The following is a 57,671-nucleotide window of genomic DNA, read 5'->3' on the forward strand; positions in this document are numbered from 1 at the left end:
TAACATTACAAAAAAACATTAATTTTACGAAAACTGTATGATCAATAACCATATAATTATTATCATAATTACGATTACGCATTATAAAAAAATTCAAACAAATTGACATTTTCCGGCTCAATAGTTAAAAACCATTAATAATGGTTAAAAAACATTAACAATTAAATAATAGCCACATCAACAATTCAAATTTTTATCTTGCGTACACTTGAATCGAAACACAATAAAAAGGAAAGCGACAAAAGGGTAATCAGCCACAACCTTCAAACTTCGCATACCCTTACGCCGAGCGTGAAGGCGAAGCATCAGATCACTTATTCTCATCGTAAATAGTGCCACCAAACCGCAAGGCAGAATCGTCACGCTTTGAATGCAACACGGGATAAAACATTTGGTGCGCCCAGTGTTCCTGCCCGTGAATGCGATCGTCCATCAAACCGATGTGTTCAGGGTACTTGCGCGTGATGTGGGCCGTGCCAAAAATAACGTCCCACAAAAAAAGCATGTTGCCGAAGTTGCCGGTGTAGTTTCCAATGCCATCTTTGTTAGTAAGTGCATGGTGAGCCCAGTGCGTGGCGGGTGTTGAAATGGTGCGCTCAACAACCCACATCACCGGTTGCAATGCCTTGATTTTGTAAAGTGGTTCGTCCCAACGCCAAGAGCAATGCGCCCCCAAAATGATGGTCAGCTTCAGGGTTAAATAACTGGCGTACACCCAGCCGCCAAACCCCAAGAACAACAAGACACCGGCAATCCACAGGCCAGGCATCATCAGGTAATAAAAAAAGTTGTTGCGAAAAGTCATGCGTACACTCATGTACTGCGCAGAATGGTGGGCACGGTGCAAAGGCCACAACAACGGCGAATGCGAAGCCCGGTGCCACAGGTATTGCGTTAAATCATCGCCCAACAACAACACGCCAAACATGGCCCACCAGGGCCAGTCAGCCCAAATGCCCTGCCACTGCGCAAACCAGGCCTCGCCGAGCTGTTGAGTTGTGAAAATTGCCAAAGGCTGCGACACAGCCACCACACTGATAAACACAAGCAAGTCCAGTTTGGTGTCATTCGCCGTGGCATTCACCGTGGTTTGGTAGCGACGCGTGGCGAACTCCATCAAGGCAAAGCCTGCAATGGCAATCAAAATCAGTACGTTCTGAAATTCCGAGATTTGCATGATGGATCCGCATGGTTCAACGATGCAGTGAATCTAACCTTGTACTGCAAATACGTCCAATGCATAATTAATGCACTTTCAATGCAACAACTGCATTGTTATGAATTTAAACCAGCGGAATATTTGCAGGCACCCAATCACGGGTACAACGTTGCAGATTGAGTGTTCTGAAAAATACTCGTTCGCACCATGACGTTTCGTGGCACTGTGATTCAATCAGTATCGTCATAATTATTGACGTATACTTATCAAAAAATACAATGAAACCATGAGTCAGGGCATTTTCATCATCGTCGTGAAACGAAGGAGAATGCGGTTATGTTGTTCAATAAAAAAGTTTTGTCACTGGTGTTGGGCGCGTGCATCATAGGTTCGGCGGCACTGTCCCCGACAGCTCAAGCATGCACCCGAATGGTGTACATCGGTCCGGACAATACAGTGTTGACAGGAAGAAGCATGGACTTCTCCATCGACATACCAGCAAACCTTTGGATATTTCCGCGAGATATGGAACGCAATGGTGAGGTTGGACCCAATTCAATCACCTGGCGATCCAAATACGGCAGTGTTGCGGCCAGCTCTTGGGATATTTCCACACCAGACGGCATGAATGAAAAAGGATTGGTCGCCAACATGCTTTGGTTGGTTGCATCTGAATATCCGAAATTCGACGTCAAGGGTAAAAAGAAAGGATTGACCATTTCTGCGTGGGGACAATACGCGCTGGACAATTTCGCAACCGTTGATGAAGCAGTCAAATTTTTCAAACAGGATAAATTTGCAATCGTCTCCGATTTCATTCCGGGCACCGACAAATTCACGACTGTGCATCTCTCGCTCTCTGATGCAACAGGCGACAGCGCGATTTTTGAATACATCGGCGGGAAGCTGACAATTCATCACGACCGAAACCATCGAGTCATGACCAATGACCCGCCCTATGATCAACAAATTGCCATCAAGGGCTACTGGGAAAGCATTCCTGGGCAAGTCTTCCTGCCCGGTACCTCCAAAGCATCGGACCGCTTTGTTCGTGCATCGTATTACCTCAACATGATCCCGCAAACCAGCGATCCAAAAATTGCTGCAGCAAGTGTGTTCAGTGTGGTGCGCAATGTCTCGGTGCCCTACGGGATCGGCACCCCCGACCAACCACACCTGTCGAACACACGCTGGAGAGTAGTGGCCGATCAGCGCAATCTGATCTACTACTTCGAGAATGTTCTCAATCCGAATGTGGTCTGGGTCGATCTCAAGAAAGTCAACTTTGAGAACAAGGCAGGCGTTCGCAAGCTGACGCTGGATAAAGGTCAAACCTATGCGGGCGAAAGCAGCTCCTTTTTCGAACCATCCGCGCCTTTGAAATTTCAGGGACTTTAATCATCAAATAGTCAGCCACTTAATCAAACCCAGTCAAATACCAGCGAGGTTGTATGCCTGCCCGTATTAACAAGCTGACCTTGCTGGTCGCTGCCATGCTGTGCACGCAGGTTCAAGCCAACGAACCTGCCCTGAGTTTTAGTGAGGCGGAAAAAAGACTGAGTGTGGTCAGGCAAACGCTGGTTCAACAAGCCGACATTCAGTCCAGAGAATTTGAATACAAAGCGCTTGGAAACCTGAATCTCCCGCAGCTCAGCCTTACGGTTGCCGGCATTGCCTACGAGAAAGAGATTTCATTTCTGATCCCCATCATCAACAGAAGGGCTGAAATCGATATCGAACGCGACGGAATTCGCTCCCAGGTAAATGTGGTGTGGCCGCTTTATACAGGTGGACGTACCACGGCCACCAAACAAATCGCCGAATCCAGGGTATCGGAAGCACAAACAGACCTTGAAATTGTGCGGCTTCAATTGCTCAAACGCCTGTCCGACCTTTACTTCTCGAATCAGATGATCAGGCAGGTGGTTGCTGTGCGGGAACAATCTGTCCAAACGATTCAAGCGCTGGTCAACAAGGCGACCCGATTCCAGCAGGAAGGATTGATTACCGCGCTGGACAAAATGCAGGCCGATGTTGCTTTGGCTGAGGCCAATCGGGAACTGCTTCTCGCCAAACGGCAGCAGACTGACTTGCACGCAGCCTTGAAAAGCCTTCTGGAAGTTGATCAACTTTCATGCCTGTCAACTGACATACCCAAACCCGTGTCACTTCAAAACGCCTCGGACTGGTACGTCGAACAAGCCCGGAATGCAAACCCGGCCTACAAAAAACTGGCTGAGAAACTCACGCAAACTGACAGGTTAATCGAAATTGAACGCGGCAAAAATCTGCCTGAATTCTTCTTCGCCGGCACGTATGAATTGAATCGGAGAGCCACCCCGCTAACCGAACCCGACTGGAGTGTTGGCCTTGGGTTTCGATACAACTTCATTACACCGGTTGGGCGAGATGCAAGCGTTCAAGCTGCCATGGCCAAACGTGAACAAGTTCGATTGAGTAAAGAACAGGCTGACGCCGACATCAAGCTGGGCATCGAGAGCACGTATCGTGCCGTGGTTGAACACCTTGAACAATATGAACTGCTGGCACAAGACATCCAATTGGGCAAGGAAAACACACGCCTTCAAAACAGGGCTTTTGAAGAAGGCTTGACCACTTCACTAGACGTCACAGAGGCAGAACTAAAGCTTGCAGCCATTCAGGTTAAATCCCTGAATGCAGCATTCCTGTACATCAGCTCCTTGGCCCATCTGACCCAACTGAGTGGGCAACCCGAACAGCTACCCGTCATTCTTCCAACGCTATTGCATCAAAACGCCTGTAGCAATTCTCAGGGAACACTATGAAAGCGCGGCCCATAATTTTTGTGATTGTTGCCATATTGCTAATTGCAGCAGTGTGGTGGTTGCTTCCCAAACAAAACAGGGAGCTGATTCACGGTGACATCGAAGTTCGGGAAATACGGGTGGCCAGCAAAATACCGGGCCGCGTGATCAAGCTGCCCGTATCTGAAGGTGACATGGTGGAAGCTGGCCAATTACTGTTCGAGCTATCGAGCCCCGAACTTGACACCAAACTTGAACAAGCAGTGGCAGTGGAAGATGCTACAAAAGCTGTAGAAGACGAGGCCAAATCGGGCTTGCGAAGGGAGCAAGTCGAGATTGCAAGACTGGAAATGCAGCGCGCGGCCACTGCAAGGGATTTAACTGCTGCCACCCAGAAACGAATTCAGAACTTGTACGCTGACGGGCTGGTTTCTCGCCAACAACTGGATGAGATCACGGCCAAGGCAGCAGCCAGTGCAGACCAAGCGAAAGCTGCGCAAGCGGCCTATCAAATGGCAGCGTCCGGTGCACGGGAAGAACAACTGAGGGCAGCAGCGGCGCAAAACAGACGCGCCAAAGCGGCAGTTTCTGAAGTAGAGGTGTTCCGCAGCGAAACCCAATCTCTCGCACCAATTGCCGGGCAGGTTGCCAGCGTGGTGATCAAAGAGGGCGAGCTTGCCCCAGCGGGATATCCAGTGATCACGCTGATTGATCCCAAGGATGTCTGGGTGGTTATGAATATTCGCGAAGACAAACTAAACACCCTGACCCTGGGTACTGAATTCACCGCCCTTGTTCCAGCCTTGAACAAAGATGTCAAATTCAAAGTCACCAAACTCAATCCACTGCCCTCGTTTGCAAACTGGAAGCAGGTGAAAGGCACGTCTGGTTACGACTTGAAAACCTTTCAAATTGAAGCTCGCCCCATTGAACCCAACCCGAACCTGATAGCCGGCATGACGGTCGTTCTCTCGATGGAAGAGTAATGAGTTCATTTCAGGCAGGCCTTCAACGCGAGCTAAGTCACCTTCGACGTGACAAAGGAGACCTGTTCCTGACGCTGGGCATGATGCCGGTGTTGTTCGCGCTGATCTGGTGGATCTTCTCGGCGGGCCAGCCAACCGGCCTGCCAGTCGCGATTGTGGACGAAGACAACACCAGCATTTCCCGGCAAATCAGTCGCCTGATCGAGGCGACGCCCGGCGTAAAGTTTGAGCGGCAATACATCAACGTGCCATCTGCGCTTGACGCCATACGCACACGCGACGTTTTCGCTGTGCTGGTGATCCCGAAAGGACTAGAAAGAGACGTTCTCGGCAGCAAACCAGGGCAAGTGGTTCTGCAACTGAACAGTCAATATTCAACCTACTCGTCAACGATCCAAAGAAACGTCACCAGTGCAGTGTTGGCGGCTGGGGTGGGCATCGGAATTGAACGACTAAAAATGGGCGGTGCATTTCCCGATGCTGCAATGAGCGTGGCCATGCCAGTTTCAGTCAATGCCCTGCCACTCTTTAATGAAGGCCCAGACTACGAGGTATTTTTAGGGGCCACGCTGATTGCGGCGCTGTTTCATATTCTGGCAATCATCATGTCAGTCACTGCGGTTGGAAGGGAATTGCGCGATGGCACTGCAGGCGAATGGCTTGCCACATCCAACGGGTCGCTTGCCACCGCCCTGCTCTCCAAAATCCTTCCCTATTTTCTTGCACTGAACTTTTACACGCTGGTGTTTGTTGTTTTTTTCCAGAATCTTGCACCGGATAGCTATCAGGGAAAATTACTCAGCACGTGGCTCACACTGATTGTGATGACGGTAGCCGCCATGGCCGTAGGAATCCTGGTTGTGGCTGTAACAAAAAACTTCAGAATGGCGTTGAGCGTGGGCGGCTTTTATAGTGCACCTGCATTCGCCTACTCCGGGCAAGCCTTTCCTTTGATCGCAATGCCTGAAGCTGCACAGTACTGGGCGAGCATTCTTCCATTGACACACTGGTTACAACTCTACAACCAGATGTGGATTGCTGGTGCGCCGCTGGTTGAAGCGTTTCGTCCATTTCTGATCATCGCTTTCATGACGGTGATTGCAATCGTACCGGCCTATTTGCTGCTCAAGCGAAATGCCTTTGAGCCCGCCAACTGGGGAAATCGATGAAAGGGATCCTCGAGCAATTCACAATGACCTGGAGATTGATTCTTCAAGACAAAGGCGCCATGTTGCTGCTGTTTGGTGCCGGGCTGGTGTATTCGCTGTTCTATCCCTATCCCTATTCCTACGAACAAGTTGAATCAGTCCCCACGTTGGTGGTCGATCAAGATGACTCCTATTCGTCACGCACGCTGACCCGCCTCTTGAAAGCAGCGCCCAATCTCAATGTAATACAAACCGACAACGACCCCAACCTGATAGCAAAACGCTTGTGGCAAGGCGACATCATGGCTATGGTCATCATTCCAAGAAATTTCAACAACGACCTGATAGCGGGCAGAGTACCCACTGTTCAACTGGCCAGTCACGGTGGGTATTTGTTGGCAGGCAGCAAGGCCCTGGCAAGCGCCACTCAGGCAACGCTTACCATGGGTGCAGTCATCAGCCTGCAGAAAATCCAAAGCATGGGTGTACCGGGGCAGGCCGCAATAGACAGCCTTCAACCCCTGTCGCTGAACTCAAGATCGCTGTTCAACACGAATGATGGTTATGGGCACTCCATCGTCCCCGCGGTGATGGTGGTCATCATTCAACAAACCTTGTTGATCGGCGTCACGTTGTTGCTGGGAAGGCTGTCTGAACGTAAGCAACTCCCGGTGGGCCCGAGCGCTTACTTCGGCATGTTGCTGGTTTTTTTTACAATCGCCCTGATCAACACCCTGTACTTTTTTGTGATCGCCACGCGCATGCAAGCGTATTCACAAATCGCAAACACAAGCACCTTGCTTGCTTTCTCCACGGTGTTCTGTTTGTGCATCTCTGCATTTGCACTGCTACTGAGCCAGGCATTCAAAACCCGTGAACGAGGGCTTCAAATGTTGCTGATCACGTCGGTGCCGATGCTGTTCATGTCGGGCTACAGCTGGCCAGCAGAATCACTCCCCGACCTGCTGTATTACCTTCGTTGGTTGCTGCCCACCACCTCGGGTATTCATGGCTTTGTCAGCATCAATCAATTGGGCGCATCCATCACAGAGGTGGCTCAAGAATTTCTCATGCTTGCCCTGCTAACCCTGCTTTTTATCGCAATGGGATTGGCACTTTTCAGCCAACAGCGTCAAAGCCCCTGACTGCCTATGCAACAAGAATCACGATGAACATGCCCCAAAGAGTCAGCAAAGTGTTACTGACCGCGTAAGGCACTGTGTAACCCAGCATTGGCGCATTACTTTTAGCGACTTCTGCGAGCATCGCCACCGATGCCGTGCTGGTTCGCGCACCACCGCAACAACCCAGATTAATCACTGGGTCAAACTTGAAAATGTACTTGCCGATCAAGGGTGCCAACAACATTGGCATTGCTGTGGCAAACAGTCCCCAGAAGAATATTTCTACGCCCACTACTTTCAGGCCAGCAATAAAGGTGGGGCCTGCCGTGATACCCACCACTGCGATGAATACATTCAGACCCACGGAGTTCATGAACCACAATGTGGCGCTTGGAACGGTACCGATCTTCGGAATAAAACTTCGAAGCCAACCCACCACCAAACCGGCGATCAGTGCACCACCCGAAGAGGACAAAGTAATCGGAATGCCATGCACAGGCACTGTGATCGCACCAATCAAACCACCCAGCACAATACCGGCACCGACCAATACCATGTCAGTCACACTGGTTGGGCGGTCAGCAAAACCAAATTCCTTGACGATTTCATCCACATGTTTTTTCGAACCATTGATGGTAACGATGTCGCCACGGTTAAGCTTGGTTTGAGCGTAAACAGGAATGTCCACCCCCATGGAACCACGTCGGATCCGGGTGACATACACACCCCGAGCATTCGATTGTTTTGACAAATCAATTAACGAAACGTCATTGACTTTTTTAGAGGTCACGAAGACATCCACCGATTCCACTGGAATGTTCAGTAGCTCTGCATCAGCAACGTCTTCTGCTCGATTTGACCACTCGATTAAAGCCTCGTGTTTACCCGACACTGCGACGATGTCGCCAAGCTGAAGAACGGTGTCTTGATCGAACTTGATGATCTGACCATTACGACGCAGATTCTCCAGGAAAATACGCTCGGTGGAAGCAGCTTCAGCCTGCTTGACTGTTTTGCCAGCGATCAACCCGGGCGTATTCAACCTGAATGCGCGAACCGCATATTTGTTCCACGCCGAGTGCATGCCGTCTGCTGGCGCACCCGCAGACATTTCTTTCTCATAGCGTTTGCATTCTTCAACAATATTCACTCGCAGAATCTTCGGGCCGAGAAACGCAATAATCCAGCCGGTACCCACAGTACCAAACAAATAGCTGATTGCATAAGACACCGGAATCAGGTCAAGCTGCTGCTGAATTTCAGCAGGTGTTATGTCCAAACGATTGATCGCGTCGGTGGCGAGCCCGATCGATGCCGAGATGGTGTGGGATCCAGCCAATAGCCCTGCAGCAATACCTGGACCGTAGCCGCCTATCACCGCAGCAATGTAGACCGACATCAGACACAAGACAGAAATTATCACCGCAAAAATCGCTTGCGGCAGGCCATCGCTGGCGATCCCTCGAACGAACTGTGGACCCACACCGAACCCGACAGCAAACAGGAACATCATGAAGAAAATTGATTTAATCTGTGGCGATATTTCAATCCCGATCTGACCGATTAACACGCCAGCCAGCAGCGTGCCAGTCACCGTACCCAGGCTGAAACTGCCCAGCTTGATTGCCCCAACCCAATAACCAACCGCAAGAGCCAGAAAAATTGAGAGCTCGGGATTGGAACGTAATGTGGAAAAAATCCATTCAACAATGACCATGTTCAGCCTTCTTGAAACAAGTTTGAGAGAGCCTCCGAGCGATGTCGAAGGCCTCGAGTCGTGTGTAACTCAGCAGCTCACTTCAGCTTCAAAAGTTGCAAGCCAAGACTGCTGTCATACCCATGCACTTCTTTCACATCAAGCTTTCGCATGAAATCAATGATCTCCTGACTGATCACTTGGCCAGGTACCATGATCGGGAATCCAGGCGGATAAGGAATCACCAACTTCGCAGACACCATGGGTGGTCCTTCCTTCAAACGCTTGTCACATTCCTCGCTGAACAAACCAACGTATTCATTGTTTGACGTGTCCCAGCTCTTGAAAAATGCAGTGCGAATATCGCCTTCCACCGAGGGTTTGCCACCAATATCTGATCGATACTCGTCATGAAAATGACTGAAGTTCGGCAAGTCCGGCACGTCTGTCATCAAACTGACCACACGCTCCTCAAACCGCTTCAAGCCCTCAGCGCCAGCATGAGCCAATTCGTTGTCTGCGCGCGTGGCCAACTCCAGCAATACCCGCATCAACTGAGCGACATCACTCCGGGTGTTGTTGATGTTGGATTGAAACAGAACCGAGTTACGCGAAGTTTTGTTGACCTGAATATTGAACTCATCTGCAAGCAGGGTTTTAAACTGCGTACCGTCATATCCGGCTGTGCCACACACCAGCGTGATTCGAGTAGGGTCCAGGAAAAACTCATCGTCGCGAATGGAGACAGCGGCATCGCTCCAGTTGGTACCAGGCGCCAAGAAGTCCTTGAATCCACTCTGGCGGAATTCCGCGGGAATCATGTCGTCTGCGCCCAAAACCTTGAAGTATTTTGAAATCAGGGGATGAGTCTTGATCTGGTGACGAATGTCCAGCGCGATCTGGATGGCATTGCTCACCAGTCCATAACCCTCCAGTTCCATTTGGCGTCTGGCGACATCCATCGACGCAATCAACTGTTGATTCGGACTGGTGGTCGCATGGGTAAACACGGCCTCGTGCAGCTGCGGTTCAATCTGAACAAAATCCACATCCTTGACCAGCACCATAGACCCTTGACGAATCGCTGACATCGATTTGTGAGTCGAATGGGTTTGATAAACGCGAAGGCGAATTTGACGGGGATCAGGGATGAGGCGCGTATTGAGCAACACCTCATCAGAAGCTTGTTGGCCCAGCTCAGCTTGCTGAGCCTCGTAGGCCTGAAGCGCTTCTGGCGTTCTCATCCATTTCTCAATGTTCGCAGCAGCACCCATGGCTGTGCGGGGGCGCAAAAACGGAGAGAAATGCGCAAATCCAAACCATGCCTCGTCCCACAGAAACACCAAATCGGGTTTGATGGCCAGGCACTCCTCCATGACACGTCGAGTGTTGTACACATGCCCGTCAAAAGTACAATTTGTCATGTCTACCGCACGAACCCGATCCAGCTTGCCCTCTGCCCTCAAATTCAGGAGTGCCTTCTTTATTGCAAGCAAGGGCACGGCCCCGTACATTGAATATTCCTTCATCGGATAGGCTTCAACGTAGTAAGGGTAGAGACCACCAAGCACTGCACCGTAGTGATGTGACTTGTGGCAATTGCGGTCAACAATAAAAATATCTCCTGGCTTCGCAACCGCCATCAGAACCATTTTGTTGGACGTACTGGTGCCGTTGGTTACAAAAAAACTGTGATCCGCGCCAAAGGCTCTGGCAGCTTTTTGCTGTGCCTTCTTGATGTTGCCAGTGGGCTCCAAAAGACTGTCCAAACCACCGGTGGTTGCAGAAGACTCTGCCATGAACAGGTTTTTACCGTAGAACTCGCCCATGTCGCGAATCCAGTCCGACTTGAATACCGACTTGCCGCGCGCGATCGGCAATGCATGAAACGTGCTGATTGGGCGGTGAGCGTATTTCTTCAGGTTGTCGAAAAACGGAGTTTCATAGCGATCGCGCACCCCTTCGAGAATGGCGTAATGTAATTCCGTGGGTTCTTCCACCGCATACAGCACACGCTTCAAACATACGGATCTGGGATCCTCGGTGATGTCTTGGGGACGCTGATCCGACATCAAATACAAATCAAGTTCAGGGCGATACTCTGCAATGACCGACGCCAACTGCAAACCAATGTGATCCTCATCGGCATGAATGTGCAATTCCCCCATGGTCCGGTTCAATTGAGGAACTGGCAATCGGCTGGTGAAATCAAATCCGTCAAAAATTGCAACTGCGCAAATGTTGTTATTCACTGCAACAGCACAGAAGGCATCCTGAAATGTGTGCACCACCAACGGCTCATAGATGAAGTCATCGTCTTTTTGACGCTGACTCAACAATGCCTGAACATTGCGCTCTACGTTGTGTACCCGATCCGGGGCAACGATCAATACCTCAAAATACGGACGGTGAACCCCGGCAGAGTTAAAGGAATCTCCGTGACCGTCCTCTGGATTCAGGCTCCACTCATTCGGATCTTCTTTGTAGTAGCGCGTCAGAATGGAAAAAGAGATGCGGGCCACCAAAGCAGTGAACGCGTCCTTGCGTTCTTCAACCAGGTCTTTCGACAGCTTGGCAACCAGCTTGGGACCGGGGTAAGCGTGCAACATTTCCATGGGCTCGAGCTTGGTGAAACTTTCTTTCACCTCAGCCATATCCACTTTACCGCTCACCCACTTTCGACTAACACCGAGCAAATGCCTCCAGTTGTCTGAACGCAATGCCGAAAGGGAAAAAATTTGATCGATGTTAATATGCTCGTGCACCATGGGTTGTTCCTTTATGTCTCTATACATCAAATTAAAAAGTGCCCTTCGCCTACGTTGAACGGCGAAAGATTTATTAATTTTTAGAAACCCTGTTGAACAAGCACAGACACTTGAGAATATTTTCTGTTTTTAGACGGCAAGCTCACAATCAAATCAGAGAAAAAAGTGTGGAGGCTTACCGCTTTGATGACGACACTATAGCAAACTGTGCGAATGGTAAAGATACTAAAACGTATCCTTATTAATCATCAGAAAAATTACTGCAAGCAAAGTGAAATTGCATATCTTGTGCAATAGACAAACGTGTGACACCTTGCTCAAGGGGAACATCCGCTGTAAAAAAAATGAATGCAGCATCGGAAAGTTCTGATCCTCAACGAGCTTGAATTACATCCACGCAGAAGAAGATCTCATGAGGCTATCGGAAGTTCAAACTTGGCCTTGTACTGTAAGTAGCCCAAACGCATAATCAATTCATTTTTAATGCACCCAATGCATCATCATGAATTTAAACCAACTGGAACATTTGCTGGCGCTGAATGACACTCGCCATTTTGCCAAGGCTGCAGACAAAGTTCATCTTAGCCAACCTGCGTTCAGCCGCAGCATTCAAGCACTGGAAAAACAAACCGGGCTGGTGCTGTTCGAGCGAAAAAGTGGTGAAATTCGCCCCACCCCTGCCGGCCAGTTTCTAATTGAACGAGCCCAACAACTGCTTCTGGAAGCCCGTTCCCTGCAACGCGACATTCACCTGTACCAGCGGGGCGAAGTGGGCGAACTGGCGTTCGGAGTGGGTCCATTTCCAAGCGCCACCCTCGCTGGTACTGTCATTCAAACTGTCCGCCAGGAATTCCCCAAGGTTGCACTGCAAATGGAAATCGCAAGCCCGGTTGAATTGCTGGCCCTGCTGCTGAAAGAAGAAATCGAGTTTTTTGTGGCCGACACGGGCGACTTAACGGTTGCACCTTACCTTCACATTCAACCTTTGATGCGCCAATACGGGCATTTGTATGTGCGCCGTGGCCACCCCTTGGCGAAGAAAAAACACACCTTCGAGGATGCGTGGCAATATGGAATCGCATCCGTCAAATTACCCGAACCGATGAAGGCGGGCCTTGGACTGTTACTGCGGCAAAACTCACAAAACCTGCCACAGCTTGCACTGGAATGTGACGACATTCATTTGTTGCATCAACTGGCCATGAATACAAATTCTGTAGTGGCGTCGACCGACCTGGCAGCCAAGCCGTGGTGCGACCAGAAAAAACTCGTGAAACTCAATACCAGTGACTTCCCTGAACTGTATTCCAGCATTGCGATTGTCACACTGGCCAAACGTGCTCTATCGCCCGTGGCCAACTACACCATCGAACTGTTCAAACAAACACAATTTTAGATTTCATCGCCGAATCCGTTTTGTGCCTGCGACAGGCAATTGTTTTTCAGCGAGGATGTACGGATGGAGTACCCAGCGAAGTAATGGAGCAGACTTGAAGACGCGCTTGGCGACATTCGACCTGCCCCCTAACTCATGAGTGATTGAATGAACAACACCTACCGCGCACAGTGTCAATGTGGTCAATTGGCGCTTACCTTCACCCAGGCGCCCGTTGCACAATTGGTCTGCCATTGCCGTGATTGCCAAACCATTAGCGGCATGCCCTACGCAAAGGCCGCTTTTTTCAAAGCCGAAGAACAATGCGCACAGGGCGAATTCAAGGCGATTGAGATGACAGGTGGCTCGGGTAAACCCAAGCAATACCGCAGATGCAGCCAATGCAATGATTTTGTTTATGCCACGGTGGATGCGCTGACTGGCCTGTTGGGTGTGGCTGCAGACAGGCTGGGGCCACCTTTCGAATTCCAACCCATGGCCCATGTATGGACCAGCGAGAAGGCGCCCGAAGTAGATATTCCCCAAGGCGTATTCCAGTTTCCCAAGGCACCGCCGTTCAGACCGGGTAAGCAATAAAATAAACCGCCCATAGGGAGGTGAAAACAACCTAAACCCCCTTGCTACATGCGGTTTTCCATGGCATGTTAGCTACGCTCATTAACTCTTTGGAACTATAAACAATGAACAAAACCGAATTGATTGACGCCATCGCCGCAAAAAGTGAATGCTCCAAGGCCGCTGCTGGCAAAATGTTGGATGCCTTCATCGAAACCGTGAGCCAGCAAATGGCCGATGGCGACAAGGTTGTTTTGGTGGGTTTCGGTACATTTCAAACCGGCGCACGTGCAGCCCGTGAGGGTCGTAACCCACGCACAGGCGAGACCATCAAGATTGCAGCAGCTGTAGTGCCTAAATTCACTCCTGGCCAAAGCCTGAAGACCAAAGTAAATACAAAGCCAGCAAAGAAAAAGAAATAAATCAAGACACATCATTTATGCCTTAAACCGTTGCTTCCAAGTATCGGTTACGAGCCCCCGCCCGTGAAAACGTTGCGGGGGTTTGTTTTGGGTGTAAATATCGCGTTAACCTTATCTAACCCAACTTCTAATAGCGATTTGATCAACATGAAGCATTCAATGATTTGGTCTGTAATTTCTGTTCTCTCACCCGTGTTGCTCTTCCCGACTACCGCCGCTGCCGAGGAAATCAAACTTCCCTCTGGCGTTGTTGTGGCCATTGATGGGAAATCAACAGGTGCACAAAAGCCAAAAAGTACGTCGACCGTAAGTGTTCACTACGAGGGCGCGTTAACAAACGGCACTGTGTTTGATAGCTCTTACAAACGCGGCGCACCAGCCACATTCCCACTAAGCGGTGTTATTCCGTGCTGGACGCAAGGCGTCAGCACGATGTCAGTCGGCGACAAGGCCACGTTGACCTGCCCTGCAGACACAGCCTACGGCGCGCGCGGCATACCCGGGGTGATCCCCCCGAACTCCGTATTGAAATTCAAGGTTGAATTGCTTGAGATCAAGCGTTGATTGTTTGAAGTCTTAAAGAAATTCAAGACAAGAAAAAAGCCCTTTCGGTTTTACACCGTAAGGGCTTTTCACTTCTTATTTGGCTCCCCGACCTGGACTCGAACCAGGGACCTGCGGATTAACAGTCCGTCGCTCTACCGACTGAGCTATCGGGGAAAGAGCCGAGATTATAGCAGCGAAATTTTTTTGTGCAACCCCAAATACCCAAATTGGACAAATGAATTACAAAAACCCCGCTGCCTGCTTAAACCTTAGGCAACTTATTGCTTAACCCCTGTTTAACCCAATGCTTTCGCAATGCGCTCGCAGGCTTTTTCCAGGTTGCCCATGCTGGTAGCAAATGAAATGCGGAAGTAACCTTCAGCACCAAAAGCAGAACCAGGCACCACAGCAACACCGGCTTCCAGCAGGTACGCCGTCAGTTCCAGATCATTTGCTGCCTTGATCTTGCCTTCTGCGGCCAGCTTCTCGATGGCCTTGCGCGCGTCTACAAATGCGTAGAAAGCGCCTTCGGCTTTCAAAGTTTGAATCGTCGGCACAGCATTCAAAGCCTTGGTCACAAACTCATTGCGTTCACGGAACGCAGCAACCATGGGCTTCAAACAATCCTGGTCGCCGCTCAAGGCAGTTTCCGCGGCCACTTGTGAAATAGACGTGGGGTTGGAAGTGGACTGGCTTTGCAGGTTCGTCATCACATCGATCAACTTGGCCGGGCCTGCAGCAAAACCAATACGCCAGCCGGTCATGCTGTACGCCTTGGAAACACCGTTCAACACCACGGTACGGTCTTTCAATGCGGGGCAGGCGTTCAAAATGTTCACAAACGGCACACCAGCCAGGTTGATGTGCTCGTACATGTCATCGGTGGCCACAATAATATTGGGGTGCTTCAACAGCACTTCGCCCAAGGCCGCCAACTCTTCCTTGGTGTACACAGCGCCCGTGGGGTTGCTGGGGCTGTTGATCATGAACATCTTGGTTTTTGGCGTAATGGCGGCTTCCAGTTGGGCAGGGGAAATTTTAAACCCCTGCTCAATGCCGGCAAACACCAGCTTGGGCACACCGCCAGCAATTTCAACAATGTCAGCGTAGCTCACCCAGTAAGGTGCAGGAATTACCACCTCGTCACCATCGTTGATGGTAGCCAGCACCATATTAAAAATGCATTGCTTGCCACCCACGCCAACAACAATTTCATTGGCTTTGTATTCCAGCCCGTTGTCGCGTTTTAGCTTGGCGATCACGGCGTTTTTAAGGCCTACGGTGCCACCAACGGCTGTGTATTTCGTAAAGCCGGCATCAATGGCTTTCTTTGCAGCCTCTTTGATGTGGTCAGGCGTGTCGAAGTCGGGTTCACCAGCGCCCAAGCCGATAATGTCTTTACCCTCGGCTTTCAGTTGGGCCGCCTTGGCTGTCACGGCAAGTGTAGGGGAAGGTTTGATCGTAAGTGCGCGATTTGAAAGCATGATTCCGTTGTCTGGGAGTGAAAAAAGAAAAAGTCAAGTCTGGAAAAAAAACTCATTTCCGACGATAATGCAGGATTGGCTTATCACAAAATGCTGCGAATTTTCTGCAGCCAACAGCCCAATGATGCAACTCCGTAATTCTACGGGATTGGCCAGAAGGTTCAACCCGTGGGGTTAATCATTGGCTAAAACCGCTGTGCTTTGTGGTTGCCTCGCATCAAGACTCGTAGTTTAACATGGCCCCTGGATTTATCAGTTACCCCAACAGTCCGTTCGAGCTTTACCAGCCCTACTCCCCGGCTGGCGACCAGCCGACCGCGATTGAAAAGCTGATCGAAGGCGTGAACGATGGCGAGGTGTTTCAAACCCTGCTGGGCGTTACCGGCTCGGGCAAAACCTTCACCATGGCCAATGTAATCGCCCAAACCGGGCGTCCGGCTTTGGTTTTGGCCCCCAACAAAACCCTGGCTGCCCAGCTGTACGCTGAAATGCGCGAGTTTTTCCCCAAAAATGCGGTGGAATACTTCGTCAGCTACTACGACTACTACCAGCCCGAAGCCTACGTGCCCAGCCGCGACCTGTTCATTGAAAAAGACAGCTCGATCAACGAGCACATTGAACAAATGCGGCTTTCAGCCACAAAAAGCCTGCTGGAGCGCCGCGACACCATTATTGTGGGCACGGTCAGCTGCATTTACGGCATTGGTGATCCATCGGACTACCACGCCATGATTCTGAGCATTCGCCATGGCGACAAGCTCAGCCAGCGCGACATTCTGAAACGCCTCATCGCCATGCAGTACAAGCGCAATGACCTGGACTTCACGCGCGGCACCTTCCGGGTTCGGGGCGACACCATCGACGTGTACCCGGCCGAACATTCCGAGTTGGCTGTGCGTATCGACCTGTTCGACGATGAAATAGATGCAATTCAGCTATTTGACCCGCTAACCGGCAAAATTCGCCAAAAGCTGCCACGTTTCACCATTTACCCCAGCAGCCACTATGTAACGCCCCGCGCCACGGTGCTGCGTGCCATTGAAACCATTAAAGCAGAATTGCGCGAACAACTTGATTTCTTTGTCAAAACCGGAAAACTGGTCGAGGCCCAGCGCCTGGAACAGCGCACCCGCTTTGACCTGGAAATGCTGGCTGAACTCGGTTTTTGCAAAGGCATCGAGAATTACAGCCGCCACATGTCAGGTGCCGCGCCGGGCGAGCCGCCACCCACACTGATCGATTACCTGCCCAAAGACGGCTTGATGATCATCGACGAAAGCCACGTCACCATTGGCCAACTGGGCGGAATGTACCGTGGAGACAGGTCCCGCAAGGAAACTTTGGTTAACTTCGGCTTTCGTCTGCCATCTGCCATGGACAATCGCCCCTTGCGTTTCGAGGAATTCGAGTCCAAAATGCGGCAAACAGTGTTTGTTTCAGCCACGCCCTCGAATTACGAGAAAGAGCATTCTGGCCAAGTGGTTGAACAAGTGGTGCGCCCCACAGGGCTGATTGACCCTGTGATTGAGGTGCGCCCTGCCACCACCCAGGTCGATGACCTGCTCAGCGAGATTCACGAACGAACTCGCGCTGGCGATCGAGTATTGGTCACAACGTTGACCAAGCGCATGGCCGAAGACCTCACTGACTACCTCAGCGACAATGGTGTTCGCGTGCGTTATTTGCATTCCGACATTGAAACCGTTGAGCGCGTTGAAATTATCCGTGACCTGCGTTTGGGCGAATTTGATGTGCTGGTTGGAATTAATTTATTGCGCGAGGGCTTGGATATTCCGGAAGTGTCCCTAGTTGCAATACTGGATGCCGACAAAGAAGGCTTTTTGCGCAGTGAACGCAGTTTGATTCAGACCATTGGCCGCGCTGCCCGCAATTTGAACGGCAAAGCGATTTTGTATGCTGACCGGGTGACCAATTCCATGGAATTGGCGATTGGCGAAACCACCCGCCGCAGAAACAAGCAAATTGAGTTCAATACAGCAAACGGCATTACCCCACGGGGCGTGAACAAACAGGTCAAGGAACTTATCGACGGCGTGTTCGATCCAAACGCTTCAAGGCAACGCAAAGCCGATAAGGCCATGGAAGTTGCCCCCTTGGGTGAAAAGCAGTTGGCAAAAGAGATTAAACGGCTTGAGAAACTCATGCTGGAACACGCGAAGAACCTGGAGTTTGAAAAAGCCGCCCAGGCCCGCGACCAGTTGGGTTTGCTGAAAGAACAGTTGTTTGGCAGCAAGGGCGAGTCCAACGTGACCTCGCTGGATGCCAAACGCAGCGCCTGAAGCAAGCAGGCGCGTTGTAAAGATTTGAAGAGTTTTACTTTAATGGGTTCAGGACAATAGGAAGCCAATATGAAAAGCAAAGTTTTGTTTGTGTGCATGGGAAACATCTGCCGCTCACCAACAGCAGAAGGCGTTTTCAGGCAGATGGTAAGCGAAGCGGGTCTTGACCATGAAATTTCTGTTGAGTCAGCCGGCACGCATGCCTACCATTTGGACAAAACGCCCGACCCCCGCGCCGAGGCAGCCGCCGCCAAGCGTGGTTACGACATTTCCAACCTGATTTCACGCCAGGTCACTGCTGACGATTTCCGCGACAGTGACATGATCCTGGCCATGGATTGGGACAACATGAGTCTGCTTCAACAGCAGTGCCCACGCCAGTACGCGCACAAAATTCAATTGATGATGCGCTACGCCACTGAACATGACGAAGCCACCGTGCCCGACCCCTACTATGGCGGCCCCGATGGTTTTGACACCGTGTTGAACTACATTGAAGACAGCTGCACAGGCTTGTTGGAAGTGTTGCGCAAACGTGTATTTCAGTTCGCGGCAGCATAATCTGATCCAGCCCGCTTTCGGCGGGCACTGAAGTCAAAAACCGCTGGCCTTTGCCGGCGGTTTTTCTTTTGCAGATCAAGGTTTCCCCTAGCCATTCAAACCCGCCGAATACTTGAGTAAAACAGTCAACTTTGCTATACTTGACCAAAATAGTAGGAATTAGCCGAAAGGCTTTTAAGGGTGCAATAAAAGGATTGCCATGCGATTGACCACAAAAGGCAGATTTGCCGTTACAGCCATGATTGATCTTGCTTTACAGCAAGACACAGGGCCGGTTTCGCTCGCCGGCATCAGCCAGCGCCAGAATATTTCACTGTCGTATCTGGAGCAGTTGTTTTCGAAGCTGCGCAGGCACGAGCTGGTTGAAAGCGTTCGCGGCCCCGGCGGCGGTTATCATATTGCCCGCGCCCTGAAGGAAGTCAGCGTTGCTGACGTTATTTTGGCTGTGGATGAACCGCTGGATGCAACCCAGTGTGGTGGCAAGGAAAATTGCACCGATGAAGGCCAGTGCATGACGCACGACCTGTGGAGCAGCCTTAACACCAAAATGCTCGAATATTTGGGCTCAGTCACTTTGCAGTGCCTGGTTGAAAAGCACAAACAAAAAGACGCTGAGCGAACCATTCAGTTTCGTGAAAGGCCAACGGCATCTAATGCCGCAGCCGCACAACATACACATTAAATAGCAGTTGATTGGAGCAAATACACTATGAAGATGCCGATTTATCTCGATTACAGCGCCACCACCCCTGTGGATCCGCGCGTAGCCGACGCCATGATTCCTTTCCTGCGTGAAAGCTTTGGCAACCCGGCATCCCGCAGTCACGCCTATGGCTGGACCGCCGAGGAAGCCGTTGAAAAAGCCCGTGAAGACGTTGCCGCTTTGGTCAACGCCGACCCACGCGAAATCGTGTGGACTTCTGGCGCAACCGAATCGAACAACCTGGCCATCAAGGGTGCAGCGCTTTTCTATGGCGAAACCAAGGGCAAGCACATCATCACCTTGAAAACTGAACACAAGGCTGTGCTGGACACCTTCCGCGACCTGGAACGCCATGGCTTTGAAGCCACTTACCTGGACGTTCAGGACAACGGCCTGATCAGCATGGACGCCCTGAAAGCTGCCATTCGCCCCGACACTGTGTTGATTTCAATCATGTTTGTGAACAACGAAATTGGCGTGATTCAAGACATTCCCGCCATTGGCGAATTGTGTCGCGAGAAAGGCATCATTTTCCACGTGGACGCTGCGCAAGCCACCGGCAAGGTAGAAATCGACTTGCAAAAGCTGAAAGTAGACTTGATGAGCTTTTCTGCGCACAAAACTTATGGCCCCAAAGGCATTGGTGCCCTGTATGTACGCCGCAAGCCCCGTATTCGCATTGATGCACAAATGCACGGTGGCGGCCACGAGCGTGGCATGCGCTCAGGCACCTTGGCCACCCATCAAATCGTTGGCATGGGCGAATGCTTCCGCATTGCCAAAGAAGAAATGGCCAGTGAATTGCCACGCATGAAAGCATTGCGTGACCGTTTGCTCAACGGTTTGAAAGCCATTGATGAAATTTATGTCAACGGTGATCTGAATCAGCGTGTGGTGCACAACCTGAACGTGAGCTTCAACTTCGTGGAAGGCGAGTCGCTGATCATGGGCGTAAAAGAAATTGCGGTATCGTCTGGTTCAGCCTGTACATCGGCCTCTCTTGAGCCCTCCTATGTACTACGTGCATTGGGCCGCAGCGACGAATTGGCGCATAGCTCGATTCGTTTCTCGATTGGTCGTTTCACGACTGAAGCCGATGTTGATTTCACCATCGAATTGATGAAAGCCAAAGTGGCGAAGTTGCGTGAATTGTCGCCCCTTTGGGAAATGCACCTGGACGGCGTGGATTTAAGCACCGTTCAATGGGCTGAGCACTGAAATATTTGAAGATTGAGGAGAAGTACCATGGCATACAGCGAAAAAGTTCTAGACCATTATGAAAACCCCCGCAACGTGGGCTCGTTCGAAAAGGGCGACGACGAAGTGGGTACAGGTATGGTGGGCGCACCCGCTTGCGGCGACGTAATGAAACTGCAAATCAAGGTAGGCGCCGACGGTTTGATTACCGATGCGAAGTTTAAAACCTACGGCTGTGGTTCGGCCATTGCATCGTCTTCATTGGTCACCGAGTGGGTCAAGGGCAAAACCCTGGACCAGGCTTTGGAAATCAAGAACACTGCGATTGCTGAAGAGTTGGCCTTGCCACCTGTAAAAATTCACTGCTCCATTTTGGCTGAAGACGCCATCAAGGCAGCGGTTGAAGATTACAAAAAGAAGCACGCCTGATTGTTGAAAAGTTGTTGATAAGGAATTGAACACCATGGCGATTACATTGACTGAGCGCGCCGCCGACCACATTAGCAAGTTCCTGACCAAACGCGGCAAGGGAATTGGTTTGCGCATTGGTGTGCGCACCACCGGCTGTTCCGGCATGGCTTACAAGCTGGAGTTTGTGGATCTTGTTTCCGACGAAGACAATGTATTCGAAGCCCATGGTGTGAAGCTTTTTGTGGATCCCAAAAGCATGCCTTACCTTGAAGGCATTGAACTGGACTTCGCACGCGAAGGCTTGAATGAAGGTTTCAAATTCAACAACCCCAATGAAAAGGCGCGCTGCGGCTGTGGTGAAAGCTTCACCGTTTAATTGTCAGCCCAATGACCAACATAGCAATCAAGTTAAACGACAGCGATTTTGATATTTTTGGGTTGCCCTGCCAGTTTGCTCTGGACAGCGCAGCCCTTTCTGCTTCTTATCTGCGACTTCAAAGCCAAACCCACCCTGATCGCTTTGCGAATTCAGGCGCTCAGGAAAAAAGGCTGGCAGTGCAGTGGGCCACCCGTGTGAACGAAGCCTACAAACGCCTTCAAAACCCGATGGAACGTGCCATTTACTGGTGCGAACTACACGGCGAAAACCCGCGTGGGCAACAAAGTAATCTGCCACCTGCACTGCTTATGCAGCAAATGGAATGGCGAGAATCACTTGAAGAAATCAAGGGCGTAGAAGCACTTGAAGATTTGCTGAGCGAAGTGGCCGCCGAGAAAAAGCGTTGTTTGACCTTGATCGCACAACAAATTGATACAGAAAAGAACGCGCAGGCAGCCAATGGCACTGCACAGGCTTTGCTGTTCATTAACAAATTCATGATTGAGTTGACCAAGAAATTGGAGCAACTGGAGGATGCCAGCTAATGGCTTTGTTACAAATTGCTGAACCAGGCATGTCGACAGCACCGCATGAGCACAGGCTCGCGGTGGGGATCGACCTGGGCACCACGCATTCACTGGTGGCCAGCGTACGCAGCGGCAGCGCCGAATGTTTGCCCGATTCTTCGGGCCGTGTCATTTTGCCCAGCGTGGTGCGTTACGGCGAAACAGGCGTGAAGAACATGGGTGAAGACGCCTTGGCCTGTGCGGACACAGACCCATTCAATACCGTGTTTTCGGTCAAGCGCCTAATGGGGCGAGGTCACAAGGATGTGCAGGGGTTGAACCTGCCCTACCGTGTGAAAGATTCTGGCGGCATGGTTGAAATTGAAACTGACTATGGCACCAAAAGCCCGGTGGAAGTGTCTGCCGATATTTTGCGTGCATTGCGCAAACGCGCTGAAGCCACTTTGGGTGGCGAGCTGGTCGGTGCGGTAATTACAGTACCCGCGTATTTCGATGATGCACAACGCCAAGCCACCAAAGACGCAGCACAACTGGCTGGCCTGAACGTACTGCGACTGATCAACGAGCCCACCGCAGCTGCTGTGGCGTACGGTCTTGATCAAAATGCGCAGGGCCAGTTTGTGGTGTTCGATTTGGGTGGTGGCACATTCGATGTGTCCATTCTGCGCTTGCAAGCCGGTGTATTTGAAGTGCTGGCCACAGGTGGTGATTCGGCGTTGGGCGGTGACGATTTCGACCGCGCCATGGCCGACCATTTCATTGCCACACATGGCTTTGAAGAACTGAACGCGCAACAGCGATCACGCCTGGTCATGGCTTGCCGCCGCGTGAAAGAACAAATTTCTCACGAGCACACTGCATTTCTAAGCGTGGAATTTAAAAGCGGTGAAACCATTGCAGAAACAGTCACCGCCGAGCAGTTTGAGGCCATTGTAGAGCCGTTGGTGAAACGCACCATTCAAGCCGCCCGCAAAACATTGCGCGACGCTGGCTTGAGTACCGATGAAATTGATGGCGTGGTCATGGTGGGTGGCTCTACCCGCATGCCCGTGATTCGCAAAGCTGTAAAAGCGTTTTTTGGCAAAGACCCGCTGGTGAACTTGAACCCGGATGAAGTGGTAGCGATTGGCGCATCCATTCAAGCCGATACCTTGGCGGGCAACCGAAGCGACGACGAGCTGCTACTGCTTGACGTGATTCCACTGAGCTTGGGCCTTGAGACCATGGGTGGCCTGACTGAGCGAGTCATTAACCGCAACAGCACCATTCCAGTTGCGCGTGCACAGGAATTCACCACCTTCAAGGACGGGCAAACCGCCATGGCCATTCACGTGGTGCAAGGTGAACGCGAACTGGTTTCAGAAAACCGTTCACTGGCGCGGTTCGAGCTGCGCGGCATTCCACCCATGGTGGCTGGTGCGGCACGCATTCGTGTCACCTTTCAGGTTGATGCCGATGGCTTGCTCGCTGTAAATGCCATGGAAACAGGTTCTGGCGTATCGGCCAATATCACCGTGAAGCCTTCTTACGGGCTGGACGACGATCAAATTGCCGGCATGCTTAAAAACAGTTTTGAGTTTGCAGAAGCTGACATGAACGCACGCCAGTTGCGCGAGCAGCAAGTGGAAGCCATGCGCCTGGTGGAATCGGTTGAAGCGGCCATTGCGAAAGACAGTGAATTGCTCGACACCACCGAACTCAACACGATTGATGCCAGTGTGAATGCATTGCGAGAACTGGCTCAAACCGAGGATTTGCGTGCCATTGAAAAAGGCATCGACGACTTAAGCCATTTGACAGCAGACTTTGCCGCACGCCGAATGGATGCAGGTATTCGCAAAGCGCTGACCGGAAAAACCATCGACACTGTGAGCACCACCCTTGGCGGCGCTGCGAAATAAACGCGACACAACAGAACACGAGAGATTTAGAGATGCCAATTATTAAAATTTTGCCCCATGAAAGCCTTTGCCCTGAAGGCAAAACATTTGAAGTACCCGTGGGTGCCCAATTGTGCGAAGCTATTTTGAACAACGACATTGCACTGGAACACGCTTGCGAAATGAGCTGTGCCTGTACCACTTGCCATGTCGTGATCAAGGAAGGTTTCAACAGCCTGAATGAAAGCGATGATGATGAAGATGACTTGCTGGACATGGCTTGGGGACTGACTCCCCAAAGTCGCTTGTCTTGCCAGGTGAAAGTAGCCGACAAAGACCTGGTGGTGGAATTGCCGAAATACACCATCAACCACGCACGCGAAAATCACTGATCAAGGGGGCCACAACATGAAATGGACTGACACGCTGGATATTGCGCTTGAATTAATTGATGCACACCCCGATGTAGACCCAAAGTACATTCGTTTCACGGATTTGCACAAATGGGTGTGTGCCCTGCCCGGCTTTGAAGATGACCCCAACAAGTCAAATGAAAAAATTCTGGAAGCAATCCAGATGACCTGGATTGAAGAGCAGGATTGATTACAACAAGTCGTTGATGGGCAGCAGGGAATAGAAAAACACCGCAGTCCTTCGCCACAGTGTGGCCTTGGGCTCCAGATTGTGAACAATTTCCTTCCCGGCTTGCCGCTCTATCCACACCAAAGCATCGTTCTCATCCAGACGCACTTCATAAGCCATAATCGGCAGCGCCTGAAAGCCCAATTCAATTTGCATTGCCAGCGCGGGGCTTTGAATCAAAAAGCCCATTTCCGTGTTCAAGTTCACAGACCGTGGATCAAAGTTGAACGAGCCCACAAATACGCGAGAACCATCCACTGCGAAAGTTTTCGTGTGCAGGCTTGAAGCCGAACTGCCGATCATCAGGTTGCGTTTGCCTCGGTCAGAATTTTTAGCGCCTGGGGCACTTTTCAATTCGAACAGCTTCACACCAGCTTTCAACAACTCCACTCTGGTTTTTGCATAACCGGAATGCACTGCGGCCACATCAGTGGCCTCCAGCGAATTCGTCAATACCTGGACATTTACACCTGCTTTGGCCAAGCGGGAAAAGAATGCAACACCACGTTCAGTCGGCACAAAATATGGCGACACTACACTGAGGCTGAACTTGGGTTCTGCAATGAAATCACGCAACTCAGTCACCAGGTAATTTTCTCGGTTGGCTGTGTTCAACCCTTTGGCCGGGTCGTCGCTCACCATGCGCACGGAGGTCCACTGAAGTGGCAAGGTGCCATTCATGAATTGGCGCAAAAAAACTGAATTCTCCACCGGAGTCTGATACTCCATGACACGCTCGGTCTGCTCAAAGTTCAGTGCGCTTTGATCAATTTGATCAAGAATGGCTGGCTCGGTGGGCAGTAAAATTTTAGCGGATGGATACGCCGAGTCGCTTCGCCAGTAGGCATCGAAATCCCGCGATACGGCTCGGACCACATGGCCCACGCACAACATGTCCAGATCCATGAACACAGCCGCATCGGTTGCACCAAAGTACTCATCCCCAATGTTGCGTCCACCAGAAATGGTAACTATGTTGTCGACCGTGAACGACTTGTTGTGCATGCGCCGGTTCACGCGAGAAAAGTCGGTGAAGTAGCCCAGCCATTTGGGGTTGCGAATGACAAATGGATTGAACAGGCGAACCTCGACATTGGGGTGACGGTCCAGCCGATTCAATTGATTGTTCAGACCGGCAATGCCGTTGTCATCCAGCAGCAAACGAACCCGCACGCCACGGTCGGCCGCCTTGATCAATTCGTTGAACATCAAGGTACCTGTGGTGTCATTGCGCCACAGGTAAGACTGAATATCAATGGTGCGTTCGGCCGCTCGCAGCAAAATCACCCGACTGGCAAAGGCATCCTTGGGGTCTTGTATGGGGTATATGCCTGCTTTGCCGCGATGCTCGATTTCCAGTGGGCCCAATGCCCTGCCCAAACTGGTTTGACGGGCCAGTTGTTCACTCAGCGCGCTGGATTGAATGCGGTCATTGAGGAGCGGTAGTGCGCAGCCTTGCAGCAAACCAAGCAGTAGAAACACTGAGGCCCGAACAAGCAAGCGGCTCATGTCAGTTGGCAGGCAAAGCGTTGATGGAACGAAGTACCGCCCGGGTAATTGCTTCTCGCTTTGGCAAGTCGCCGATGCGATTGGGCGTGTCGATATTCAAGGCGAAAAATACGGGCCCATCTGGCCATTCAACATAGCCAACCCACCAGCCAAAGCGACCTTCCCAGCCCGTTTTGCCGCGAAGTATCCAGTCTTTTCCCGCCTCGACAATGATGATGTCTTTCACGAGTCGCTGGTGCTCTAGCTTGAAAGGCAAACTGTTCGTGTAAAGCTTCTGTAAAAACTGGATTTGCTCGAAGGCATTGATTCGAATATTTCCGTCGAGCCAATAACCGTCTTTTCCGCCACTGGGGTCGGCATTGCCATAGCCCGCTTTTTCCAGATAGGTGCGGGCGGCCTTCTCGCCAATTTGTTGGCCAATCCACTGATACACCCACACCACAGAGCCCCGCATGGAAGAGCGAAGGTTGTGGTCCGAGTTCCAGACATCGAAGTCACGTTTCTTCCCGTCCCATTTGAACACCTGAAACTCGTCTTTCACAACCCCGTGTTCAAGTGCAAACAGGGCATGGGGAATCTTGTAAGTGGAGGCAGGCAGATAGGGAGTACTGGCACGTTTTGGATTGTGAACCTGAACAATTGCACCGGGAGTGCGTTGGTCCAACACCACTAGGGTGCCCTCGGCATTGTGCTGCTCAAAGAAGGTTTTCCATTCAGGGCGTTCCACTACCTCAAGCGGAGTGGCGCTGTGAACAGTGCTTACAACAAAAGAGAATGCAAGAACTACCGCATTGAACAGGCGCATCAACTCCCCCTTTTTTTATTATCGAACAGCGGAGTCCTTTCCGATAATTTTATTGATCTCTGCGCTACTTAACGTTGAAGAGTCACATTTCGCATACCCGGTTCGCTCGGTCACCAGATAACGCACACCACTGCTGTTTTGCAAGCCTGTGTCTTTTTCGCCTTCCTGAATACTCAGTTCGTCGTAGGCTGCAGACAAACACGCCCGTTCTGCCCCGTTTCGCCAAGTGGTTCTGGCGGCATCAATATTGGTCCAGGGTGCATGGTTTGAACGCGCATAAATATAAAACAAACCCGGTCCAACTTCTTCCTGTTTGTAACCACCGCCCAGCATGTTGTTGCCTTTGGACAAATCATGGGTGGAAGCACAACCCGCCAGGCAGGCCAACGCCACCGCAAACACAAGCTTTTGCAAAATAGAACTCCACAACAAATCAAAGAAAGGGCACATTGTGCCCCAGCCTGCTGACCTTAAATGGCCTTGCCATCGAAATCACTGGCGCTGTGCCGCTCTAGCACCTGCTCATTGCTTTCGCCCCAGGCGCGATTCACCATGCGCCCGCGAATTACAGCAGGCCGTTTGGCAATTTGCTCGGTCCAACGTAACACATTGGTGTAAGTGTGGGCTTCCAGAAACTCTGCGGCGTCATACACTTTGTTGGTGACCAAAGCACCATACCACGGCCAAATCGCCATGTCCGCAATGGTGTATTCGCTGCCTGAAATGTATTCCTGATCGGCCAATTGGCGATCCAGCACATCGAGCTGACGTTTTACTTCCATCGCGTAGCGATTAATCGGGTATTCATATTTTTCAGGCGCATAGGCATAAAAATGCCCAAAACCGCCACCCAACATAGGCGCGCTGCCCATTTGCCAGAACAACCACGACAAGGTTTCTGTTCGCTTTGCAGGGTCAGTAGGCAAGAACGCCTTGAACTTTTCGGCGAGATACAGCAGGATCGAACCCGATTCAAACACGCGTGTGGGTGGGTTGGTGCTGCGGTCCAGCAGGGCTGGAATTTTGCTGTTGGGGTTGACTTCAACAAATCCGCTGCTGAACTGGTCGCCGTTGGAAATATTGATCAACCAGGCATCGTATTCCGCACCGGAATGCCCCAAGGCAAGCAATTCTTCCAGCATTACAGTCACTTTTACGCCATTGGGCGTGGCCAGGGAATACAACTGCAAGGGCTGCTCGCCCACGGGCAAATCTTTCTCATGGGTGGCGCCAGCAATGGGGCGATTGATGTTGGCAAATTTGCCACCGCTTTCTTTGTCCCACACCCAGACATTGGGTGGCGTGTATTTGGAATCACTCATTATTCTGACCTCGCTTTGCTAACTGCTCAAAAAATATCAAGGTTTAGGATACCTTCAGGGAACCATGTTTTGATGAATCCAGTGTCCGGTTTCGTCAAGATCACAGCGAAATCGCACATGGCCCTCGCGCTTCAATTCCAATAATTCGACATTCAAAACTTTCACGTTCAACACCACAAAATTCATGCGGGCCGTGTCGAAATCGTAAGTCAAGCTGTCACCAACAAGCGCATCTCCGGGAGCGCTCAGGGTGGCGTAGTCTTTTCTGGCGTATTCGGGGATTTGATCCCAAAAACCATTCACAATCAATTCACTGGTCTCAGGCTTTGCAATGCCACATACTCTGAGTTGGGTGTTGCTGCGCGGGTTCCAGAACAACAAAGCGACACGCGAGTCGTGGGCCAGATCAGCCATTTTCTGGCTTCGACGATCGGTGTAAAACACCAGCGCGTGTTCAGCCATATTCACGGCTCGCAAAACAACAGAGCGCGCCTGTGGTCCTTTTGCACCCGCAGTGCTGAATGCGACTACACGCCATGGGTGCTTTTTGTCCACTGTGGCCCGCACCAAGGTTTTCCAGATTTCTTCGGCATGGTTCATGCTTCTCTCCACGCCGTAAACGGGTTTTGTTTGTTCGGCTTCATTTTTGGGATTACAAAGTGTCAATTCACGTTGCTCTGCGCCATATTACACGGTACCGATACGACCGCTTGATCAACCTGGGCCCTCAAGTGGTGCGTTTGCGCCCTGCTCCGCATTGCCGTACACGTATTTTGAGCTACAGCATGAAAGTGCTGCCGCAAACTCATTTCATCAACTGGCAACAAGACCCGCAAAGCAACTATTTGGGGCGTTTGATATTCCCTGAGCGCACCGGGATGATGGAAATTGCAGTTGATTTGGTGGCTGAAATGTCGGTGCTGAATCCCTTCGATTTTTTCCTGGAGGAAGCCGCCGAGTACTTTCCGTTTAAATACGATGCGTCGCTGGATCAGGAATTGGCGCCCTACCTGGTGCCCTGCCACACAGGCAAGGCGTTCAATGCCTACATGGCCGAGCTGAATTTGAGCCGTGTAAAAACCATTGATTTCCTGGTGGCCTTGAATCAAGACCTTGCGGGGCGGATCAAATACTTGATCCGGATGGAACCCGGTGTGCAAACACCCGATGAAACCTTGAACAGTGGCTCTGGTTCCTGCCGCGACACCGCTTGGCTGATGGTGCAAATATTTCGGCGTCTTGGCATGGCAGCGCGGTTTGCCTCTGGCTACCTGATTCAATTGACCAGCGATGTCAAAGCAATCGACGGCCCCGATGGCCCGGAAAAAGATTTCACTGATCTGCATGCGTGGTGTGAAGTGTATTTGCCCGGGGCTGGCTGGATCGGGTTGGACCCCACGTCGGGTTTGCTGGCGGGTGAGGGTCATATCCCCTTGGCCTGCACGCCCGAACCCGGAAGCGCCGCACCCATTACCGGCACGCTGGATGAATGTGAAGTTGAATTTGAACATGAAATGAGTGTGCAGCGTATTTACGAATCGCCGCGCACCAGCAAGCCCTACACCGAGGCGCAGTGGAAAGGTATCGAAGCACTGGGCTTTGAAGTGGACAAGGCACTGGACGCGCTGGATGTGCGCCTGACCATGGGCGGCGAACCCACTTTTGTGGCCAACACCGACCGCGGCGCAGCGGAGTGGAATGTGGATGCACTGGGCCCCACCAAGCGCGACTACGGCATCAAGATGCTGAACAAGCTGGCCAAATACTACGGCAAAGGTGGTTTTTATCATTTTGGGCAAGGCAAATGGTACCCGGGCGAACAATTGCCCCGCTGGGCCTTGTCGATGTATTGGCTGAAAAGCGGTGAGGCAATCTGGAAAAATCCGAAACTGCTTAGCCATGAGCAAGTTGACGGCAAGGCGACCAACGCCACCGCCAAACAATTCATGGAGGAGCTTTGCAGCCGTTTGGGGCTGCACCCGCGCTATGTCATGCCCGGTTTCGAAGACGCCTGGTACTACATGTGGCGCGAGCGCAAATTGCCAGTGAATGTGGACCCCTTCGATTCGCGGCTTGACGACCCGCTTGAACGAAAGCGCTTGAACAAGGTATTCACCCAAGGTCTGACTGAGGAAGTGGGATACTGCCTGCCCATTCAATCGGCCAAAGGGCAATGGCGAACAGGGCGATGGTTTCTGCGCGATGAACGCCTGTATCTGGTTCCTGGCGATTCGCCAATGGGTTATCGCCTGCCACTTGATTCACAACCCTGGGTGGCCAAGAAAGATTTTCCGTACACCATTCCTGCCGATCCGTTTGCGCCAGCAGCACCTTTCCGAATGGCGCTGCAAAAGCCAGGTGCAAAAACCGGCGCGGCGGATGACACCGAGCCTGTGTTGAAAGAATCGGCAACCCACGTGGTACGCACTGCCATGTGTGTACAGGTGCGAAATGGACACCTGTATGTATTCATGCCCCCACTGGAAGTACTGGACGACTACCTGGAGCTGGTGGCCCGGATAGAAGACACTGCAGAGGCGATGAACCAGCCCGTGGTGCTGGAAGGGTATCCGCCCCCGCGTGACAAACGCCTGACCATGCTGCAGGTGACACCCGACCCGGGCGTATTGGAAGTGAACGTGCAACCCAGCAAAACATGGGCTGAATTGCTGCACCTGACCAATAATTTGTACGAGGACGCACGGTTGATCGGACTTTCAACCGAGAAATTCATGCTCGATGGCCGGCACAGCGGCACGGGTGGCGGCAATCACTTTGTGATGGGCGGCGAAACACCCGAGAACAGCCCTTTCCTGCGCCGCCCCGACTTGCTGGGCAGCCTGCTGCGTTACTGGCACAACCACCCAGGTCTGTCATACCTGTTTTCGGGCCTGTTCATTGGCCCCACCAGCCAGGCACCGCGAGTGGATGAGGCGCGCAGCGATCAGGTGCATGAGCTGGAACTTGCGCTCACCGAACTGGGCCGGCAAATGCAAAAATACGCGGGTAACCCACCGCCGTGGATTATCGATCGCTTGTTGCGCAACATTCTGATTGATTCAACGGGCAACACCCACCGCAGCGAATTTTGTATCGACAAGCTGTACAGCCCTGACACCTCAACAGGTCGACTGGGGCTGCTCGAGTTGCGTGCCTTCGAGATGCCACCCAATGCGCAAATGAGCCTTGCTCAACAACTGCTGCTGCGCGCCCTGATTGCCAAATTCTGGAAAACCCCCTACACCGGCCGTTTGGTGAAATGGGGCACGCGCTTGCACGATCAATTCATGCTGTCGACATTTGTAAAAAATGACATGGCCGATGTGGTGGCTGATTTGCAGGCCGCGGGCTTTCCGTTTCAACTGGATTGGTTTGCACCGCACTTTGCATTTCGTTTTCCAAAAATGGGCGACTTTTCCAGCCGGGGTGTGGAGGTGGAAATTTTCAGTGCACTGGAACCCTGGCATGTCTTGGGCGAAGAAGGTGCACCGGGTGGGACGGTGCGATATGTAGATTCCTCACTTGAACGCGTTGAAGTAAAAGTGAAAAACTTTGTGGATGAACGCTACACACTGACTTGCAATGGCGTGCAAGTGCCCCTGCACCGCAGCGGCACTGAAGGCGAATATGTAGCTGGTGTGCGTTACCGGGCCTGGCAACCACCCAATGCCTTGCACCCCACCATTGATGTACACACGCCCTTGGTGTTTGAACTGATCGACACCTGGAACGGCCGCAGCCTGGGTGGCTGCCAGTACCACGTGGCACACCCTGGCGGGCGCAACTACGATATTTTCCCGGTGAATGCCTTTGAAGCGGAAAGTCGCAGGTTGACGCGCTTTTTCCGCATGGGCCACACCCAAGGAAAGGTTAGTGTAAAAAGCCCAAGTGGAAGACCTGAGTTCCCCATCACACTGGACCTAAGATGGTGTTAGGCATTTACAATAGGGCACCGAACTTTAGGCAATGACCGCTTTGAGCGCGAACCCGAACACCACCCTTGCAAATGTTGAGGTGCCCTGGCAACAGAGCATCCTACAAGGCACCAGTGCGTACTACAGCGAGCTGGCGGTCAAGGGCGTTCTTCGACCTGTCTGGGCTGACTTTGTCAACCGATTACCCACCACGGGGCTTAGCGATCACCTGGACAGCAAACTGAATGCGCTGGCCAAGCAAATTCGCGACAACGGCATTACCTACAATGTTTACGCAGACCATGCACAAGGCACATCACGCCCATGGTCTCTCGATTTGCTGCCCTTCATCATCGACCAAGCCGATTGGGCTGTACTTCAAGCCGGCATTGCCCAGCGCGCGCGCCTGCTAAATGCAATGATGGCCGATGTGTACGGCAAGCGCGAACTGCTCTCCAAAAGTCTGCTACCCGCCGATTTGGTGTACGGGCATTCTGGCTACTTGCCACAAATGCAAGGCACCGAACCTCAAAATGGGGTGTGGCTGCACATGGTAGCATTTGACTTGGGCCGCAGTCCCGATGGCAAATGGTGGGTGATTACCCACCGCATGCAGGCACCTTCCGGTCTCGGTTATGCCCTTGAAAACCGCTTGAGCATTTCGCGCAGTTTCACGCGTGGTTTCCGCGAAATGCACATTCAGCATTTGGCGGGGTTTTACCGCGACTACATCGACGGCATACGCAGACTTTCACCCAAAGGTGACAATGCACGCATTGCCCTGATGACCCCGGGCCCCTACAACGAAACCTATTTTGAACACACCTACCTGGCGCGCTACCTGGGCATATCGTTGGTTGAAGGCAGTGACCTGACCGTACGCAACAACCATGTATTCCTGAAAACGGTAAACGGGCTTGAACCCATCGATGGCCTGATTCGCCGTACCGACGACCAGTGGCTGGACCCACTTGAGCTGCGCGAAGACTCGCAACTGGGTGTTCCCGGCTTGCTGCAGGCCATTCGCACTGGCGGCGTAGTCATGGCCAACATGCCGGGCTCCGGCTGGTTGGAAAGCCCGGCCATTCATGGCTTCATGCCAGGTCTTGGCCAACATTACCTTCAGGAAGATTTGCTGCTGCCCAGCGTACCGAGTTGGTGGTGTGGGGAATCACCCGCCTGGGCGCAAGCCAGCGAAAGGCTGAACAACCTGGTGATTAAATCCACAGGGCCAAACCGGCGCGGGCGAACCATGGATTCGATCATGGGCTCCGAGCTCGATGAAATCGAGAAACGCGCATGGTTGTCGAAGATCAGCCAACGGCCTTCGCAGTACACCTTGCAGGAATTAATACCGCTCTCGCGCGTGCCCATTTGGACCGGCGCAGGTGGCATTGAAGAACGCGCCATGATGCTGCGACTATTCGCAGTGACCGACGGGCAAGGCAATTACACGGTCATGCCCGGCGGACTAACCCGCGTGGCAGGCGACCAAAATGGCATTGTGAGCATGCAAAAAGGTGGCACCAGCCTGGACACCTGGGTGCGCAGTGGCGAACCCGTAGAACGCACCACCAACCTGAAAGAAAAGCTACAAGCCAAAGATTTGCAAGCGTTGCGTAGACCTGTTTCCAGCCGAGCCGCTGAACACCTGTTCTGGTTGGGGCGTTACACCGAGCGCGCCAGTTTTTCCCTTCGCTTGTTGATGCGCGCCCAATTGCTGCTGAACGAGGAAGAATACCTGGACCCCACCACGCTCGGCCTGTTGCATGAATTGTGCGGCAAACAGGGCTTAAGCACTGAACTGGACCCGGCCGAACCGTTGACTCAAGATGAACTGGAAACCAATATTCTTGAAAGGCTGTGGTACAAAACCGGCGTGGATGCACCTGCCGCGGTGGGTTTGGCAGGTCAACTGAATGGACTGGCCAACGTGGCGGGTCAACTGCGCGAGCGCTTAAGCAGTGGCCACTGGCGCCTGTTGAACGATTGCGCCAAAGTGCTGACCGAACCCGAATGGGTTCGTTTCCAGCGCACCTTGCCCACTTCATCACTTGAACAGGTACAGTTGTATTTGTTGGCCATGCACGGTGAACAAAGCGACCACATGACCCGCGACAATGGCTGGCGCTTTTTACAGCTAGGGCGTCAGCTTGAACGCCTGTGCGGTGCCTGCGACTGCTTGTTGTCAATGACGAGCATGCCCGGGCGTGCCGGTGAACATGGTTTGGCCCTTGCCATTGCGCTTGCAGACAGCACGATTACTTACAGGTCGCGCTACCAGCACCGTTTTGAATGGTTGCCCACACTCGACCTGCTGATTTTTGACGAAGACGCGCCCTATGCCATTCGCCGAATTCTGTATAAGCTGGACATTGTGATCGACCGTTTGCCTGGCGATACCAGTCAAATACGCCAATTGTTCGACAGCGTGTACCGCAATGGCGACATGCCCAAGGGACTTAGCCTTGAGGGGTTGCAACCACCCTTCCCGGCCGAAACAGGGCGTCAGTTGCGTGTTTGGTTGCAAGAATTACTCGATACCGCCCACAAGGTTTCCGACCTGGTCGGCGCTCAATATTTCAGACTGGCTGAATTGCCCGATCAAGTCATTCAGGGAAGATAAATCAATGACCTTCTCCGAAAGAAGAAAGGTGACCCATGTCACCGACTACGACTATCACCAACCCGCAGAGTGCGCTCAGCAAATTTGTATCCTCCAACCGCAGGAAGGAGTAGGCATGCAAGCAGGCCCCTTGCGCAAGGGGCAAAAGCTGATTTCGCACAGTTTGAAAATTCGGCCAAACCCTTCAAGCGTGCAAAGCAACACCGATGCATTCGGCAATGTGGTTCATCACTTTGAGATGAATTACCCACATGACAATCTGGAAGTGCTCAGTGAAAGTGAAGTCGAGGTGAGCAGCTTTTTGCACACAGGTCCAATCGATGATTTGATCAGCCCAAGCTGGAATGATTTGGTAGACCAGTTGCGCTATCAGGCCGGTCAGGCGATTTCAAGCGATTATCAGTTCAGGTTTGAATCCAAGCATGTGCCGCTGCTCGACTCGCTTCGCGATTACGGCAGTCTTGATTTCTGGCCAGGCCGTCAAATTGTGCATGCAGGGCAAGCGCTCATGCAGCGTATTTTTCGTGAGTTCAGCTATCAAAGCGGATCAACCACCATTCACACCACCGTTGAAGAAGTGATGCAAAGCCGCGAAGGTGTTTGCCAGGACTTTGCGCATGTGATGTTGGGCGTACTCCGTTCACTTGGACTTTCAGCGCGCTATGTGAGTGGTTATATGCTGACTGAACCACCGCCCGGGCAGCCCAAGCTGCTGGGCGCCGATGCCAGCCATGCTTGGGCATCGCTTTGGTGCGGGCCTGATGTGGGCTGGGTCGACTTCGACCCGACCAACAACCAGTTACCGGACACGCGCTACGTGACTGTAGCGATTGGGCGTGACTATGCTGATGTGCCACCGATGCGCGGGGTTGTGCATGGGGGTGGAGAGCATACGTTGATGGTGGCTGTAACGGTGTTCTGAGTTGCGCGTCGTTCAGCCAGTTGCTTGTTGGCCTCCACGCTTGTCGCATCATCCCGCCAAGGCGGGAGGGTGCGACACGTGAGGTGAGCATTTCACTTGCGGTGAACACAAACCGCGCAGGAGACTGAATCACGCCCGCGCGGTGCAAATTTGACTTAGTCCTCGCGCCGTAGGTGCGGAAACAAAATCACGTCCCGAATATTCGGGCTGTCGGTGATCAGCATCATCAAACGGTCAATACCGATGCCACAACCACCAGTGGGTGGCATGCCGTATTCAAGCGCACGAATAAAGTCAGCGTCGTAGAACATGGCTTCATCATCGCCTGCCTCTTTCGCCTCAACCTGCTTTTTGAATCGATCCGCCTGGTCTTCCGGGTCGTTCAACTCAGAGAACCCGTTGGCAATTTCACGGCCCGTAATGAACAACTCAAAGCGCTCGGTGATTTGTGAATTCGCATCGGATGCTCGCGCCAAAGGCGACACCTCAACCGGGTAGTCCACAATGAACGTGGGTTCCCACAACAGGCTTTCAGATGTTTCTTCAAACAGGGCCAACTGCAAAGCACCGATGCCTGCGTTTTTCAATGCAGGCTCTTTGTCCACATGCACTCCCTTCTTGGCCAAGGCCTGCTTCAGGTAGTCGATATTCTGCAAATCTTCCGTGCCGTATTCGGGGAAATACTTTTGAATCGCCTCAACAATCGTTAAGCGTGCAAACGGCTTGGACAAATCAAGCTCACGACCCTGGTAAGTCAAGCTTGCACTGCCGGTTGCTGTAGTGGCCACGTGTTGAATCACCTGCTCGGTGAAGTCCATTAGGTCGCGGTAATTCCAATACGCCGCATAGAATTCCATCATGGTGAATTCAGGGTTGTGGCGCGGGCTGACCCCTTCATTGCGGAAGTTGCGGTTGATCTCGAACACGCGCTCGAAGCCACCCACAATCAGGCGTTTCAAATACAGTTCAGGCGCAATGCGCAGGTACATTTCCATGTCCAGTGCATTGTGGTGTGTGACGAATGGTTTGGCCGAGGCACCGCCAGGAATCACATGCAACATCGGCGTTTCCACTTCCAGAAACCCGTGATTGGTCATGAAATTTCGAATCGAGGACATGCCTTTGGAACGCGTCACAAAGGTGTCGCGTGTTTGCTCGGAAACGATCAAATCCACGTAACGCTGACGGTATTTGATTTCCTGATCAGCCAAGCCATGAAATTTGTCGGGCAGCGGGCGCAGGCTTTTTGCCAACAAATGAATTTCCGTGCAGTGCACACTCAATTCACCTTTGTTGGTTTTGAACAGCTTGCCTTTGGCCGCAACGATATCGCCCAAATCCCAGTGCTTGAATTCGCCGTGAACGTCTTCGCCCACGCCTTCATTGTTGATGTAAAACTGAATGCGACCAGTGCCGTCTTGCACGGTTGCAAAACTGGCCTTGCCCATCACACGTTTCAGCATCATACGGCCAGAAACTGACACCTCAATGCCTTGCGGATCAAGTGTTTCTTTGTCCAGCAAACCGTAATGTGCGTGCAAATCGGCAGCGCGGTGTTCAGGCTTGAAGCTGTTGGGGAAAGGCTGACCTTTCTCGCGCAATTTGCTCAGCTTGCCACGTCGCTCGGCAATAATCTGGTTCTCGTCGACTGGCATTTCGTCGCCAGCGGCTTGTGTTTTGTCGTTCATGGTTTAGATACCTTGCTTCAAGCTGGCTTCAATGAATGGGTCGAGGTCGCCATCGAGTACACGCTGGGTGTTGGAAATTTCAACACCAGTGCGCAGGTCTTTGATACGGCTGTTGTCCAGCACATAGCTGCGAATTTGGTGGCCCCAGCCCACATCGGTTTTGGTGTCTTCCAAAGCCTGTTGCTCGGCCATGCGCTTGCGCATTTCGAACTCATACAGTTTGGCTTTCAACATGCCCCAGGCTTCATCGCGGTTGCGGTGCTGCGAACGGTCGTTTTGACACTGCACCACAATGCCTGTGGGTATGTGGGTTAGGCGAACAGCCGAGTCGGTTTTGTTGATGTGCTGACCACCCGCGCCACTGGCACGGTAGGTGTCGGTTCGCACATCGGCGGGGTTGATGTCGATCTCGAATGAGTCATCCACTTCAGGGTACACAAACAGGGAAGCAAATGAGGTGTGTCGCCCACCCGAGGAATCGAAAGGTGATTTGCGAACCAAACGGTGTACGCCGGTTTCGGTGCGCAGGTAACCAAACGCATACTCACCTTCCACCTTGATGGTGGCCGATTTAACGCCGGCCACTTCACCGTCAGACTGTTCCATCACCTCGACCTTGAAGCCCTTGCGTTCGCAATAGCGCAGGTATTGGCGCAATAAAATGCTGGCCCAGTCTTGGGCTTCGGTGCCACCGGCACCTGCAGTAATGTCGATGAAGCAGTTGGCCGGGTCGGCCGGGTTGCTAAACATGCGGCGGAATTCGAGGTCAGCAATGATTTTTTCGTATTCGGCGACATCGCCTTCAATGGCTTCCAGCGCATCGAAGTCGCCCTCGGCCTGGGCCATTTCGACCAGTTCCTGTGCGTCGCTAATATTGGATTGCACGGTGTTCATGGTCACCACGACGCCATCGAGCATCTTTTTCTCTTTGCCCAGCTCTTGTGCATGTTTGGGATCATTCCAAACATTGGGGTCTTCCAGTTCGGCGTCAACTACTGTGAGTCGCTCGGCCTTGCGGTCGACGTCAAAGATACCTCCGCAACTGGCCAGCACGGTCGGCTTGGTCAGTCAGGGCGTTGATGATGGCATTCAGGCGTTCGGCTTCCATGTTTCTCTAATGTATTCAATGTGCGTAACCCGATATTGTAACGCAAGCCGCCTTACAACACATGCTCCACAATGATTTGCACCGCATCGCCGCCGGTGAAAGTGTCCCGTTCAAACCGGTAAGCCAGTTTCACTTTGGCCGGCAGTGCCTCTACTGCTCGCCAACGCAAGGCCACGAAGGTTTTCCCATCGCGGCGCAAGGTGAACTTGCTGTGTGCGTTTTTCAGCAAACGGTGCTCCAGCACCTCAAATTCATCACAAAACAGAGGAGCCGGGAAGCCCTGCCCCCACACCTGTGTGTCCAGCAAATCCACAGCGCTGGCTGCAATGTAGTCGGCGGGAATGGAACCATCGGTTTCGACCACCTGTGTTAGCGCACTGGGGTCGCTTAAATCAAGAATGGCTTTGGCAAATTCAATTTTGAATTGCTCAATGGCGCCCTCGGCAATGGTTAAGCCAGCCGCCATGGCGTGCCCGCCGAACTTGGGCATGCTGCCTTCGGGCAGGCGTTTGCACACCAAATCAAGCACATCGCGCAAATGCACGCCCTGCACGGAACGGCCACTGCCTTTCCAGAAGCCGTCGTCGCCGGGGGCCAAGGCAATGGTGGGGCGATACAGGCGTTCTTTGATGCGAGACGCCAAAATACCGATGACACCCTGATGCCAGGTGCCGTGCGCCACCACAATGCCCGCAGCAGGTTCGTCCTGGCTGATGAATTTTTCAATGTCTTCCAGCGCATCGCGCTTCATGTCCGCTTCAATGCGCTTGCGTTCTTCGTTCATTTTCCCAAGCTGGGCGGCCAAGGCGCTGGCCTCGGCGGCATCGTCAGCCAGCAAGGTGCGAATGCCAATGGCCATGTCGGCCAGGCGGCCAGCGGCATTCAGGCGCGGGCCCAATGCGAAACCCATGTCGGCGGCTGTGGCCTTGCGGGGATCACGGCTGGCCTCATGAAACAAGGCCAGCATGCCCGGCTGGGCGCGGCCTGCGCGTATGCGCTGTAAACCGTGCGCCACCAAGCGGCGGTTGTTCGCATCCAGCTTCACCACATCGGCCACGGTACCAAGCGCAACAAGGTCAAGCAGCGCATCAATGCGGGGTTGGCTGGCGGCATCGAACACGCCGCGTTCGCGCAACACGGCACGGGTGGCCAGCAACACATAAAACATCACGCCCACCCCGGCAATCGATTTGCTGGGAAATTCACAACCTGGCTGGTTGGGGTTCACAATGGCCAAGGCTTGCGGCAGTTGCTCGCCAGGCAAGTGGTGGTCGGTCACAATCACGCCAATACCCAGCTCATTGGCCTCATTCACGCCGTCAACACTGGCAATGCCGTTGTCCACGGTCACCAGCAAATCAGGTTCAAACTGCTGCGCCGCCAGCTGAACAATTTCAGGGCTTAGGCCGTAACCATATTCAAAGCGGTTGGGCACCAAAAAATCAATGTGGTACTTGGCGGCTTCTTCATCGGCGCCCAGGCTTTGCAGCAGCATGCGCAAGCCGCGCACGCCCACCGCTGTCGCAGTTGCGCCATCGCAATCGTAATCACCCACAATCACGATGCGCGCACCGGCTTCCAGTGCATCTGCCAAAATTTCTGCGGCTTGATCAATTCCTTTGAGTTGAGCAGGCGGAATCAAATCAGCCAGTTTGGTTTCTGCTTCAGCTTGGGTATCGACTCCGCGCGTGGCCATTAAACGGGCCAACAAAGGGTGCATGCCTTGGCTGCGAAGTACAGCCTCAACTTGCGGACGTGGCGTTCGAACCCGGTGCTGAACCGCATTGTTCAAAGTGTTCATGACCGCCCCTCCCATTCAGCCTGAATGCTGTCCTGGTCGCGCTGGCCTTGTTGCCATGCTGCTTGCAGGTCTTCCTCGGAAGGACCTTCCTGCACTTCGGGTTCACCCAGCACGGCCCAATTGGGTGTGTTCTGCCAAAATTTAAAGCGGTTCATCCAGTTACTTTTTAAAGTTTTCCATCCGTTGTTGCCCAACAGCACCCAGTTAAAGGCCAAACCCGCCAGGCGCATGGGTTGCAGCACTTCGCTTTCCAGCAGTTTGAACACAGCAATATTGCCACCCCAACCTTGAAAGTTTACGCAATACACATGATCGGGTTTTGGCCCGGAATGGGCGCCCTGTTTTAATACGGGACCCAGCAATTGGGTCCAGAACACAAAGCGGTTTAGGGCCTCATCAGCACCATCGGTCATTTTTACAGCATCGAACACGCCATCCTCTGACACCGATTTCACACGCGGCAAAGGTACTTCCGTTTGCCAAGCCTCACCACCGCCCCAAAACCACAACGCATTCAAAGGCTTTAAGCCTTTGGCCTCGCGGGCCTTATTGAATTCAGCGTTGTGCAATTCCACCTGCATATTCAGCCACATGCGCCGCCAGTCGCTGCATTCGTGGGTCATCGGCAGGTAATCGGTCAATCGAATGCCTTGCACCGACCAAGGCGAAGCCTGCTCCATAGGCACAGGCACAGGGTTGCTTAACAGGCTGTGCAAACCAGCGGGCGTGTTCAAGGCCCAGCCATGTTTTTCCAGCAGAGGGTTCACCACGTTCCAGAAGGCGTCCAGGTCCGCTTGGCCAACCTGCAACACCTCGGGTGGCGTAAAGCGCACGCCATCGCGTTCAATTTCCAGACAGCCCACTGTGCCCCAAAACCGGGTGAAAGGCGTTAGAGGTGCTGTGTTATCGCCCGCCTCCGGGTTTTGAACCATTGCCCAAGCCGGGTACTGATCGAACTTTGCCCGGGCTTGTGAATCCAAGTAGCGCAACAGCCAGGCTTCGATACGATCAAGCCCATCCGCATTTTGGTATTCTGGCGCAGCGTTTCTGGCCATGGTTTGCAGCAAACCGGCTGGCAAGCCCGCAAAAGACTGGGCCTGCGAATTGGCAGACAGGCGTTCAAGTGCCATTTCAGGCACAAGAATGTTGGGAACGAACACCCACAAAGGCGCATTGCTTGATTTGGACACGGTTTTATTCACACTACAATGAGAGCGCTTTGAAACTTCAGAAGCGCATTTGAACAATTCGGGACAATTTGTGATTAGTTTACCCTTTGATGTTGAAATTGCACTGCGTTATGTGCGCGGTGGCGGCCACAGAAGCCGCGACAAATTCATTTCCTTCATTTCCGGATTGTCCATGGCCGGTATTGGGCTTGGCGTTGCCGCCCTGATCGTCGTGTTGTCGGTGATGAACGGTTTTCAGAAAGAAGTGCGCGACCGCATGCTGTCAGTGATTGCACACATCGAGGTACTGGCCCCACAGGAAGGGTTCGACAACCCCGAGGCGCTGGTGGGTGCGATCAAAAGCGCCAACCCCAAAGTAATTGGTGCCGCGCCTTACGTGGCCGGTGAAAGCATGCTGGCCCATGGCGATTTATTGCGCCCCGCCATTGTTCGCGGCATTGACCCCGCGCAAGAACAGCAAGTGTCGGATTTCAAGGAAGTGATTTCCGGCAGCCTCAGCAACCTGCAAGCTGGCGAATTCCGCGTTGTTTTGGGCATTGAGTTGGCCAAGCAGATTGGTGTCAGCGTGGGCGACCGAATTACGCTGATTGCGCCTTCTGGCCAAATGACCCCCGCTGGCATGATCCCCCGCCTGAAGGCATTCGAAATTACTGCCTTGGTAAGCACTGGCCACTATGAATACGACAGTGGCCTGGTGCTGATGAATATCGACGACGCAGCACGTTTTTATCGCAGCCTTGGCCCCACAGGCATTCGCGTGAAGCTCAACGACATGGACGCCGCCCCCTTTGTGGCCCGCGACATTGAAAGCCAATTGCCACCTAGCGTGTGGGTTCGCGATTGGTCGGTACAAAACCGCACCTGGTTTGCTGCGGTTCAAACCGAGAAACGCATGATGTTCATTATCCTGACCCTGATTATCGCCGTGGCCGCATTCAACCTGGTTTCGATGCTGGTAATGACCGTGAAAGACAAACGCGGCGAAATCGCGATTTTGCGCACCTTGGGAGCAAGCCCATTTGCGATTCAAAGAATTTTCATGTTGCAAGGCGCATTGGTGGGCTGGATAGGCACATTTCTGGGTGTAACAGCGGGTTGGTTGTTGGCCATCAATTTGGGCACCATTGTGCCGGCCATCGAGCGCGCACTCAGTGTTGAATTTTTGCCAAAATCAATTTACTTCATCAGCCAGTTGCCCTCCGACCCACGCGCAAGCGATGTGGTCACTATCGTAACCGTGGCCTTGGTGCTCAGCGTGCTCAGCACCATTTACCCAAGCTGGCGCGCATCGCGTGCCGAACCTGCGGAGGCCCTGCGTTATGAGTAATGTTGTTCTGGAAACCAAAAACCTGAGCAAGGCGTTCAAAGGCATTACTGCGAACGACAAAGCCACACAAGTCATCAAAAACCTGAACTTTCAGGTGCAGGCAGGCGAAACCGTGGCAATTGTTGGCGCCTCCGGTGCGGGCAAAAGCACACTGTTGCATGTGTTGGGTGGGCTCGAGAAAGCCGACAGCGGTTCAGTGCTGTGGGCTGGCCAGGCTATTGAGCCATGGTCGGTGCGCAAACTGGGCATGGAACGCAACAAAACGCTGGGATTTATTTACCAGTTTCACCATTTACTGCCCGAGTTTCATGCCTTGGACAATGTCGCCATGGCATTGCGCATTGGTGGTGAAAACAAACAAGTTGCACGAGAAAAAAGCGCTGTGCTGTTGAAACAATTTGGGCTTGAACACCGGCTAAACCACCGCCCTGCGGAGTTGTCGGGCGGCGAACGCCAGCGCGTGGCGATTGCGCGCGCCATGGTCACCAACCCCAAGGCAATTTTAGCTGATGAGCCCACCGGCAACCTGGACCAGGAAACTGCCGACCAGGTATTTGAAAGCCTGATTCACAGCAAGGCAGCCAACAAATCTGCCTTGATCATCGTGACTCATTCCATGGAACTGGCGCGCAAGTGCAGCAGGGTGTTGAGGCTTGAGAAGGGTGAACTGAAGGCGGAGTGAACTATACGAATAGACTTAGCTCATTTTTGTGGTGCTTGATCCACTGAAACAGATTGTTGTGCACTGTCATCGAATGGTGAGTCGATTTGAAATTCCACCAAAGATATAAGCAAGCAAAGTATTGTTTATGTTCACTCCCTGTATTGGCCCATGGAAATAGTGACTAGGTACCCTTTGTTGTCCGGATATCGGGTGTCCTCGTAACAATCAATAGCCACCATCAGCTGGTACAATTTCCCTGCATTCCAGTGAGTACTTAGGGCAGCGCACTTTTTAAGCGCTTCGTGCCAAACAGGAGTGTCGTCATATGCTGGAAACTCTTCTGGCTCATCAAGTTCCCATTCTGATTTTCTCCATTGATTCTGCAGATCCAGCACGATCTCTAGGGCTTCCTGGAGTGGAAGTGGCTCGACTTGGGGGGACATCCTAATACTGTCTATTTTTCCCCTGTTGAAACCAACCATGAAAAATTTAGCTGGAGGAGTTTTAAATCCATACTCAGAGTCTGCAAACCTTAAATAAGCAAGTTCTTTGGGCGTGCGGTACCAAATTTCATCGGGTATATCATCGGCAATCTCCGCAGTTGATCTGGCCTGCATGTCTTTCCATGGTTCGCCAATAATCAAAGCGATTTCCTTGGCTGGCGTCAACATTTCAGCTGCTTTGCAAGCACCTACTACAAGAAGTGTTGCGGCAAATACCGCGAGAGTTTTATGGTGTTTGATCCACTGAAACAGATTGTTGTGCACTGTCATCGAATGGCGTTTCCATTTGAAATTTCGCGAATACTTTGTTCAATCAAGTAGATGGTGTGAGCCACTCAAATCAAGTTCGGTGCTTTTTAGTATGGCTTGTTTGGATCAAGAGGAAAGTTGTATTTCCAAGGCTCATACCATGGCCTGCCTAACGAAAAATTGATCATAAAGCGTTTTTTGTTAGGGTGTTGCTTATCTCCATAACAGGCAATTCCAACAGCGATTTGATACTTGTCGGGAACATGCCAGAAAGTGGCATTCGATCTACATTCTTCAATTCTATTTATCCAATCTAGTGTGTTTTCGTATGCGGGTTCCTCGGGGTCAGTAGGAAGCCATCCGGACTTTCTCCATTGATTCTGCAGATCCAGCACGATATCCAAGGCCTCCTGTAGCGGTAAAGGTTCTACTTGGGGGGACATTCGGACCGATCGAGTTGAAGCATCGTCGTCAAACGAAACAGTAAAAAACTTTGCAGGCGGTGTAACAAAGCCGTGTTTGGGGTCTGCAAAACGCATGTACGACAACTGTTTGGGTTGGCGATACCAATGACGGTCCTCATAAACGGGACCAATCTCGGCAGTTGATCTGGCCTGCATGTCTTTCCATGGTTCACCGATTATTAATGCAATTTCCTTGGCTGGCGTCAGCATTTCAGCTGCTTTGCAAGCACCAACTACTAGAAGTGTCGCTGCAAAAACCGCGAGAGTTTTATGGTGTTTGACCCACGGAAACAGATTGTTGTGCACGGTCATCGAATGCCTAATGCCATGGTTTACCCATGGATAAGCTAATCAAAAAGCGCTGTTCATCGGGATATCTTTCATCTTTGTAGCAAGCCATGATCAGCATGATCTGATATTTACCTTTAACCTCCCAATAAGTTGAGTCAGGGGCGCAACGTGTCATTTTCTCAACCAGCAAGGCGGAATTTTCATAAGGTGGATTTTCATCGGGGTACATCACCTCCCACCCGGACTTTCTCCATTGATTCTGCAGATCCAGCACGATCTCCAGAGCTTCCTGTAGCGGCAGCGGCTCAACTTGGGGGGACATTCGTACACCGTCAATATTGCCTTTGTCATCAAATCCGACAGTAAAAAATTTTGCTGCGGGAGTTTTGAATCCATGGATAGGGTCCGCAAAACGCATGTAAGACAACTGTTTGGGTTGGCGATACCAATGACGGCCCTCATAAACGGGACCAATCTCGGCAGTTGATCTGACCTGCATGTCTTTCCAAGGCTCGCCGATTATTAATGCAATTTCCTTGGTTGGCGTAAGCATTTCAGCTGCTTTGCAAGCACCTACTACAAGAAGTGTTGCGGCAAATACAGCAAGAATTTTGTGCCGTCTGATCCACTGAAACAGATTGTTGTGCACTGTCATCGAATGGCGCTTCCATTTGAAATTTCACCCAAGCTTTGTTCAATCACTTGTCGGTTTCCGCTTCTTAGCAGATTGTGGAATTGCCTTGCCGCACGCAATACAAAGGGCATGCGTTCATCCAGATTGGCAAGGTTTGCAAAAGCACTGGTGCTGAATTCAATGCTGCGACCATCTTGCAAGGGTACACATTGATTGGCCAGTGTCAGTTGAACGCGTTGTTCCAGCCCCGTGGAAATATTGGTGACATAGGCCAGTGAACTGGCTGCCTGGTTGCTTTGTAACAGCCCACGCATCAAAAAGTCTTCGTAAATGGCGGGCTGAAGAATATTCGCTTGTTCATGACGAGCCAACAAGTCAACACTTTTGAAAATATCCCCAGCCTCAATGGCTTCGAATGCTGGAATTATTTCAGGATGATCCACACCGAATTTCACTTTCTCCGGAATTGGCCAAAGAATTGGAAACTTCGGGTTTTGATCAATCTTCTGGCGCGCTTTCATGCACTTTTTCATTTCCCCAATCCCCCGCTTTTGGTAAAACATGTGCAGCGGGTAAATGTCCAGAAACAAGGCGGTGTTGCCCAGGGCCAGGGTGTCGAACACATACTTCATCGACACCTCTGCACCTTCCATGCCGCCACGCACACCAGCTGATCCAATTTTTGCACCGGGCGGTACCCAAGGGTTTCGTTCAATATTCTCCAGTTCGCGCTGGGTGCGGTTGATCTGTTCCATGCCTGTGGCTGCGTGTAACAGGCCACAGCCCACCTGTTTGGATGCAAAAGCCGCAAGCCCGGCCCATTCAAAGCGGCTGTCGGCTTTCCATAGCGCTGCATATGCCGCATTAATGCGCCTGTTGCGCGCAATGGGGTCGGCAATCAACACGCCGCCAGGGGCAACAATGTGCTGGGCTTCGCGCTGGTAAATGCGCCACAGGCAGTCGCAGGTTAATACTTCAACTTCCGCAATCAGTTTTTCGGTGTTGTCGTAGCGGTCGGTGCTGTAGCACTTGCATTTGTCCAGCGTGCGCGCGCCTTTGTGTAGCGGAAGGTCATCGCTAAGCAGGTGGGGAAAGCAATTGTTTGTCATGGCATGGCGTGCACAATCAATTCTGCCTGAACGGTTTTGTTGACCACCAGTTTGCTGGTCAAACCTTCGGCGTTGGTGTGCCCCGATTCAACTGCGCCAGTGGACAACTTGATGCTGTAGGGCACGCCTTCCAACGGTTCTTGGGTTTCATGGTGCCGAATTACAAACTGCACCACTTTGTCGTCGGTTTGATTGCCCAAGGGGTTGTCGGGAATTTGCTGTTCCGCAATTCGGGCAACAGAACCTGTTGGCGCGGCGTGGGTGGTGCTGGCTTGCGAGGCAATCAACGAAGCACCGCACGCGGTTTTCATGCCTTCATAGGCCAGGGGCACATTGTTGAATGTGTGGGCTGGGTTGCCCTGCGCAATCGGGAACACGCCCTTGCACAGCGGGCAGGCCACCTTGTGGCCCATGGCGGCCACTGCACGGCCTTCAACGGTGTAAAACGGAAAGCCTTCAAGCACTGTGCCACCGTGGCTGGTGGTGTCGCCTTGGCGAATCATCAATGGCATGGTTTTGCTCTGTTCAGTCAATAACCGAACAAGCTAACATGCCCCGTTTTGGATGGAAAAAGGTGCCACCACAAGTGGTGAGAGTGGGTTGGTTCTGGGTTAACCCAAACGCTTGCGCCTGCGTATCACCGCAATTCGAACGCCAATGTTCCAGGCCACGCGAACGCTGATGTAGCCCAATATTGACAAGGTCACCATGAGTGCGGGCAGCCCCACCGCCAGCGATGGCCCCATGGAGAACATCCAGTCCAGGAAAGCGCGTGACGAATCCAACCAAGCGGACCAGTTCCAGTGTGGTGCAGGTTGAATATTGGCCTGCCCTATCCCGCCAAGAAGAAAGTCACCATAAGCGACAGCAATCAGATAAAGCGGCACAATCGTGATCGGGTTGGTATACAGGGTGACGACAAACGCCACGGGCATATTCACCTTGCCCACCAGCACCCAAATGAGAGAACCGAAAATTTGAAAAGGCCCGGGGATCAACCCGCAAAACAGGCCAGCAGCCACACCACCCGCGATACTTTTTCGATTCAAGGCCCAAATATTCGGGTGCCCCAAGAAGCGTTTGAATGGCCGTGCCCAAGCCAGGCGATCGAAATGATCGGGCGTGGGCAGGTACTTGCGAATTTTCCGACGAAACATGGCAAACTTTAAAGTATGTGGACCGACACGCACCTACACCTTGATGCTTCTGAATACGACAGTGATCGCACTGCTGTGGTTCAGCGTGCGCGTGAATTGCATGTTACCCGCTTTGTATTGCCCGCCGTGGGCGCATTCAATTTTGATACCGTAAAAAAATTGGCCCACCACACCGCAGGCGCGGTTTATTGCCTGGGGATACACCCCATGTTTGTAGACAATGCACGCGAAGAAGATCTGCTGACCTTGAAGCAAAAAATTCAGCTATCAATTGATGACCCCAAGTTTGCGGGCATCGGGGAAATAGGTCTGGATGGGTTTGTGCCTGGCCTGAATTGGGAAAAGCAGGTACGGTTTTTCAACGCTCAATTGAAGCTGGCCCGCGATTTTGATTTGCCCGTGGTCATGCATGTGCGCAAGGCACAAGACCCGGTTTTAAAAAGCCTGCGTGTTTATAAACCACGCAGCGGCATTGCCCACGCGTTTAACGGCAGCTTTCAGCAAGCTGAACATTTTTTGAATTTGAACATGTGCCTTGGCTTTGGCGGTGCAAGCACATTCACGCGGGCACTGCAGCTGCGGCGACTGGCTACCGAGCTGCCCGAGCATGCCATGGTGCTTGAAACCGATGGGCCTGACATTGCACCTGAATGGATCAACAAACAACGCAACGCACCGGAGCATTTGCCCCGAATTGCGCAAACCATTGCGCAACTGCGCGGGCTGAGTTTACAAGAACTTTCAGCGCAAACAGAACGAAACGCGCAACGCGCACTGCCCGCACTCGCCCTGCAAAGCTAACCAAAACCATCACCCAAATTCGGTCACCATTGGTGAACTTGAACACATTGGTGCACGCTTGTGGGCTTGCCTCCACACCAATACCAAGTCGTGCCTTCCCTGCCGTTGTTCACAACAGCTTACTTGCTAAGCCTTCTGCTATTCCACAGCCAAACCACTCTGCCATGGACTTGGGTAAAAGTTCATCAAGCGCTGGGCGGAAACAGTCTCATTCTGTTCGCATGGGCAGCAAGTTTCCTGATGCTTGGTATTCGCGGCGGCGTCAGCAAATCCATCCTCGAGAAAATAAGCTGGTTTATTCTGGGTGCTGTCATGGCGCAAATGTGCGCGGGCCTTCAAGCGGCTGCACATCAACACGCACAGGTCCCCTTGAGTTGCAACAAACAAAAAATCAAATCCGAATTCCGCCTGCTTGAAAAAACATTCCGCGACAACAGCGCACAAACCTGGCTGATTGAACACACACCAGAAAGCCCGTGGCTTAAGAGTGACTGCCTGATGAACGGCGCTCGTTTGCAAGTTTTTGTTGAGAATGCAGCCACCTACCAAGAACTGCTACCAGGAGAGTTTTTCCGGGCAATGGTTCGCATCAAATCGCCCAAAGCACCTTTGCAGCTGGAAGGTTTCGATGTTCACCGCCACTGGTTTGCCAATCGAATCGCTGGCACCGCCCAATTGAAAGGCGAGCTGGAGAAATTACCTGAAGCAGCCATGCTGAATCCGTTGGTTTGGATGGAGCGTGCTCGTCTGCATGTTGCAAACACCATTGTGACCGCCCTGCAAAACCACCCCGAACGGGCTTTGGTGTTGGCCATGGTAGTCGGTGATCAAGGCTTGATCAGCGCCGAGGATCGTGAAATGTTCAATGCCACTGGCATTGCGCATTTGGTTGCCATTTCCGGTTTGCACATCACACTGTTTGCCATGCTGGCAGGCAAATTTCTCAGTGCGTTGTGGCGTCGCTCCTCATTGCTTTGTCTACTGCTACCCGCTCCGTTGGCGGGCAGTGCCTTCGGTTTGCTGTTTGCAGTCCTGTACGGTTTGATTGCAGGTTGGGGCGTACCCGCCCAACGCACCGTGTTCATGCTGTTTGCATTGTTTGTGGGGCAAGTGCGCGCGGGCCATCAAAGCAGCTGGGACACATTTTTTCTCGCTTTGTTCTTAACCCTTGCGTTCGACAACTGGGCTGTACAGGATGCAGGTTTCATTCTCTCCTTCGGTGCCGTGGCACTGTTGATCCTCGTCACCCAAGGGCATTACTACTTCATTAAACCCCAGCATGAATTCATTGCCAACGCTTTGAAAGCCCAGTACACGGTCACCATTGGTTTGATACTTCCGTGCGCAATTTTATTCAACCAACAATCACTCATCAGCCCTGTGGCCAATGCCCTGTCCATTCCCTGGATGAGTTTTGTGAGCACGCCCCTGGCATTGATTGGCGGCCTGACGCAACAAGCATGGGCGCTGCTGCTGGCAGCCGACAGTCTTTCTGTACAGCGCGAATGGCTTGTCTATTTCAATGAATTGAGCTGGGCCACCGTACCGGTACACAACCAGCCTTGGTGGATCAATGCATTGGTGGCCACGGGTTGTCTGGTATTGATTTTACCTGCCGGACTTATTGCCCGGTGGGTCGGAATCGGGCTGATTGGCTTGCTGGCACTTCCGCCACCGCGGCCAGAACACAATGATTTCTGGATGACCCTGATGGATGTCGGCCAAGGCACAGCCATCAGCATTCAAACCCGGAAACACTTGCTGATTTACGACGCAGGCCCTGCTTTCAATTCGCGATCCGACTCGGCCAGGCGCGTGGTCCTGCCATGGATGGCCGCCCATGGATATCGGCAGGCCAATATGTTCATGCTGTCGCATGACGATGCAGATCATTCCGGCGGTGCACCCCTGTTATTACAAAAATCAGTACCCGCTCAGTTTGCGTCCTCCATCGACAAACAACACCCTTTAAACTTGCTCGCTCAAACTCTTCAAAGCAGCACCAGCAATTGCCACACCTTGAAGCCGTGGACCTGGGACGGGGTGACATTCACCCCACTCGGACTTCACTCACCCCACGATAAGTCCCAAAAGTTATTGGCAAAGAACAATCAAAGTTGCGTACTGAGAATCAGCAATAAGCTGCACAGTGTGCTGTTGACGGGTGACATCGAAGCGATTTCGGAAATGACCTTGTTGGCACAACACGGGGCAAAAGCGCTAAGGTCCCGGGTACTTGTAGTGCCCCACCATGGATCAAAAACGTCATCAACCACTCCGTTTCTTCACGCTGTGCGGCCCGAGTACGCCCTCATACAATCTGGCTGGGAAAACCAGTTTGGTCATCCACACCGACACGTGATTGAACGATACGAAACCATGGGCGTCCAATGGTCCAATACCGCCCAAAATGGTGCAATGAAATGGAAGTTCAACCACATGAACGTTCAGCCTGAAGTGCTCAACGCACACCAGCAACGCCAGCGATACTGGCACATGCACGAAAGCGGTGCAAAAGGTCGTTAACACTGTTAACTTTATGCCTGAGCGCGACACAATCAGCCTGCATGCGCTTGGCATGCTTCTTGTTACTTCAAAACTACACAGAACAGGAATAATCAACTTATGTCAGCAACACCCTTCGACGAAATGTACACGCCCGGCGGCGAAATTCGCCCGCATTACCTGGATTTTTCGCGATGGCTGGAAATACAAACCCCTGAGAAATTGCAAAACAAGCGAGCCGAGGCAGATCTTATTTTCAGACGTGTGGGGATTACGTTTGCTGTGTATGGCGAAGAATCGGGAACGGAGCGATTAATTCCATTCGACATCGTGCCGCGCGTCATCAAGGCGTCTGAATGGAAAACACTGGAAGCCGGATTGTGCCAGCGTGTCCAAGCGCTCAACATGTTTTTGAAAGACATTTACAACGAGCAAAAAATACTGGGCACAGGGCTAATTCCGCCTGAACAGATTTTCAACAATGAACAATACCGCCCTGAAATGCAGGGCGTGAAAGTGGCTGGCGATATTTATGCCCACATTGCAGGTGTGGACGTGGTGCGTGCCGGTGAAGGCGAGTTTTATGTACTCGAGGACAACCTGCGTGTGCCCTCAGGCGTCAGCTACATGCTCGAAAACCGGAAAATGATGATGCGCCTGTTTCCGGAACTGTTTGCCCGCAACCGCGTGGCTCCGGTTGAACACTACCCCGACAATTTACTGGAAAACCTGCGTTCGGTCTCGCCACAAAACAGCACCGACCCCACAGTGGTTTTGCTTACGCCAGGCATGTACAACTCGGCCTATTTCGAGCACGCCTTTCTGGCCCAGCAAATGGGTATTGAATTGGTGGAAGGAAAAGACATGTTTGTGGATGAGGAAGTGCTCTACATGCGCACCACTCAAGGTCCAAAACGTGTGGATGTCATTTACCGCAGGCTGGACGACGACTTTCTCGATCCACTGGCATTTCGCGAAGATTCACAACTGGGCGTTCCCGGCCTGTTGTCGGTGTACCGCGCAGGCAATGTCACACTGGCCAACGCCATAGGCACGGGTGTGGCCGATGACAAATCGATCTATCCTTATGTGCCTGACATGATTCGCTTTTATCTCAGCGAAGAACCGATTATTCAAAACGTACCCACTTGGCAATGCCGCAAACCCGAGCAATTGAAAGAGGTGCTGGACAAACTGCCTGAACTGGTCGTGAAAGAAGTGCATGGCGCGGGTGGATACGGCATGTTGGTAGGACCGGCATCCACCAAGGCGCAAATTGAAGACTTCCGCAAGAAACTCATTTCTGATCCTGCGAAATTCATTGCCCAACCCACACTGGCTTTGTCGACATGCCCCACCTTTGTGGAACAGGGCTTGGCGCCCCGCCACATTGACCTGCGCCCCTTTGTGTTATCGGGCAGCAAGGTCAGCCTGATCCCGGGCGGCCTAAGCCGGGTGGCGCTGCGCGAGGGCTCGCTGGTGGTGAACAGCAGCCAGGGCGGTGGCACCAAAGACACTTGGGTACTGGAACGATAAGGAGCAATCAACATGCTAAGTAGAACTGCTGACCACTTGTTCTGGATGGCACGTTACATTGAACGTGCCGAGAACACAGCCCGCATGCTCGATGTCAACGTACAAACTGCCCTGCTTCCGCAAGACCCGGAGAATGCGGAACAAGGATGGCGAGCCATGTTGTCAATTTGCGAATTGACCGAAGCATTTGCGCAACGCCACGACGAGGTTAGCGCAGAGGCCGTGATTGACTTCATGGTCAAAGACCCTAGCAACCCCTCCAGCATTTATTGCTGCTTGCAAGGTGCCCGGGAAAACGCACGTGCGGTGCGTGGTGCCTTAACGACCGAAGTTTGGGAAACCAACAACACCACATGGCTTGAACTGAAAAAAGTGTTGGCCGACGGCACAGTTGAACGCGACCCCTCCGAGTTTTTTGAGTGGGTGAAGTTTCGCAGCCATTTGTCCCGGGGGGTGACCATTGGCACCATGTTGAAGGACGACGCATTTCGGTTTATTCGGCTAGGTACCTTTCTGGAACGTGCAGACAACACCGCGCGACTGTTGGATGTGAAGTTCCACAGCATGCCTTTTAGCCCTTTGGCCAATTTGAATACCGCCGACCCACATGCCGACTATTATCACTGGGCCGCGATTTTGCGTTCAGTGTCTGCCTTCGAAACTTACCGGAAGGTGTATCGGGATGTGATTACACCCGACCGTGTTGCCGAGCTGCTGATTTTGCGTGATGACATGCCAAGGTCACTGCTGGCCTCGCTCAACGAAGTGTGTGCCAACCTGGAGATGATTCGAAACGATTATTCCGCATCCACTGAACGCCGCGCGGGTAAGCTGCGTGCTGAATTGCTGTACAGCCAAATCGACGATATTTTGCAGATGGGTTTGCACGCTTATCTCACCAATTTCCTGGAGCGTGTGAACGATTTGGGCAACCGAATCAGCAAAGATTTCCTGGTGCCGCTTGAGGCATGAAACTGCGCATTCAACACCACACCACTTACCGCTACACCTGGCCTGTGCTGTACAGCATTCAGCATGTGCGCCTGACACCGCAGCAAGACACCAAGCAAAGAATTATCGACTGGAAAATAAAAACACCCGCGAAACATCACAGTGCGCGCGATCACCACGGCAATGCGGTGCACACCTTCTCAGTCAATCAGCAACATCGCGAATTAACGGTACAGTCACAAGGGCAAGTTGAAATTGATCCACTTGACGATGGTTATACCCCGGCCCGCCAATTTTCACTCAACCCCCTGGTGTACACGCCCACAACGCCATTGACGCAGTACAGCGATGAGATGCGGGACTTTGCCAGTTTCGTGACCGATACCCACGTTCCATTTGCACATCGAATACTGACACTGGCGCATGCAGTAGCAGACCGGGTTGTGTACACCAAAGGCAGCACCACGGTGGCTGATTCTGCCATGCAAGCCTTCGAGAATGGTCAGGGTGTTTGTCAGGATCACTCGCATGTGATGCTGGCCTGCCTGCGTGCGCATCGTATTCCTGCGCGATATGTGAGTGGTTATTTTTTCAATCCCAATGTGGAGCAACACGACAGCCACGCGTGGGTCGAGGTGTTCGACGAAGATCGGCAGCAGTGGTTGGGGGTAGACGCCACGCACAAATCATTGGTGCAAGGCAATCACTGCCGCCTGGCTGTTGCCAAAGACTTCACTGGTGCATCACCAATTCGCGGCATTCGCACTGGGGGTGGGCAAGAAAATTTGGACGTTCAAGTGACCATTGAGCGGGTTGGTTAGATTACCAACTGGTTTTTATAGCTCGATCGGCTTGGGTTCCGCTTTCTAGAACGCTCGTTAACTGCCCAATCGGCTTGGGTTTCAATCTCTCGCCTGAAAACCTGATCCTCCCTTTTTGAAATTCACCCTGACTCACCTCGCTCGGCAAAAAGGCGGGCCGAGTCTCGGTGCCGGCCTTTGGCCGACCGTGGCGGGTAAATTCAAACGGGCAGGTTTTCTTGAAGGCGAAGCGATCGAAACACCGCCGCCGATTGGGCGCTGAACCCAGCGGTGAACATTCAAGTGCGGCTCAAGTAACCCATGCAGAGTGGGCAACAAACCGTGGCAGTGACCCAGAAAATCGGGATCTGCAGCCCACAAAGCGACGCTTACTGCGCTAACCACCCGCCGTCCATATTCCATGCAGCACCACGCACCTCCTGTGCATCGTCCGAACACAAAAACACCACCAGCCCACCCAACTGCTCGGGTGTTACAAACTCTTGCGAAGGTTGCTTTTCACTCAACAAGCCCACTTTGGCATCTTCCACGGAAACGCCCTCTTTTTCCGCACGCGCATCAACCTGCGCCTGTACAAGCGGGGTCAGCACCCAGCCCGGGCACACCGCGTTGCAGGTAATACCGCTTTTCGCATTTTCCAAAGCCACTACCTTGGTCAGACCCACAATGCCGTGCTTGGCCGCCACATAAGCCGATTTGTTGGCTGACGCCACCAAACCATGCGCCGAAGCAATATTGACAATACGCCCCCAGTTGCGTGCCTGCATACCGGGCAAGGCCAATCGCGTGGTGTGGAAAGCCGCGCTCAGGTTGATCGCAATGACAGCATCCCACTTTGCAGGATCAAAGCTTTCCACCGGCGAAACATGTTGAATACCTGCGTTGTTCACCAGAACATCCAGACTGCCGAACAAAGCCTCTGTACTTCTCACCAAGTCTTCAACTTCAACCACCTTCGTCAAATCAGCGCCGTGATAACCCACTTTCACGCCATAGGCAGCAATACTTTGCCTGGCCGCTTCAATTTGTTCAGGCGACCCAAAACCGTTGAGCATCACGTTCACGCCCTTGGCAGCCAGGCGCTGGGCAATACCCAAACCGATACCACTGGTCGAACCAGTGACCAACGCATTCATGTTCTTAAAATCCACGGATGAACCTCTTTCGATAATGAAACTCTGAAATACTGATTAAAACAATTCACTGGAGGGTATTGAACAATGCTGACAGCGCGCTTGCACACCGTGCAATGGTTAAGCCCGCAAGGCTTACACAATTTAGCCTACCGCGAATGGGGCGACCCCGACAACCCACATGTGCTGTTGTGTGTGCATGGACTCACCCGCAGCAGTGCTGATTTTGAAGCGCTGGCCCAGGAATTGGGCAAATCCATACGCGTTGTAGCAGCCGACATGCCAGGCCGGGGAAAATCGGATTGCTTGGCCGATCCTGCCCTGTATGGCGTACCCACCTATGTTGGCGCCTGTGTGGCACTGGTGGCCCGTTTAAATGCAGAGACACTGGACTGGTTGGGTACCTCCATGGGTGGGCTGATCGGCATGGGCTATGCAAGCCTGCCCAACAACCCCATTCGAAAGCTGATATTGAATGATGTTGGCCCAAGCCTGAATTTCAGCGCTTTGCAACGCATTGGCGATTACGTTGGGAAACCCGTTCAATTTCAAACACTTCAAGAAGCACGCCTTTATATTCGAACAATTTCCCAGCCCTTTGGCCCACACTCTGAATCGCAATGGAATGAATTGTGCGATTCCGTGTTGGTCGAAAAAAACGGACATTGGCAGCCCCACTACGACCCCGCAATCGGCCAGGCATTTCAAAACCTGTCAGAATCCACCACCTTGCTGCATGAAACTGCACTTTGGGCAGCATTTGATGCGATCAAGGCCGACACCTTGGTGGTGCGCGGGGAACACTCCGACCTGCTGTCGAAACAAACAGTGTCGGAAATGAGTCAACGTGGCCCCAGGCCACGCGTTATCGAGGTGCCGGGCGTTGGTCATGCCCCTACTTTCATGCAGAACGAGCAAATTAATATTGTTCGCGACTTTTTGTTTTAAACTGGTCTTAACGAATCCACCCAAGCACACATGGTTTCAGTTTCATCAACACTGGGCTCTGAAAAAAAAGGCAGCGCTTCTGCGCCTGCCCTGGTGTTGTTGAATAAATTTGACGCTGCCCGCGTTGAGGAAGCACTCAACTACGCCCGGGCTCATGCGGCCGATCATCTTCTGGACACCCAAGAATCTGCCATTCAACACATGCTGGCGGTGGCCGACCTGTTGGCTGAGCTGCGAGCTGACGCCAACACCCGAATTGCCGGTGCTTTGGGCCCCTTGGTGTTTTTCGACAAACACCTTGAAAGCCAAATGGAGAAGAAATTTGGGGACGAGGTAGGCCGCATGCTGGCCAGCCTGCGCAAGCTTTTCAAAATGCGATCCATGGTGGGCCCCAGTGCCAGCCGCACCACCATTGAAACCTTGCGCTGGGCCGATCAAATTGAAACCCTGCGCAAAATGTTGTTGGCCATGTCCACCGACATTCGCGTCATCATGATTCGTTTGTGCTCGCGTCTTCAAACCCTGCGGCACTTCACCAGTCACGACGACATCAAAAACGAAAAAGGTCCTTTGTGGGCCTATGCCGTGTCGCACGCGCAAGAAACCCTTGACCTGTATGCGCCCTTGGCCAACCGCTTGGGCCTGTGGCAACTGAAGTGGGAACTTGAGGACTTGTCATTCCGCATTTTGCAACCGAACACGTACAAAAACGTGGCGAAAATGCTGGATGAAAAGCGCATTGAGCGCGAAGCTTTCATTGAATCTGCAATGACAAGTATCAAGGAAAACCTGCTGCTTGCCGGTATTCATTGCGAAATCACGGGGCGCCCGAAACACATCTACAGCATTTGGAACAAAATGCGCGGCAAAGGCGTCAGCTTTGACAAGCTGTACGATGTGCGTGCCTGCCGGGTGATTTTAGACACAGTCGATGACTGTTACACAGCCTTGGGAATTGTTCACAACTTGTGGACCCCCATTTCCGAGGAGTTCGACGACTACATCAGCAAACCCAAGCCCAAC

At 52.3% G+C, this 57,671-nt stretch carries 51 protein-coding genes and 1 tRNA gene (1 of these 52 running past the window's edge); 31 read left to right on the forward strand and 21 right to left on the reverse strand.

Annotation, left to right across the window (positions count from 1 at the left end; translation table 11 throughout):
- Window positions 1-310: 310 nt before the first annotated feature.
- Complete coding sequence (locus FRIGORI9N_RS12230; RefSeq protein WP_159571436.1) at window positions 311-1,177, reverse strand: sterol desaturase family protein; 867 nt, start codon at window positions 1,175-1,177, stop codon at window positions 311-313.
- A gap of 318 nt (window positions 1,178-1,495) precedes the next feature.
- Between FRIGORI9N_RS12230 and FRIGORI9N_RS12235 the strand changes: the two genes are divergently transcribed.
- From FRIGORI9N_RS12235 to FRIGORI9N_RS12255, 5 genes are read left to right on the forward strand one after another with little or no spacing between them, the layout of a single operon-like run.
- Window positions 1,496-2,557 (forward strand): linear amide C-N hydrolase, encoded by a 1,062-nt coding sequence (locus tag FRIGORI9N_RS12235; RefSeq protein WP_159571439.1) that lies wholly within the window; start codon window positions 1,496-1,498, stop codon window positions 2,555-2,557.
- A gap of 53 nt (window positions 2,558-2,610) precedes the next feature.
- Complete coding sequence (locus FRIGORI9N_RS12240) at window positions 2,611-3,966, forward strand: TolC family protein (RefSeq protein ID WP_159571442.1); 1,356 nt, start codon at window positions 2,611-2,613, stop codon at window positions 3,964-3,966.
- Window positions 3,967-4,025: 59 nt separating this feature from the next.
- A complete protein-coding gene (locus FRIGORI9N_RS12245) occupies window positions 4,026-4,931 on the forward strand; it encodes an HlyD family secretion protein (RefSeq protein WP_236550882.1) in 906 nt (301 codons plus the stop codon).
- Entirely contained in the window at window positions 4,931-6,100 is a 1,170-nt protein-coding gene (locus FRIGORI9N_RS12250) for an ABC transporter permease (protein WP_159571448.1), read from the forward strand. The genes FRIGORI9N_RS12245 and FRIGORI9N_RS12250 overlap by 1 nt, the downstream gene beginning before the upstream one ends.
- Before the next feature lie 23 nt (window positions 6,101-6,123).
- The gene (locus FRIGORI9N_RS12255; protein ID WP_159571451.1) at window positions 6,124-7,224 is read left to right on the forward strand and encodes an ABC transporter permease; all 1,101 of its coding nucleotides are present in this window, start codon (window positions 6,124-6,126) and stop codon (window positions 7,222-7,224) included.
- A gap of 4 nt (window positions 7,225-7,228) precedes the next feature.
- Here FRIGORI9N_RS12255 and aspT read toward each other — a convergent pair whose 3' ends face one another.
- Both aspT and FRIGORI9N_RS12265 read right to left on the reverse strand, forming a co-directional pair.
- Window positions 7,229-8,920: an aspartate-alanine antiporter gene (aspT, locus tag FRIGORI9N_RS12260; protein ID WP_159571454.1), complete on the reverse strand. Its 1,692-nt coding sequence runs from the start codon at window positions 8,918-8,920 to the stop codon at window positions 7,229-7,231.
- Window positions 8,921-8,997: 77 nt separating this feature from the next.
- Window positions 8,998-11,667 (reverse strand): decarboxylase, encoded by a 2,670-nt coding sequence (locus FRIGORI9N_RS12265; protein ID WP_159571457.1) that lies wholly within the window; start codon window positions 11,665-11,667, stop codon window positions 8,998-9,000.
- 502 nt (window positions 11,668-12,169) lie between these two features.
- Between FRIGORI9N_RS12265 and FRIGORI9N_RS12270 the strand changes: the two genes are divergently transcribed.
- The 4 genes from FRIGORI9N_RS12270 (at window position 12,170) to FRIGORI9N_RS12285 (ending at window position 14,604) form a co-directional block, all read left to right on the forward strand.
- A complete protein-coding gene (locus tag FRIGORI9N_RS12270; protein WP_159571460.1) occupies window positions 12,170-13,063 on the forward strand; it encodes a LysR family transcriptional regulator in 894 nt (297 codons plus the stop codon).
- Window positions 13,064-13,210: 147 nt separating this feature from the next.
- Window positions 13,211-13,639, forward strand: coding sequence for a GFA family protein (locus FRIGORI9N_RS12275; RefSeq protein WP_159571463.1), 429 nt, complete (start codon window positions 13,211-13,213; stop codon window positions 13,637-13,639).
- A gap of 104 nt (window positions 13,640-13,743) precedes the next feature.
- On the forward strand, window positions 13,744-14,040 hold the full coding sequence (locus tag FRIGORI9N_RS12280; RefSeq protein ID WP_159571466.1) for an HU family DNA-binding protein: 297 nt from the start codon (window positions 13,744-13,746) through the stop codon (window positions 14,038-14,040).
- A 159-nt stretch (window positions 14,041-14,199) separates the two neighbouring features.
- A complete protein-coding gene (locus tag FRIGORI9N_RS12285; RefSeq protein ID WP_236550883.1) occupies window positions 14,200-14,604 on the forward strand; it encodes an FKBP-type peptidyl-prolyl cis-trans isomerase in 405 nt (134 codons plus the stop codon).
- Window positions 14,605-14,684: 80 nt separating this feature from the next.
- Here FRIGORI9N_RS12285 and FRIGORI9N_RS12290 read toward each other — a convergent pair.
- Window positions 14,685-14,760 (reverse strand) — tRNA-Asn (locus FRIGORI9N_RS12290).
- A gap of 122 nt (window positions 14,761-14,882) precedes the next feature.
- Window positions 14,883-16,070 carry a pyridoxal phosphate-dependent aminotransferase gene (locus FRIGORI9N_RS12295; RefSeq protein WP_159571469.1) on the reverse strand — a complete coding sequence of 396 codons (1,188 nt, stop codon included), beginning with the start codon at window positions 16,068-16,070 and terminating at the stop codon, window positions 14,883-14,885.
- A 236-nt stretch (window positions 16,071-16,306) separates the two neighbouring features.
- Between FRIGORI9N_RS12295 and uvrB the strand changes: the two genes are divergently transcribed.
- From uvrB to iscX, 10 genes are all read left to right on the forward strand, one after another.
- Entirely contained in the window at window positions 16,307-18,370 is a 2,064-nt protein-coding gene (gene uvrB / locus FRIGORI9N_RS12300; protein ID WP_159571472.1) for an excinuclease ABC subunit UvrB, read from the forward strand.
- A 69-nt stretch (window positions 18,371-18,439) separates the two neighbouring features.
- A complete protein-coding gene (locus FRIGORI9N_RS12305; RefSeq protein WP_159571475.1) occupies window positions 18,440-18,931 on the forward strand; it encodes a low molecular weight protein-tyrosine-phosphatase in 492 nt (163 codons plus the stop codon).
- A 199-nt stretch (window positions 18,932-19,130) separates the two neighbouring features.
- A complete protein-coding gene (gene iscR / locus FRIGORI9N_RS12310; protein WP_159571478.1) occupies window positions 19,131-19,613 on the forward strand; it encodes a Fe-S cluster assembly transcriptional regulator IscR in 483 nt (160 codons plus the stop codon).
- Between the two features lie 27 nt (window positions 19,614-19,640).
- Window positions 19,641-20,852, forward strand: coding sequence for an IscS subfamily cysteine desulfurase (locus tag FRIGORI9N_RS12315; protein ID WP_159571481.1), 1,212 nt, complete (start codon window positions 19,641-19,643; stop codon window positions 20,850-20,852).
- A 27-nt stretch (window positions 20,853-20,879) separates the two neighbouring features.
- The gene (gene iscU, locus FRIGORI9N_RS12320; RefSeq protein WP_138519366.1) at window positions 20,880-21,260 is read left to right on the forward strand and encodes a Fe-S cluster assembly scaffold IscU; all 381 of its coding nucleotides are present in this window, start codon (window positions 20,880-20,882) and stop codon (window positions 21,258-21,260) included.
- A gap of 34 nt (window positions 21,261-21,294) precedes the next feature.
- Window positions 21,295-21,618, forward strand: coding sequence for an iron-sulfur cluster assembly protein IscA (iscA, locus tag FRIGORI9N_RS12325; protein ID WP_159571484.1), 324 nt, complete (start codon window positions 21,295-21,297; stop codon window positions 21,616-21,618).
- A gap of 11 nt (window positions 21,619-21,629) precedes the next feature.
- The gene (hscB, locus tag FRIGORI9N_RS12330; RefSeq protein WP_159571487.1) at window positions 21,630-22,166 is read left to right on the forward strand and encodes a Fe-S protein assembly co-chaperone HscB; all 537 of its coding nucleotides are present in this window, start codon (window positions 21,630-21,632) and stop codon (window positions 22,164-22,166) included.
- Entirely contained in the window at window positions 22,166-24,049 is a 1,884-nt protein-coding gene (hscA, locus tag FRIGORI9N_RS12335) for a Fe-S protein assembly chaperone HscA (RefSeq protein ID WP_159571490.1), read from the forward strand. Before hscB ends, hscA begins: the two co-directional genes overlap by 1 nt.
- 32 nt (window positions 24,050-24,081) lie before the next feature.
- Window positions 24,082-24,420, forward strand: a complete 339-nt coding sequence (gene fdx / locus FRIGORI9N_RS12340; protein ID WP_159571493.1) for an ISC system 2Fe-2S type ferredoxin — start codon at window positions 24,082-24,084, stop codon at window positions 24,418-24,420.
- A 16-nt stretch (window positions 24,421-24,436) separates the two neighbouring features.
- A complete protein-coding gene (gene iscX / locus FRIGORI9N_RS12345; protein WP_159571497.1) occupies window positions 24,437-24,631 on the forward strand; it encodes a Fe-S cluster assembly protein IscX in 195 nt (64 codons plus the stop codon).
- On the opposite strand, the gene FRIGORI9N_RS12350 is transcribed toward iscX, so the two are convergent.
- The 5 genes from FRIGORI9N_RS12350 to FRIGORI9N_RS12370 are packed head-to-tail and all read right to left on the reverse strand — an operon-like array spanning window position 24,632 to window position 28,906.
- Entirely contained in the window at window positions 24,632-26,179 is a 1,548-nt protein-coding gene (locus tag FRIGORI9N_RS12350) for a phospholipase D family protein (protein WP_201301488.1), read from the reverse strand. It lies immediately after the preceding gene.
- Between the two features lies 1 nt (window position 26,180).
- A complete protein-coding gene (gene blaOXA, locus FRIGORI9N_RS12355; RefSeq protein WP_159571501.1) occupies window positions 26,181-26,984 on the reverse strand; it encodes a class D beta-lactamase in 804 nt (267 codons plus the stop codon).
- Window positions 26,985-27,002: 18 nt separating this feature from the next.
- Entirely contained in the window at window positions 27,003-27,398 is a 396-nt protein-coding gene (locus FRIGORI9N_RS12360) for a hypothetical protein (protein WP_159571504.1), read from the reverse strand.
- 56 nt (window positions 27,399-27,454) lie between these two features.
- Window positions 27,455-28,306 carry a glutathione-dependent disulfide-bond oxidoreductase gene (gene yghU / locus FRIGORI9N_RS12365; RefSeq protein WP_159571506.1) on the reverse strand — a complete coding sequence of 284 codons (852 nt, stop codon included), beginning with the start codon at window positions 28,304-28,306 and terminating at the stop codon, window positions 27,455-27,457.
- A gap of 54 nt (window positions 28,307-28,360) precedes the next feature.
- Complete coding sequence (locus tag FRIGORI9N_RS12370; RefSeq protein WP_159571509.1) at window positions 28,361-28,906, reverse strand: pyridoxamine 5'-phosphate oxidase family protein; 546 nt, start codon at window positions 28,904-28,906, stop codon at window positions 28,361-28,363.
- 59 nt (window positions 28,907-28,965) lie between these two features.
- On the opposite strand from FRIGORI9N_RS12370, the gene FRIGORI9N_RS12375 reads away from it, so the two are divergent.
- The 3 genes from FRIGORI9N_RS12375 to FRIGORI9N_RS12385 are packed head-to-tail and all read left to right on the forward strand — an operon-like array spanning window position 28,966 to window position 35,768.
- Window positions 28,966-32,241 carry a DUF2126 domain-containing protein gene (locus FRIGORI9N_RS12375; RefSeq protein ID WP_159571512.1) on the forward strand — a complete coding sequence of 1,092 codons (3,276 nt, stop codon included), beginning with the start codon at window positions 28,966-28,968 and terminating at the stop codon, window positions 32,239-32,241.
- A 31-nt stretch (window positions 32,242-32,272) separates the two neighbouring features.
- Window positions 32,273-34,846: a circularly permuted type 2 ATP-grasp protein gene (locus tag FRIGORI9N_RS12380; RefSeq protein WP_159571515.1), complete on the forward strand. Its 2,574-nt coding sequence runs from the start codon at window positions 32,273-32,275 to the stop codon at window positions 34,844-34,846.
- A gap of 4 nt (window positions 34,847-34,850) precedes the next feature.
- Window positions 34,851-35,768, forward strand: a complete 918-nt coding sequence (locus tag FRIGORI9N_RS12385; RefSeq protein WP_159571518.1) for a transglutaminase family protein — start codon at window positions 34,851-34,853, stop codon at window positions 35,766-35,768.
- A gap of 155 nt (window positions 35,769-35,923) precedes the next feature.
- Here the strand turns inward: FRIGORI9N_RS12385 and lysS are convergent, their stop codons facing one another.
- The 4 genes from lysS to FRIGORI9N_RS12405 all read right to left on the reverse strand — a co-directional run bounded on the left by lysS (window position 35,924) and on the right by FRIGORI9N_RS12405 (window position 41,555).
- Entirely contained in the window at window positions 35,924-37,456 is a 1,533-nt protein-coding gene (gene lysS, locus FRIGORI9N_RS12390) for a lysine--tRNA ligase (RefSeq protein WP_159571521.1), read from the reverse strand.
- 3 nt (window positions 37,457-37,459) lie between these two features.
- Window positions 37,460-38,564 (reverse strand): peptide chain release factor 2 gene (prfB, locus tag FRIGORI9N_RS12395; protein WP_159571524.1). Its coding sequence is split into 2 segments (ribosomal slippage): window positions 37,460-38,482 and window positions 38,484-38,564, totalling 1,104 coding nucleotides; the frame shifts between segments, so codons are not numbered across the junction.
- Window positions 38,565-38,616: 52 nt separating this feature from the next.
- Window positions 38,617-40,365 carry a single-stranded-DNA-specific exonuclease RecJ gene (gene recJ, locus FRIGORI9N_RS12400; RefSeq protein WP_159571527.1) on the reverse strand — a complete coding sequence of 583 codons (1,749 nt, stop codon included), beginning with the start codon at window positions 40,363-40,365 and terminating at the stop codon, window positions 38,617-38,619.
- Window positions 40,362-41,555, reverse strand: a complete 1,194-nt coding sequence (locus tag FRIGORI9N_RS12405) for a hypothetical protein (protein ID WP_159571530.1) — start codon at window positions 41,553-41,555, stop codon at window positions 40,362-40,364. Before FRIGORI9N_RS12405 ends, recJ begins: the two co-directional genes overlap by 4 nt.
- 73 nt (window positions 41,556-41,628) lie before the next feature.
- On the opposite strand from FRIGORI9N_RS12405, the gene FRIGORI9N_RS12410 reads away from it, so the two are divergent.
- Window positions 41,629-42,882 (forward strand): lipoprotein-releasing ABC transporter permease subunit, encoded by a 1,254-nt coding sequence (locus tag FRIGORI9N_RS12410; protein ID WP_159571875.1) that lies wholly within the window; start codon window positions 41,629-41,631, stop codon window positions 42,880-42,882.
- Window positions 42,875-43,564 (forward strand): ABC transporter ATP-binding protein, encoded by a 690-nt coding sequence (locus FRIGORI9N_RS12415; protein WP_159571533.1) that lies wholly within the window; start codon window positions 42,875-42,877, stop codon window positions 43,562-43,564. The genes FRIGORI9N_RS12410 and FRIGORI9N_RS12415 overlap by 8 nt, the downstream gene beginning before the upstream one ends.
- Before the next feature lie 131 nt (window positions 43,565-43,695).
- Here FRIGORI9N_RS12415 and FRIGORI9N_RS12420 read toward each other — a convergent pair whose 3' ends face one another.
- From FRIGORI9N_RS12420 to FRIGORI9N_RS12445, 6 genes are all read right to left on the reverse strand, one after another.
- Window positions 43,696-44,319, reverse strand: a complete 624-nt coding sequence (locus FRIGORI9N_RS12420; protein ID WP_159571536.1) for a hypothetical protein — start codon at window positions 44,317-44,319, stop codon at window positions 43,696-43,698.
- Between the two features lie 86 nt (window positions 44,320-44,405).
- Complete coding sequence (locus tag FRIGORI9N_RS12425) at window positions 44,406-45,074, reverse strand: hypothetical protein (protein ID WP_236550884.1); 669 nt, start codon at window positions 45,072-45,074, stop codon at window positions 44,406-44,408.
- Window positions 45,075-45,081: 7 nt separating this feature from the next.
- Window positions 45,082-45,708 (reverse strand): hypothetical protein, encoded by a 627-nt coding sequence (locus FRIGORI9N_RS12430; RefSeq protein WP_159571542.1) that lies wholly within the window; start codon window positions 45,706-45,708, stop codon window positions 45,082-45,084.
- Window positions 45,705-46,796 (reverse strand): DUF2515 family protein, encoded by a 1,092-nt coding sequence (locus FRIGORI9N_RS12435; RefSeq protein WP_159571545.1) that lies wholly within the window; start codon window positions 46,794-46,796, stop codon window positions 45,705-45,707. The genes FRIGORI9N_RS12430 and FRIGORI9N_RS12435 overlap by 4 nt, the downstream gene beginning before the upstream one ends.
- A complete protein-coding gene (locus FRIGORI9N_RS12440; protein ID WP_159571548.1) occupies window positions 46,793-47,308 on the reverse strand; it encodes a PAAR domain-containing protein in 516 nt (171 codons plus the stop codon). Before FRIGORI9N_RS12440 ends, FRIGORI9N_RS12435 begins: the two co-directional genes overlap by 4 nt.
- Before the next feature lie 99 nt (window positions 47,309-47,407).
- Window positions 47,408-47,953 carry a DUF2062 domain-containing protein gene (locus FRIGORI9N_RS12445; protein WP_159571551.1) on the reverse strand — a complete coding sequence of 182 codons (546 nt, stop codon included), beginning with the start codon at window positions 47,951-47,953 and terminating at the stop codon, window positions 47,408-47,410.
- Window positions 47,954-47,968: 15 nt separating this feature from the next.
- Between FRIGORI9N_RS12445 and FRIGORI9N_RS12450 the strand changes: the two genes are divergently transcribed.
- The 5 genes from FRIGORI9N_RS12450 to FRIGORI9N_RS12470 all read left to right on the forward strand — a co-directional run bounded on the left by FRIGORI9N_RS12450 (window position 47,969) and on the right by FRIGORI9N_RS12470 (window position 54,567).
- On the forward strand, window positions 47,969-48,754 hold the full coding sequence (locus FRIGORI9N_RS12450; RefSeq protein ID WP_159571554.1) for a TatD family hydrolase: 786 nt from the start codon (window positions 47,969-47,971) through the stop codon (window positions 48,752-48,754).
- A gap of 240 nt (window positions 48,755-48,994) precedes the next feature.
- On the forward strand, window positions 48,995-51,280 hold the full coding sequence (locus FRIGORI9N_RS12455; RefSeq protein ID WP_159571557.1) for a DNA internalization-related competence protein ComEC/Rec2: 2,286 nt from the start codon (window positions 48,995-48,997) through the stop codon (window positions 51,278-51,280).
- Window positions 51,281-51,379: 99 nt separating this feature from the next.
- Complete coding sequence (locus FRIGORI9N_RS12460) at window positions 51,380-52,795, forward strand: circularly permuted type 2 ATP-grasp protein (protein ID WP_159571560.1); 1,416 nt, start codon at window positions 51,380-51,382, stop codon at window positions 52,793-52,795.
- A gap of 12 nt (window positions 52,796-52,807) precedes the next feature.
- The gene (locus FRIGORI9N_RS12465; RefSeq protein WP_159571563.1) at window positions 52,808-53,767 is read left to right on the forward strand and encodes an alpha-E domain-containing protein; all 960 of its coding nucleotides are present in this window, start codon (window positions 52,808-52,810) and stop codon (window positions 53,765-53,767) included.
- Window positions 53,764-54,567, forward strand: coding sequence for a transglutaminase family protein (locus FRIGORI9N_RS12470; RefSeq protein WP_159571565.1), 804 nt, complete (start codon window positions 53,764-53,766; stop codon window positions 54,565-54,567). Before FRIGORI9N_RS12465 ends, FRIGORI9N_RS12470 begins: the two co-directional genes overlap by 4 nt.
- A 368-nt stretch (window positions 54,568-54,935) precedes the next feature.
- Here the strand turns inward: FRIGORI9N_RS12470 and FRIGORI9N_RS12475 are convergent, their stop codons facing one another.
- On the reverse strand, window positions 54,936-55,703 hold the full coding sequence (locus FRIGORI9N_RS12475) for a 3-hydroxybutyrate dehydrogenase (protein ID WP_159571878.1): 768 nt from the start codon (window positions 55,701-55,703) through the stop codon (window positions 54,936-54,938).
- Between the two features lie 84 nt (window positions 55,704-55,787).
- Here FRIGORI9N_RS12475 and FRIGORI9N_RS12480 point away from each other — a divergent pair, with 84 nt between their 5' ends.
- The gene (locus tag FRIGORI9N_RS12480; protein ID WP_159571568.1) at window positions 55,788-56,648 is read left to right on the forward strand and encodes an alpha/beta fold hydrolase; all 861 of its coding nucleotides are present in this window, start codon (window positions 55,788-55,790) and stop codon (window positions 56,646-56,648) included.
- Window positions 56,649-56,678: 30 nt separating this feature from the next.
- A protein-coding gene (locus tag FRIGORI9N_RS12485; protein ID WP_159571571.1) for a bifunctional (p)ppGpp synthetase/guanosine-3',5'-bis(diphosphate) 3'-pyrophosphohydrolase crosses the window boundary here: on the forward strand, window positions 56,679-57,671 show its beginning. It continues 1,302 nt past the right edge of the window; only the first 993 of its 2,295 coding nucleotides appear in the window; its start codon is at window positions 56,679-56,681; the stop codon falls past the right edge of the window.

This window comes from Limnobacter sp. 130, assembly GCF_902506325.1.
Classification (GTDB): Bacteria; Pseudomonadota; Gammaproteobacteria; order Burkholderiales; family Burkholderiaceae_B; genus Limnobacter.

What these genes read in the sequence shown, in the direction of transcription:
- FRIGORI9N_RS12425 (WP_236550884.1), bottom strand. Translation starts at nt 45,074, where the DNA reads ATGACCGTGCACAACAATCTGTTTCCGTGGGTCAAACACCATAAAACT.
- iscX (WP_159571497.1), top strand. Translation starts at nt 24,437, where the DNA reads ATGAAATGGACTGACACGCTGGATATTGCGCTTGAATTAATTGATGCA.
- iscA (WP_159571484.1), top strand. Translation starts at nt 21,295, where the DNA reads ATGGCGATTACATTGACTGAGCGCGCCGCCGACCACATTAGCAAGTTC.
- iscR (WP_159571478.1), top strand. Translation starts at nt 19,131, where the DNA reads ATGCGATTGACCACAAAAGGCAGATTTGCCGTTACAGCCATGATTGAT.
- FRIGORI9N_RS12280 (WP_159571466.1), top strand. Translation starts at nt 13,744, where the DNA reads ATGAACAAAACCGAATTGATTGACGCCATCGCCGCAAAAAGTGAATGC.
- FRIGORI9N_RS12435 (WP_159571545.1), bottom strand. Translation starts at nt 46,796, where the DNA reads ATGACAAACAATTGCTTTCCCCACCTGCTTAGCGATGACCTTCCGCTA.
- hscA (WP_159571490.1), top strand. Translation starts at nt 22,166, where the DNA reads ATGGCTTTGTTACAAATTGCTGAACCAGGCATGTCGACAGCACCGCAT.
- FRIGORI9N_RS12460 (WP_159571560.1), top strand. Translation starts at nt 51,380, where the DNA reads ATGTCAGCAACACCCTTCGACGAAATGTACACGCCCGGCGGCGAAATT.
- FRIGORI9N_RS12265 (WP_159571457.1), bottom strand. Translation starts at nt 11,667, where the DNA reads ATGGTGCACGAGCATATTAACATCGATCAAATTTTTTCCCTTTCGGCA.
- FRIGORI9N_RS12255 (WP_159571451.1), top strand. Translation starts at nt 6,124, where the DNA reads ATGACCTGGAGATTGATTCTTCAAGACAAAGGCGCCATGTTGCTGCTG.
- lysS (WP_159571521.1), bottom strand. Translation starts at nt 37,456, where the DNA reads ATGAACGACAAAACACAAGCCGCTGGCGACGAAATGCCAGTCGACGAG.
- FRIGORI9N_RS12270 (WP_159571460.1), top strand. Translation starts at nt 12,170, where the DNA reads ATGAATTTAAACCAACTGGAACATTTGCTGGCGCTGAATGACACTCGC.
- uvrB (WP_159571472.1), top strand. Translation starts at nt 16,307, where the DNA reads ATGGCCCCTGGATTTATCAGTTACCCCAACAGTCCGTTCGAGCTTTAC.
- FRIGORI9N_RS12385 (WP_159571518.1), top strand. Translation starts at nt 34,851, where the DNA reads ATGACCTTCTCCGAAAGAAGAAAGGTGACCCATGTCACCGACTACGAC.
- FRIGORI9N_RS12350 (WP_201301488.1), bottom strand. Translation starts at nt 26,179, where the DNA reads ATGAGCCGCTTGCTTGTTCGGGCCTCAGTGTTTCTACTGCTTGGTTTG.
- FRIGORI9N_RS12445 (WP_159571551.1), bottom strand. Translation starts at nt 47,953, where the DNA reads ATGTTTCGTCGGAAAATTCGCAAGTACCTGCCCACGCCCGATCATTTC.
- FRIGORI9N_RS12295 (WP_159571469.1), bottom strand. Translation starts at nt 16,070, where the DNA reads ATGCTTTCAAATCGCGCACTTACGATCAAACCTTCCCCTACACTTGCC.
- yghU (WP_159571506.1), bottom strand. Translation starts at nt 28,306, where the DNA reads ATGAGTGATTCCAAATACACGCCACCCAATGTCTGGGTGTGGGACAAA.
- FRIGORI9N_RS12420 (WP_159571536.1), bottom strand. Translation starts at nt 44,319, where the DNA reads ATGACAGTGCACAACAATCTGTTTCAGTGGATCAAACACCATAAAACT.
- recJ (WP_159571527.1), bottom strand. Translation starts at nt 40,365, where the DNA reads ATGAACACTTTGAACAATGCGGTTCAGCACCGGGTTCGAACGCCACGT.
- FRIGORI9N_RS12370 (WP_159571509.1), bottom strand. Translation starts at nt 28,906, where the DNA reads ATGAACCATGCCGAAGAAATCTGGAAAACCTTGGTGCGGGCCACAGTG.
- FRIGORI9N_RS12480 (WP_159571568.1), top strand. Translation starts at nt 55,788, where the DNA reads ATGCTGACAGCGCGCTTGCACACCGTGCAATGGTTAAGCCCGCAAGGC.
- FRIGORI9N_RS12450 (WP_159571554.1), top strand. Translation starts at nt 47,969, where the DNA reads ATGTGGACCGACACGCACCTACACCTTGATGCTTCTGAATACGACAGT.
- FRIGORI9N_RS12470 (WP_159571565.1), top strand. Translation starts at nt 53,764, where the DNA reads ATGAAACTGCGCATTCAACACCACACCACTTACCGCTACACCTGGCCT.
- aspT (WP_159571454.1), bottom strand. Translation starts at nt 8,920, where the DNA reads ATGGTCATTGTTGAATGGATTTTTTCCACATTACGTTCCAATCCCGAG.
- FRIGORI9N_RS12230 (WP_159571436.1), bottom strand. Translation starts at nt 1,177, where the DNA reads ATGCAAATCTCGGAATTTCAGAACGTACTGATTTTGATTGCCATTGCA.
- FRIGORI9N_RS12440 (WP_159571548.1), bottom strand. Translation starts at nt 47,308, where the DNA reads ATGCCATTGATGATTCGCCAAGGCGACACCACCAGCCACGGTGGCACA.
- FRIGORI9N_RS12240 (WP_159571442.1), top strand. Translation starts at nt 2,611, where the DNA reads ATGCCTGCCCGTATTAACAAGCTGACCTTGCTGGTCGCTGCCATGCTG.
- FRIGORI9N_RS12285 (WP_236550883.1), top strand. Translation starts at nt 14,200, where the DNA reads ATGATTTGGTCTGTAATTTCTGTTCTCTCACCCGTGTTGCTCTTCCCG.
- FRIGORI9N_RS12275 (WP_159571463.1), top strand. Translation starts at nt 13,211, where the DNA reads ATGAACAACACCTACCGCGCACAGTGTCAATGTGGTCAATTGGCGCTT.
- FRIGORI9N_RS12250 (WP_159571448.1), top strand. Translation starts at nt 4,931, where the DNA reads ATGAGTTCATTTCAGGCAGGCCTTCAACGCGAGCTAAGTCACCTTCGA.
- FRIGORI9N_RS12235 (WP_159571439.1), top strand. Translation starts at nt 1,496, where the DNA reads ATGTTGTTCAATAAAAAAGTTTTGTCACTGGTGTTGGGCGCGTGCATC.
- FRIGORI9N_RS12315 (WP_159571481.1), top strand. Translation starts at nt 19,641, where the DNA reads ATGAAGATGCCGATTTATCTCGATTACAGCGCCACCACCCCTGTGGAT.
- iscU (WP_138519366.1), top strand. Translation starts at nt 20,880, where the DNA reads ATGGCATACAGCGAAAAAGTTCTAGACCATTATGAAAACCCCCGCAAC.
- blaOXA (WP_159571501.1), bottom strand. Translation starts at nt 26,984, where the DNA reads ATGCGCCTGTTCAATGCGGTAGTTCTTGCATTCTCTTTTGTTGTAAGC.
- hscB (WP_159571487.1), top strand. Translation starts at nt 21,630, where the DNA reads ATGACCAACATAGCAATCAAGTTAAACGACAGCGATTTTGATATTTTT.
- FRIGORI9N_RS12465 (WP_159571563.1), top strand. Translation starts at nt 52,808, where the DNA reads ATGCTAAGTAGAACTGCTGACCACTTGTTCTGGATGGCACGTTACATT.
- FRIGORI9N_RS12380 (WP_159571515.1), top strand. Translation starts at nt 32,273, where the DNA reads ATGACCGCTTTGAGCGCGAACCCGAACACCACCCTTGCAAATGTTGAG.
- FRIGORI9N_RS12455 (WP_159571557.1), top strand. Translation starts at nt 48,995, where the DNA reads ATGCTTGGTATTCGCGGCGGCGTCAGCAAATCCATCCTCGAGAAAATA.
- fdx (WP_159571493.1), top strand. Translation starts at nt 24,082, where the DNA reads ATGCCAATTATTAAAATTTTGCCCCATGAAAGCCTTTGCCCTGAAGGC.
- FRIGORI9N_RS12415 (WP_159571533.1), top strand. Translation starts at nt 42,875, where the DNA reads ATGAGTAATGTTGTTCTGGAAACCAAAAACCTGAGCAAGGCGTTCAAA.
- FRIGORI9N_RS12305 (WP_159571475.1), top strand. Translation starts at nt 18,440, where the DNA reads ATGAAAAGCAAAGTTTTGTTTGTGTGCATGGGAAACATCTGCCGCTCA.
- FRIGORI9N_RS12475 (WP_159571878.1), bottom strand. Translation starts at nt 55,703, where the DNA reads ATGAATGCGTTGGTCACTGGTTCGACCAGTGGTATCGGTTTGGGTATT.
- FRIGORI9N_RS12430 (WP_159571542.1), bottom strand. Translation starts at nt 45,708, where the DNA reads ATGACAGTGCACAACAATCTGTTTCAGTGGATCAGACGGCACAAAATT.